Origin of the sequence: Rhizobium sp. B21/90, from assembly GCF_019355815.1 — a bacterium.
Taxonomy (GTDB): Bacteria; Pseudomonadota; Alphaproteobacteria; order Rhizobiales; family Rhizobiaceae; genus Rhizobium; species Rhizobium rhododendri.
In genome coordinates this window covers 230,687-276,662 of record NZ_CP072166.1, presented here as the reverse complement: position 1 = coordinate 276,662, position 45,976 = coordinate 230,687, and the positions used below count along the sequence as shown (strand labels likewise).

Genomic DNA, 45,976 nt, shown 5'->3' with positions numbered 1-45,976 from the left:
ACGCGATGGGGGTTTGAAGACATCTGGAAAGTGGATTGCCGGTGTGGCGGCAAAGGCTGCCCGCGGTGCTGCTTTGATATGTTTTACTCAGAACCTGCATTAGCCATTATGTGAAAGTTCGATGAATCAGCCGTAGGCTTCAATCCGTTAATATTGTAAGATAACGTTGCATTCACTTATGTGGGTCGCCGAATTAACCTTCGACATCAGGGTCTCAACCCGCTGCTCCCGTTTACTTCACGTTCTTCATAGGGAGCACTCAATTGTTTGCTGCTATCCGGTAGCCAGGCTTGACCATGTTCGTCTTCTAGTGCGTCAAGCTGTTCGTCTTGCGCCACCACTCCGACCTGGCTGCGGCTGATAGCATTCTGTGCTTGTGCAGCCTTAATATCGATTGGGATGGTGGCAAGGCGCGCGTCGATGTCGGCGATTTGTTATTTTTGGTTGAGGATGTTGGTGCGGGCCTGCGCTGTGTCTCGCTGTGAATTGAGCATGGCTAACTCGGCCGTTTCTACGTCTGCCTAACAGGTTGCGGAAATAGCGCCAATTTTCCACCGATCCAGGTTATACGGCTGGAAGGCGGACCGTGATGAGCTTTTTCAGCGGCCTTGTCGGCCGGTTTTGTCATAATCCGCCTGGTTCGGCGGATTCCGGGCGCGATTATGCCGTCGTCAGCAGCTTCGGCAGCCTCACCAGATTATAAGCGGTGGCTGTTAGGGTGAACATCCAGCCAACGCGATCCTTTCCACGATGGCGGGTCTTGCGCATTCCGCCGCTGGTCTTGGCCCAGCCGAACACTTCTTCGATACGCTTGCGGATACGCTGACTGACATCGTAGCCGGGATGATGGGTGGTCCTACCATCAATTGCCGAGCGTCGGTTCGTCGTGTTCTGGGCGACGTGTGGCGTCACCTTTGCGTCCCGCAAGGCAGCAACGAAATCGGCCGTATCGTAGGCTTTGTCTGCGGCCAATGTGATGCGGTGACGACCATCCATGCGGCCCACCATATCCAGAGCTGCCTCGCGCTCTGCGGTTCCACTCGCATGGGTCAGCGTGGCGTCGACAACCAGGCCGTTGCGGTTTTCCATTGTGACGTGACCCATGTGGCAAAGCTTGGCCGCCTGGCCACGGGCCTTCTTGTAAAACCTGGCATCAGGATCGGTGGTCGAGGCGTGGGTTGCGTTGCTGCGCTTCTCGCCGGGGAAATCACGCTCAGAGTTGCGGTGCGGCCTTTGGCGGCTGCTTCTCTCCGGCGCCAGAGCCGCTGTCGTCAGTGTCGCTACCATCTGCGCCGTCCTTGCGTTTGAAGCTCTTCATGCTGGCCCACGCTTCGATCAAAGTGCCGTCCACCGAGAAGTGGTCGTCTGACAGCAATGCCTTAACCCGCGGCTGGCTCAGCAACGCCGCCAGAAACTTGGCGGCGATGTCGCCAGCCAAGAGCCGCTCACGGGTCTTGGTGAATACGGTGACGTCCCAGATCGGCGCGTCCATCGATAAGCCGACGAACCAGCGGAACAGCAGATTGTAGTCCATCTGCTCCATAAGCTGACGCTCCGAGCGGATCGTGTAGAAGGCCTGCAACAACAGAGCGCGCAGCAGCTTCTCGGGCGGGATCGACGGCCGGCCGATCGCTGAATACATCCCCTCGAAATCCGGGGACAGAACTTCCAGCGCCTCGTCTACGATGGCACGGATCGGCCGCAGCGGATGGTTTGCCGGAACGCGGGCTTCGCAGCTTACATAAGAAAACAGACCCGCCGTCTGGTCATCACTGCCGCGCATGTCCTGCTCCCGCCAATCAATCACCCAGGCATGGAATCACGGCAGTCCGCTTACAGCAAGGGCCTTTTTCCGCATCGTGTTAAGCGTCACTCCTCGACAAAACGCTGGAAAGATTTGGCATTTTTCATTTTTGCGTGACAATTAGCGCATACGTCCTATTGGCAAGTCGCCGCCGGCAGTGCTGCGCATGGGATGTCTTGTTCTCACCCTCTAGAAATTCGCAACAAATCTGTCATAGCGACCACATCTAGTGGCCGCCTTGCGGCTGGCGCCGACAAGGCGGCCATCGTCCGGCGTTTGAAGGATTTAGAACGTCTATCGTATCGCTCGTTCGATACGACGCCTCTTGTAACGGAATTTCCCTAGAAGCAGCCGCGAAGGCCATGGTGTTCATCTCGATCATCGCCCGAAGCCGGAGCGTCAGAATCAATCCGCCTAATAGCAGCCCCATGGCCCGCAACGGCGATAGTAATGGTGATGATTGTCTAGGGCAGCCCCTAGAACAGCTCCACCCACGACCCCCAAGGCAGCTCCTGCGGCGGCATTGTTTTCCGCCTGCTGGGCCTGCTGACGATTGCTTTGATATGTTGCACTCACGCATTTGTCGTATCGACTTGTGCCGGCTTTTAAACCCTGTGCACTGCAGGTCATCTGAGCGCTTGTCGCGGACTCTTGGGCTGTCTGACATGAACTCAAGCCCGCAACTATAACGAGAGATAATATTCCCATATTAAATTTTCGTAGCATCATTTCCCTCTCGAAATCTCCGGTTCTCCGTTCCTGTCATTACGGTCTCGTCAGTGACGGTAACCAAGAACGCGATTTCCCTTCGCATGCAGGATGGAATAAGCCCAGTAGTACAGATGGACTAGCCCGCGGAAGATTTCCCGCTATCGGCGATGTGTGGTAACGGCGGCAGGAACAACGTCGCTGACTGCGGATATCGCTAAATCGGGACAGCTGTGTCAGCAAGTCGCGGACTCACCAGGCTTATGTACGACAAGGAACGTGCCATTCGGAAAAGTCAGGACGCGGCTGCGCTTGCCCCTACCTCTTTCAAGCGACTTACCCCCCACTCGCAGTAGACCCTGACCAAGCGGATTCCGGCAATGAAGCGACAAGTCGCGCGTATCGTCCTGCTGACTCAAAAGCTTTGCGCCTGCGGCACAGAAAGCTTTGCGCTTTTCTCCAATATACGCGCATAAGTCAGGCGCCTAGACTAGACTAAAATTTCATGTGGCTTGGCTGGCTTCGCCGCGGTCGCCTCCATGCTCACACCCACCAACATCCCGCACATATACTGCCGAAAAGCAGCTTGGTAGCCGTGATTATATCTCCTTGGGATGAGGCGTCCTTTCATGGTCCCTTCCTGCTAACTTTCCCGAGAGGAACTTTGAATCCAGCATAACGGCTCGAACCAAAGGAAGCCAAGTGCACCGTCCACAGATCGTCCACGGGCCGCGCGGTAGCACCATCTTCGCCGTACGGGAATCCATCCATGATATCTACGGCGAAGGGTAGCGGTGGGCGGGCATGATTATTAGGCCCTTAGTACGCCTGTGCTAGTGGCCTACCCGCCGGTGCACTGATATGAGCGGGCGGTAGCAGAAACCTCAGGGGTCAAACGCTTGAAAGCCGAATACATAATCGTTGCAGATGACCATCCAGTCTTTCGCGATGGCCTATGTTTCCTGATTCAAAACCTGCTTCCCAACGCTACCGTCGCCGCGACAGAATCATTCGACCAGGCCTTGGCCACGGCACGTGTTGCCGCCACTACCCCGTCGATGTTCGTCCTTGATCTATTCTTCAACCGCACAAGCATCAAGCCAAAACTTGCGGCCCTGCGGCAGGAATTCAATCGAAGCACCATCGTGGTGATATCCATGGCCGACGATCACGCCACCGTAGACGCCGTGTTGGCCGCCGGCACCAATGGCTTTATCAGCAAATCCGTCCCGCCAGCGGAAATAGGATCGGCGCTGCGCGCGATCCTCGCCGGCGATATCGTCGCCCTGGTGTCAACCTCAGGCACGATCGGCGAGGACCAGACCGCCCCTGCGCTAAGCGAACGGCAGCGGTCCGTGCTGCGCCTGCTGTCCGAGGGCAAGACGAACAAGGAAATCGCCCGCGAACTCGGCATTTCTCCGTTCACCGTGCGCATCCACGTTTCAGCCGTGTTCCGCACCCTGGGCGTGCCCACCCGGGCCGCGGCCGTGTCCAAGGCCATCAGCGACGGGATCCTTGAGCCTGGCGTCTACCCGGGCAGCATGCCGGGCTAGGTCGTGAACTCATAAACGGGCGGCGAGGCGATTATGGGCGGTCAGTCTGTAAGTACCAAATGAAGCATATGCGGTCGCGGACGTTGCCACCAGTAGCTTCGTAAGCTGCAAAAGGGTCGGCAAATGCTTTCCGGCCTTCTTCGACAAAGTCGTAACGACGGCTGATATCAACCATTTGCTGTCGTGCGACGGCTGCCGACGATGCTACACGCTCGACCCATGTTAAGCCGTCAGGCTCACCGACCAACGCATTTTACTTGTACCCAATAACACTCGCAGGTGCCTTCCGGCATCAGGAATTGTAGTTGCCCGCCAACGTTAAGAAGGCCCAATTTCTCGGCTTCATCAATCACCAGGGGTATCGCTTCAGGTTGCCAACCCCATTCACGGCCGCTGCGGCACGCCACAGTTCGCAGCGTGTCAGGGAGGAGCAGCGCAAGATCGTCTATCATGTGGTAAAACTACACATCTTCCATGAGCGTTCAACATCTGATTCAGTGTCGGCATGAGCCAATACGACCTGACCGATGCCGAGTGGGGCGTGATTGAACCGCTGTTGCCCAACAAGCCGCGAGGCGTGCCGCGTGTTGATGACCGACGCGTGCTGAACGGCATTTTCTGGGTTCTGCGATCAGGCGCGCCTTGGCGCGAGGTGCCACAGCGCTATGGCCCCTACACCACATGCTATAATCGCTTCAGACGCTGGACGAAAGCTGGAATCTGGGACAGTTTGATGGACGCGATCACCAACGCATCGCGTGATTTGATCACGATGATCGATGGCACTTCAGTTCGCGTACATCATTCGGCGGCAACACTGAGGGCGGATCATCCAGATCGCTGTCTTGGAAGGAGTCGAGGCGGTCTTACAACCAAAATCCATGCCATGACCGATGGAAGAGGGCTTCCAATCAAGATTTCCATCACACCCGGTCATGCCCATGACCTGACGGCAGCGCGCGAATTACTCGATAATCTTCCGCCCGGCGCGATGCTTCTTGCCGACAAAGCCTATGATGCCAACTGGCTGCGCTCAAAGTTGAGAGCGGAACGCTCATGGGCAAACATTCCGCCGAAGTCCAATCGAAAGGAGGCAATCGTCTTCAGCCCTTGGCTCTACAAAAAGCGCAATCTCATTGAGCGCTTCTTTAACAAGCTCAAATACTACAGACGGGTCGCAACTCGATACGACAAGCTTGGAATGACGTTTCTCGCAATGACCAAGCTAGCTTGCATTCGCATCACACTCCGTCATAACGAGTCCACGGCCTAGCATTACAGTTGCGTATTTTTACAAGTTCTGAATCTATAGGCCTCCATGATTCGGAGGTCATGGATGATGGGTGCATCGATCGAGACAACGTTGGAACTTTGGGCATCGTCGCTGCGTGAAGTTAAGGCGCGTATGCGCGGATTGTTTACGCAGGAGCGCGTTGCAGCATCTGCGAACCTTTTCCTGGACGGCTTGTTAGGTGATGAGCGCCGTAAGACAGGTTGGATGCGCGCTGAGGCGGCTGGCGATCCTGGTCCGTGGCGACAGCAAGCCATCTTGGGTCGTGGACGCTGGGACGCAGACGGACTTCGCGACATTGTGCGCGAGTATGTTGTGGAGCACCTTGCCACAGATGATGCGGTCCTGGTCATTGATGAGACCGGCTTCCTCAAGCAGGGCAAGACATCTTGCGGTGTTTCACGTCAATATACAGGGTCAGCGGGCAAGGTAACGAACTGCCAAATCGGTGTGTTCACCGCCTATGTTTCCGATCGTGGTCATGCCTTTATCGATCGAGCCTTGTACTTGCCAAAGAGTTGGACCAGCGATCCGGCAAGGCTTGCCGCCGCTCATGTTCCTGAAACTGTAGCCTTCGCTACCAAGCCTGCCCTCGCTGTCGATATGATTCGGCGGGCGCTGACAGCCAAAGTGCCGTTCTCATGGGTGGCAGCAGATGCTGTGTATGGCGTCGGAGACGTCGAAGGAGCGCTGCGCCGAGCCTGCAAAGGTTACGTTCTTGGGGTTAAATCCGACCATCATTTTGGCGCTTGGTCTGGTAAGCCTTTCGTCGCAGGAACCGCTCTTGAGATTGCCCGTGATCTCGATCCGGCTGCATGGCATCGCCTTTCCGCTGGCGATGGCACAAAAGGCGCGCGGCTTCATGACTGGGCCTACTGCGAACTGGCCGATATCGATGCCGACGAATACAGTGATACGCAAACCGGGCTTTGGACGCGTGGCTTGTTGATCCGGCGCAATATCAGCGATGGCGACCTCGCATTCTTCACGACTTGGTGCCCGGCCGGAACAGGCATTCAGACGCTCGTATCCGTCGAAGGTCACCGTTGGGCAATCGAGGATAGCTTCGAGACAGCCAAGAACGAACTCGGCCTCGATCATAACGAGACCCGCTCGTGGCATGGCTGGCATCGCCATGTCTCGCTCGTCATGCTCGCCTTCGCAATGATGGCTGTGATCCGATATCGCGCCAATAATGCGGCACCCCAAAAAAGACCGAGGATGCCGACCATCACGATCTGATCCGCTGGTCCATCCAAGAGGTCCGACGCATTGCGAATAAGCTTGCCCAGCGGCGTATAAAGCCCGCCCACATCATCGCATGGTCATGTTGGAGACGAGCGCATCAAGCTGCCGCCCAACGCGCTCACCTGAAATCAAAATTGCAACTGTAATGCTAGTCCGCCGGCTCGGCAGTATCAAGCGCCTTCGCCAGTACCATCGAGCGTAGCTCTGTTGTCCGAACCGGCTTTGACAGGATCGGGATGTCCCGGTCGGATAGCTCTTCGCGCACCCGCCCGGAATCGTGGCCGGTCATGACGATCGTCGGTACTGGCCAGCCATTGAAGGCACGCACGACTTCAATGCACTCTGTGCCAGTCATCTTGCCGCCCAGGTCGTAGTCCGTGATGAGCAGATCGCATTCGTCCTGTCTGTCCGGTATGGAGGCTGAGGCCTGCACCTCGCAGCCCCAATTGCGCAGCAGACTGGCAGTCGCTTCCAGCACGCCCGCGTCGTCCTCCACCAGCAATACCCGAAGCCCTTCGATCACCGACCCGCTAGCCATACCTGGGCGCAGCTCCAGTGCCGTCGGTTTCGCGGCGAGCGGAATGCCTGAAAGCGTCACCCGCGTGCCCTTGCCTAGAATGGACTGCAGGCTCACCTGAAGCCCTAGAAGCAGCGTCAGACGCCGGACAATGGGCAACCCCAGCCCGACGCCTTCCACATCGCGATCGCCGCGCTCGCGCACTTGGTAGAATTCTTCAAAGACGCGGCTCTGGTGCTCGCTCGAAATTCCCGGTCCCTGGTCGTAGACCTCGATCGCCAGCGTTTGGCCACGTCGCCGGCATCCGATCAGGATCGGACGCCGGGGCGCGTACTTCACCGCATTGGCCACCACGTTCTGGAGGATCGTGGTCACTAATCCCCGATCGATCTTGACATAATCCCGACGCCGGATAATGCGCAGCTCAGATCCACCTCGCAATGCAGCGTCGCTGTTGGCGCGCACCAGGTCATCAAGCACGTCGCCAATCGCGACGATCTCGTATTTCGGAATGACTTTGCCGCTGTCCAACGTCGACACGTCCAGCAACGACTTGAAAAGCCGCGACACGCTTTCCAGCGAGCGGTCAATGTTCTCGACCATATGCAGCTCGCGCGCATGTAGGCCCGAATCGCGTAGGCACGCGGTGAACAGACTGATCGCATGGATCGGCTGTCGCAAATCGTGGCTGGCCTGCGCCAGAAACCGCGATTTCGACAAATTTGCGTCTTCCGCTGCGTGCACTGCGCGTTCCAAGCGCCCCAGCAACACCGAGATATACGCCGGCACCAGCAGCGCAGTGGTGACCAGTGTCAGCGGGATGAAGGGATTAGCCCGCCAATATCCGTTGAACGCGATGGTAATGCCGAGCGATGCCAAGGCGAGGCACGTGGCAATCCGCAGATACCGCGTGCCAAAGCGCAACCCATTGCCGACCGTCACCCACATCAGGATCGCAAACAGCGGCAGCAAGGCAGCACCGCCGACCGCCATTCCATAAGTTATTGCGCCGTAGTCGTAAAACATTGCGACGATGCGGCGCCGCGGGTTAACGCCCGGCCGCTTCATGATCCAAACCAACAGCACGAAAGCCAGCGGCATGTAGGCGATATAGAGCACGACCACACTATGTGCCTCTGCCGGCACCCGCTCCGTGTAGATCATTGGCAACACGTAGAAAGCCAGCAGTGTGACGACCGTAATCCGAACAATGCCCTGTGCGCGTTCAGTATCAAATTCTCTATCGTTATTACGAAAATCCCATAACCGCGTAATGTCGACTGCTCGTTTCATCATCAGCGCGCTCTCTAACGATCCGATGCCCAGCATCTCGGACCGAGTTACTCTTTTCGTTCGACAATAGCGAATCCCGACCTAAACTGCACTTAAAGCTTGCGCGGGATGTAGCTTTGACGCTTTATGCGCTGGCAACAATCCAAAAACCAACCCGGTAAGCAGCGAGCACGCAAGAGCCAACAATACGGGCGCGGGGGTAAAGCTGACTGGCAGTCCAGCAATTTGTGCAAGTGCCCCGAAACCGAAGCCGCAACCAATACCTATCATCCCGCCGACACATGAGAGAACCTGTGACTCTACAAGGAATTGCCGCAGAATATCACTTCTTCGCGCGCCCGTGGCCATCCGGATGCCAATTTCCCTCGTACGCTCACTGACACTTACAAGCATTATATTCATTATTCCGATTCCGCCGACTAGCAGCGAAATCGCTGCAAGTGATCCAAGAAAGAGTTTCATCGTTGTAAATGTGCTAGAAAAACTTTCACGAACGGAAGACATATCTGTAACCTGAGTATCCTGTTTTCTATGTCTTTCATTAAGCAGCTTTTGGATAGCATGTTGAGTCAAATCCAATTGAGAACTATCTCTGACTTGAACTGTGATACTCCTGACGTTCCGTTCGCCAAAAAGGCGTATGCCTCCCGCAGTCAATGGCACGAGGACCACATTATCTTGGTCGTCGCTGCCGCCACCGGCTCCCCTACCTGTCATAACCCCGATCACCTGGAAAGGCGCCTGATCCACGAAAACATATTGCCCAATAGGATTCTCTCCATGCGCGAACAGTCCCTCGGCAACCGTTTCCCCCAGAACCGCGACGGACGCATAACTTTGAAAATCTTGCTCGCTTATAAATTCGCCGCGCAATACCTGCCACGATTTTGCCACCGCAAACTCTGGAGAAATGCCATTGGCCGTCGTCCTATAATCTCTGCCTCCGTGACGGATGGTTACAGTCTTTTGCATTTCGGGGACAGCGAAAGTGATGTTCGGAATGTCGAGTATCGCGTCTGCATCGGCTGGCACTAAGGCCGCACTGGCATTTTTAATGTCTCCGCGGAACTCGGTCATGTTCGGATGTACGACAAGTAGGTTCGCTCCCAGCGCCGTTATGCGGTTCATAATCGAGTTTTGTACACCTGTGCCGATGGCCAACATCGCGATGATCGAGGACACACCGATAATGATGCCAAGCAATGTCAGAATTGTTCGAAGACGATTGGCGAGCAGCGACCGCAATGCTATTTTAACTGTTGCATTTACATTTGTAATAGCGGCCCTTCCGTCACCAATCATCGGAACCTGCGTAGAAGGACCGCCTTTCTGATCAATGCTGCCCCTTCTGTGATCGCTTACAATGCGTCCATCGTGAAGCTCAATTACCCTATCAGCTTGATCTGCTATGAACCGGGAATGAGTGACTAAAATGACGGTATATCCTCTACTGTGCATGCCTTTAAGTAAGCCCATGACATCTCTGCCGCTAGCGCTGTCGAGTGCTCCAGTTGGCTCATCCGCGAGCAGTACGCGACTGCCATTTATCAGAGCACGCGCAATGGACACCCGTTGCTGCTGACCACCTGAAAGCTGGCTTGGGAAATAGTGGTGGCGATCTCCCAGCTTCAGTGAATTAAGCAGCTCTTCAGCACGCATGCCTCTTAATCGTGGAGTAACGCCAGAGTAAATTGCCGGTATTTCAACATTTTCTTTTGCCGTTGCCGTTGCGATGAGGTGGTAGCTCTGAAAAATAAAGCCAAATGTTGTGCGGCGGAGGGATGCCAGTTCGTTGGTACGAAGTTTCGATACAAGCGCACTATCGACTTCATATGTGCCGCTGGTTGGTTGGTCCAAACAACCAAGAATATTCATCAACGTCGACTTCCCGGACCCAGATTGCCCGACGATAGCAACGAATTCTCCAGATGATATATCGAGCGACACATTGTGTAAGACTGGGCTGGGCAGATGACCGGTGCCATAAATTTTAGAGACATTTTTCAGCGACAATAACGGGCGCATATGAACCTTTCTAGAAAGTTGCTCCAGGAGCGCTCTTGTCTCCCTGTATCATCTCTCTATCGCTGCTGCTTATTATTGACTCACCTTCTGCCAGACCCACCTTGATTTCGGCGGTCACCCTGTTGCGAAGCCCGACTTCGACACGACGATGCTCGACTGCCCCATTCGGTTTCTCGACGAGTACAAATACATCGCCGTCAGGGCCGGTTTCTGAACGAAGAGCAACCGTAGGAATGACCAATACATTACGTGCAGCGGCCTGTAAAAAAAAGACCTGAGCGCTCATCGAAAGCATTAACTCGCCGGTTTTATTTGAAACTTCAAACAGAGCATCATATAGAACAACATTATTATCCGTGTTCGGCACGGGTTGGATTTGTTGCAATCTGCCGAGGTAACGTTTTCCGGCTTCCCCAATTAAAGTAAAGTATGCCTCCATACCGATTTTAAGATTTCCAATGTCCGCTTCGGACACCTGGGCTTTTACCACCATTGTCGTTAAATCCGCAATTGTTATGATGGTTGGAGCCGTTTGATTTGCGTTTAACGTTTGACCCTGCTTTGCAGAGTTGGAAATCACAGTGCCGGTAAAGGGTGCGTAGATTTTGGTGTAGCCGAGATCGACCCTATCGCTGGCGATTGTCGCTTCCTGCTTGCGAAATTGCGCTTCGGTAGCTTCGAGATCGGCTCTTGCGATAATAAGATCTGCATTGGCCTGATCCATCGTTGACTGCGATATGCTTTTCGCGGAAATCAGCGCACGTTGACGCGTGAGGTTGGTCTCTTTAAGTGCAACCTGTGCTTTCTTGGCCGTCCGCTGCGCCTGAAGAATCGATAGTTCGGCCTCGTCGATTACCAGCCTGTGCTCAATCGACGCGGGATCGATCTCAGCAATTGCTTGGCCTGCTTGTACCTTGTCGCCTATTTGCACGGAAAGCGTCTTGAGCAGCCCCGATACCTGCACACCAACATCAACTGATCTTGTCGCTTCTAATTTGCCGACTGCTGTTACGGTCTTTTCAACATCACCACGAACGACAAGCTGGGTCACGGTTGATTGTCCATTCGGCACTACGAAATAGGAGGTCCAAATATAAAAGCATACGGGCAATGCAACGAGGAACATAATCACCGTATAGCGCCGGGCGGATATATTTTGTAAGGCTATTTGAAGTCGAGACGCGTCGACCGCATTGAGTTGCTGTAATCCAATGCGTTCGTCAGCTATCGGCGAGTGGTAGTTGTCAAAGTCCATATCTGTCGGTGACGCTCTTCTTTCGTAGCGTGTTGTACTGGTACACAACGTTTTGATTTAGCAAACGTATTCAGTGTTTTGAAAAATGAATTTTCAATTTCATTAGGTAATCTGTTAACTTGAAATGTATCAGTTGAAAGGGCGCCCGGAGTGAGCGCCCTTTCAATATCTAGTTGACCCAGCCTTGACCACTGAAGCCGCAAGCCAGCTCTTGGATTCCGGTGCGCCAATACCATTTTTCGGCGCACGAAAATACTACCGCCACGCGGAGAGGTTCAGATGCTTTTGTCGCAGTGGAAACTCGCTCAGGATAATCGAGTTTCAGAGCTGTAACAGGAGTAGGGCTAGTTTCATTTGCACTTCGCACGCTTGCAGAAGCAATTACAGGCGAGCCTGCTAGCGCGATTGCGGAGCACAAGATGACTGACATGATTTTCAAATGCAAGACGAACCTCCATCATTGTATTAGCGAAAAGCCTCTATAACTTGCAGCACACTAAAAGGCGCCGTGTTACCGCGCCAAAAGTTAATGATATAAGCGTCCAGGGCGCAATTAGAACAGATGTGCTATTGGTCTCCGACGTTTGGTCGCAAGTTAAAAGTGATCGTATCCCAGCAAGTGTGTAGGTGGGCTTCGTAGCCGTTGGTGATTACCCGTACTGTTGGGTTGCTTAGAACGACTTTGAAGTACACCATCGGTGACCAACGATCTGCAGAACTGCGTTCGCGTGTTGAGAAGAGTGCAGGCGCAGATTTGCTGCGCGACATAATCGGCTTTGCCGCTGAGAAGCTGATAGCCTTGGAGGTTGGTGCTGCGACAAGTCTGGTCCTGATTATAGGGTCATATCCGATGATTAGGATGTCGCATTCCGCCGCCCAGTCCCTTCTGGGGCGCGATCGTCAAATGCGTCGTGCCGCAACCCATGACTTTCTTACGGGAGTTCCGAACCGATTTGCATTTAATTTGCAGTTCGTAGCGTGAAAGAAAGCCAGCGGCCAGCAGGTCAAGTGTCTCAAGCTGAATGGCTTCAAGGGTGTAAACGATATTCACGGCCACGCGGTTGGCGATGAGCTGTTGCAAGTAGTAGCCGAGCGCCTCCTATTGGGAACACCCGGTCTGGATCGGGTTTTCGGTATCGGTGGCGACGAGTTCGCGATATTCATGCCCGGCTGCTTCCATCGTTGGTTCTCGAAGGCTACACCGAGCCTGTCCTGCACCGCCGGCGGATCGCGCTGAAAGCTGCGTGATCCCATAGCTGTTGCCAGAGTGGGCGGTAGGTTTCTGCTCCACTCTGGCATTCACGTCAGGCTAACGTTCCATGATCTCCGGGCCGGTCAAGTCTTCGCCGCTTTGGCAAACGTCGGATCGAAGGTCTTGCTGAAGGGAACATCGGCATTGGCAAGTCCTGGATCGAGCGTCTTCAGCACGCCCATCATCGAGTCGTAGCCTTCCTTGGTGACCAGACCATCCAGCGAGTACATCTCTTTCGAGTTCTTGAACGCCTGCATGTACAGATCGCGGTTACCCAGCTGGTATTCCGTTGGCACCACGCTGGCCACATCCTCGGGGCTGGCCTGCCCAATCCACTTCAACGCCTTCATGAATGCGTTGACGGTGCGCTGCGTGGTCACCGGATTGGCGACAGTGAACTCCTTCTTGATATAGACCGTCGCAGCTGGATTAGGGCCGCCGAAGAGGGACCGGGTGCCGGCCTCTGTGCGCGTATCGAGGAGAATGGCGATGTCGTTGTCGTATTGCAGCTGCGCGATGACAGGATCGACATGCGATAGGGCATCGATCTGACCGCTCTTGAAGGCTGCGAGTGCGGCTGCACCTCCGCCGATCCCGATCAGCGAGGCATCGTCGGCCTTCAATCCGCTCTTCAGCATCGCGTACTGGAACATCAGCGCTGTCGAGGAGCCGGGCGCGGTGATGCCGACCTTGCGCCCCTTCATGTCGGCCATAGACTTGATCTCGCCGGCGAGATCCTTGCGCACGGCAATGACGATACCGGGGAAGCGGCCGAGATTGCATATCCCGACGATATCCTGTCCCTTGGTCTGCATGCGGATCGTGTGCTCGTAGGCACCAGCGACAATATCGAGCGAACCGCCGACCAGACCTTCGAGTGACTTCGAACCACCCGAAAAATCATTGATCGTGACGTTCAGGCCCTCCTCCTTGAAGAAGCCTTTGCGTTCCGCGATTGTCAGCGGCAGGTAGTACAACAGGGGCTTGCCGCCCACTCCGATAGACACGTCGGTCTTTTCAGGCTTGGCGTCCTGTGCCATCGCCGACGGGATGCCGTTGAGAGATGCGCCGAATATCGCACCCGTCGTTCCGATCAGAAAAGTCCTGCGTTTCATGTCTGCTCCTTGGTTTCGGTTTCGCTACAGCGGTAGGCGGAAATTGAACTTATTGGCCCCGCCAGGCCAAAAGCCGGCGTTCGACGACAGTCACCAGACCGTCGACGATCAAGACGAACGCCATCAGCACGAACATGCCGGCAAAGACGCCGGTCACGTCGAACACCCCCTCGGCCTGTTGGATCAGATATCCAAGACCGGCGGATGAACCGAGATATTCACCGACAACTGCGCCAACCACTGCGAAGCCCACCGAGGTGTGCAGGCTGGAGAACATCCATGATAGGGCGGAGGGCAGGTAGACGTGGCGAAGCAATTGCCGTTCGTTCATGCCGAGCATTCGGGCATTGGCGAGGATAGGCTGGCTCACCTCCTTGACACCCTGGTAGACGTTAAAAAACACGATGAAGAACACCAGGGTGAAGCCAAGCGCCACCTTGGACCAGATGCCGAGACCGAACCATAATGCGAAAATCGGCGCCAGCACGACGCGGGGCAAGGCGTTCGCAGCCTTGACATAGGGATCGAAGACCGCAGCGAGCATCGGTTGTCGGGCAAACCAGAAGCCCAGAAAAACACCGCCGAAAGAGCCGAGCAGAAAGGCAAGCGTGGCTTCCGATAGGGTGATCCAGAGATGGTACCAGATCGAGCCGCTCGCAAACCAGTCAACTATGCGCAACAACACTTTCCATGGATCTGCGAAGAAAAATGCCATGGTTTTTGGGTTTCCAAACAGCGTTGTAGTGGTTGCCACGTGCCAGGTCGCCAGGATGAGGCGGCGACCAGCACCCGCAGGGAGAAGAGAAGCACGCGGTTCATCGGCCAGCCCCGCTCGTCTGCCGGTAGGCAGTCATGACCTCGTCGCGCAGCGCCTCCCAAATCTCGCGATGAAGCTCATTGAACGTCGCGTCGTGGCGGATATCGGCAATCTCGCGCGGGCGGGCGAGCGGCACCCTGAAATCACCGATAATCCGCGACCGTGGGCCGGCCGACATGATCAACACCCTGTCGGCAAGAGCAATCGCCTCATCCAGATCGTGGGTGACAAACAGCACAGCCTTGCGATCCTCCGACCAGAGTCTCAGCAGCAGATCTCCCATGATCTGGCGTGTCTGGGCATCGAGCGGGCCGAAGGGCTCGTCCATCAGCAGGATCTTCGGGTTGCGGATCAGGACCTGCGCCAGGCCGGTGCGCTTGCGCTGGCCGCCGGAGAGTGTTGCCGGGAAGCGGTCGGCGAAAGCACCGAGCCCGACGCGCTCCAGCCATTCGAGCGACATTCGCCGGGCGTCGCTCGAGGACATACCTGCAACCTCCAGGCCGATCGCGACGTTTTCGAGAACCGTCTTCCATGGCATAAGGGCATCTTGCTGGAAGAGATAGCCTGCTTCGCGGTTCAGGCCCTTCAGTGGTTTTCCGAATATCTCCACCGATCCCGAGGCAGGCGCGAGAAGGCCGGCCACGGCGTTGAGAAGCGTGGACTTGCCGCATCCCGTCGGTCCGACGATGGCCAGGAATTCATCCTCGTCGATATCGAGATCGGTTGGAGCGACAGCTTCGTATTGCTTCTTCCCGACGTGGCCAAACGAAATCGCCACGTTCTTCAGACTGACCGCTCTTGGGGAGGCTGACGTCATGCTCAATCGCTTAACAAATGTACTATTCCAAATTATCGAACTCGCATGCTCGCACGGTCTACACACCAATATTTGCACCCCAAACCACCGGAAAGTTTTGAACAATTCGAATGCCCGAATAGCCGGCGACCTTGGGGAAAGCGCCTACCGCTCTGATGGTTGGGAAACGTTCTACTATAGCTGTCAGGGCCTCTTCAAGTTCGGCTTTCGCCAACGCTTCTCCTAAGCAACGGTGAGCGCCGCCGCCAAATACGGGATGCCACTTCAGTTGATCTCGAGTTATATCTAGCTGATCGGGATCGCTATAAAGGCTTCCGTCCCTCAGGGCTGACATTGTCATAAGTGAACAGGCTTTGTTCGCGGGGAGAACAAATCCGTCCAATTCTATCTCGGTGGTGGTAAAGCGCGGGACAGAACCTACCGCGGGCTCATACCGCAAGCACTCCAAGACGGCCTTTGGAATAAGATCGGGATTGTCCATAACGGCATTCCATTGCTGCGGATTTTGGAGGAGAGTGGAAAGCTGGATCACGATGGCAGATCGTGTCGTGTCGCTGCCACCGACAATCAAAGTCATTATCTGTGTGATAACTTCCTCTGCAGAGAGGGACCCCTCGCTTTCTACGTCAGCCAGAAGGTTGCTTATAAAATCGTTTCGCTTTTCAAAGCTGCGCTTCGAGACCACGCCTGAAACGTAGGACCGGAGTTCGCTTGCTGCACGCTGAAGCTGCGGTACATCTTGCGCACGCCAGGAGCCGCTGAAGAGAGGACTGAGCCGGTAAACGATCTCGGTAAATCCTTTCACATCGTCGTGCGGCAAGCCAAGGATAGACGCAATGATCCTCGCTGGTACTAACGTAGCGAAGTCGTCAAGCAAGTCCATTCCGCCGCGGGACGCTACGGTATCCGCGATGTTGGAAACCGTTTCTTTGATATGAGGCCGCAAGGCATCGATCATTTTGAAAGCGAATGTTCTGGTCAGGGGAGATCGCCTGCGCACATGGGCGTCACCGTTCGATGTCAGCATCCCATTTTGCATTAAATCCCAGATCGGGCCACCCTTTACACCGCGTAGGGTGAGCGATTCTGTTTCGACCTGACGCGTCTTGGCATCGCTATAGAGGCCGAGAACGTCGTCGGCACGCAGGATTAGATACACCCCTGTTTCTGCTAAAATGAACGGAATATCCTTTCGGTAGTGCCTGTAAATCCCATGAGGGTCGCTGCTTAGCGCTGAAATAGAAAGAACCGGAATCTTGCGGTCGCTGGACCGCTCAGAGTTGTCTGAGGTCATTCACTGACATCCTGTCATGTTGGCCAAAAAATAAAAGCCCTGTCAAACAGCCGGCGAAAACGGCGCTGGATTTATAACTGCTGCGTACGCAGCTCATAGGCGTTTGAAAGTCTCGCGGGCTAGCAAAAAACTCAATTCTCATCCATTACGTCTTGCTCCACGGCAGCGCCCTTAAATCCGTCGGCGGAAAGTGATCACGAATGCGTGAACTGACAAGTGATACTTTTGTGACGACCTATGTATTTGAGATATATCCGTTTTCGGTGGTCCTCGCATTGCAGTTTCGTTTGATATTCCGCAATTTCGCCACGATTTTCCGAGGATCTGAGTTGAATACTTTCCGGTAGTTGCAACACCCTGCAGGGTGTCAGTTCAAACGTCGAATATGTGCAATCATTATCTATGCTGCGGCTGGAGCGATCGTCCTTTTCGATGTCTTTAGTCACTCTGGGGCGCCGAGGTAGCTGTGCAAACTTCTGCTCCACTTCATCGCCGCGGCAAGACTTCAAACCCTGTCGCCTTGTCAATGCGTTTGATAATTTCGATGGCCAGCGTCCGCTCGCTCCAAACGCTGTCTTAGCTTATCACCAGCGTGTCCACTATCTGAGAAAATGTGCAATAGCCATGGCCAACTGTGGCTAATCGATTAAGTGATTTAGGAGTTCACGCGCACCTCGCGATCCTGGATGACGGCGTGGTGGGCCATGACACCGACCATCAGGCCGAGTGTGTCAAGATGATATGGCGTTTTGTGGCCCTTGCTCTTATTGCCAAACACCAATAAAAAACCGGCTAGATGTTCGCATGGTCGTGCTGGCGGACGCGCACCAAGCTGCTGCGCGGCGTGCTCATTTGCAATTTCGAAGCCAACTTCGATGACAGGTGCGGTGCAGCGTTATACTATAGGTTAGCGGTGGAGCTGATATTTTTTCAGGCGGCGAATGCCGAGCGATACCCACACAGCCGTCACGCACTCATCTAATTACGTACGTAACCAGACTCTTGTGCCAGTTTTGATATTATTGTCATAATGGGCAACCATAGTTCAAGGTGACGCGTTTAAAGAAAGGCATTGTCTTGGCTACAAAATCAATTACTGACAATCCTATTGAAAATGTCGATCGGTTGGCTTCAGCTCCTAGAGCGATTTGCAGTCCTTTGAGTGAGTTGACGGATTTTGGGTCTAATCCTGGCGAACTTTCAGGATATTTTTATTTGCCGGAGGTAATTTCGTCGTCGACGCCATTGGTCGTAGTGTTGCATGGATGCGCACAGACAGCCGATGATTACGATCACGGTACGGGTTGGTCTCAGATCGCCAAGCGTGCCGGATTCGCATTGGTATTTGCTGAGCAGCCCGCATCGAACAACGCTCTACAATGTATCAATTGGTTCAATTCAGATGATATCGCGCGAGCCGGCGGCGAGGCTGAGTCTATCGCGCAGATGACGGAGACGCTGGTGATTCGACATGGGCTAAATAAGGAGCGGGTTTACGTCACCGGCTTTTCCGCAGGTGGCGCGATGGCGATGGCGATGATCGTCACTCGACCTGATTTGTTCGTGGGGGGGGCGGTGATCGGCGGGCTGGCATAAGGCACCGCTCTTAGTGTGCCGTCAGCGTTCGAAAGAATGCAGGGCAAAGAGGATATTGATGACGAAGGTCTTGCTGACGTCGCACTCCGAGCGTCGGAAGGATATTCTGGGTCGTGGCCAACCCTCTCCATTTGGCATGGCGCACAAGATAAGTCAGTGGTTGTATCGAACGCTGCTGCAATTAGACGTCAATGGAGCAGAATTCACGGAATAGCGGGTGAAGTTTTTCGCACTGAGGCCCATGCTCGATGGGTCCGCCGTATCTGGTCGGATGGTGGCGGCCGCGACATAATTGAGGAATGGATTATAGACGCCATGGATCACGGTGTGCCGGTTGATCACGCATGCGATGATCGGCTAGGCGCGGCAGGACCGTTTATGCTTGATGTCGGTGTATCGAGCACTGCTATGATAGCGTCAACCTGGGGTCTAATGCAGCCTTAAATTAAGTTGGTGTGACGGCCGTACCATTCCAAACCACAGTGATGGCAACTCAAGCTGTGAATGGTGTCAATAAATTCGATGGCATGATAATAAAAATGTAGAGTTCTGCAATGAAGCTGATATTTCCTCTTACGGCATCACTCCTTGCAGCCGTAACTCACCCACCGAAAGAGGCGGAAATTCAGGCATTACACATGCGCTTGCCTGTAGCTGCATCGATCAAAACTGCCGAATCCGGCGGTCCGATTAGCCCCTCTGACATCATGCAGTTACACGACATGCGCCATTTGGAAATGTCGCCTGATGGTAAGACAATATTGTTTGTCGTCCAACGGCAAGTGGCGACGTTCGGCTCTGACCAGCAAAGGATATGGTTCGTGCCGACCGACGGCAGCGAACCCGCGCGTGAGCTCGTCAACGGTGCTGGTGTTGACAACACACCGCGCTGGTCTCCGGACGGTGAAATAATCGCGTTCCTGTCGAACCGCAGGAGTAAAGGAACGACGGGAACCGATATGTCGACCGCAGGCAAGCCCGACGAATCCAGCCGGCCTGAAGGCCAAGCCGATGGATCGCCGCCAGCTGTTTTGGACGCCGGGGGCAAACAGACCCGCCAGCTTTGGAAGGTTGGGCGCAATGGTGGCGAACCAGTGCCGCTCACCGCAGTGCCATATGACATTACTGATTTCGCATGGTCGCCCGACGGGACAAAGATTGCCTTTCTAAGTGCTGATCCAGATACACCGGAGGAAAAGGCAGATCGTGAGGCGAAGCGTGACTGGGTCGAGTTGGACAAGGCTGGCCACTTGTCCCGCCTTTGGGTTCTGGATCTTTTGAGCCACGAGGCGCAACCTGTCTCGCCAGAAACTGTCAACGTCAGTAAAATGGCGTGGTCTCCGGATGGAAAACGCATGGCGGTCCGTATCGCGGATACGAGCGCGATCAATGATTATTTTTATCATTCGCGGATCACCACTTTTGATTTCGAGAACGGCACATTCGGCAAGACGCTCATTGAACATGCCGCGGAAGGCCCGTTTTGGGCACCCGACGGCACTGCTATCCTCGCCTCGGAAATTCTCACGCCGGGATTCATTGGCACGGCCCCCCGCGTTTACAACTTTGCGACAAATACACTCACTAAGCTCGTCGACGACTACGCGGGGTTGTTGACGCGACTGCAATGGGCTGCGGATAGCCGCTCCATCCTCGCCCTGTCATTTGAGGAGACGCAATCCAGATTAGTGAGAATCGCAGCGACTGGGAACGGGCGTGTCACGCGGCTTGCCACTTTGGAAGGTGAGGCTTTCGACCTCACGACTAGTCGAGATGATCGCCTCGTCGCGGTTGCGCTGTCGAGCCCTGAGCGACCCGCCGACGTATGGACCATCGCCGGCAAACAGATCCGTCCAATCACGATGATCAATCCGCAAGTCGCCCACTGGAAATGTGGCAAGGTCAGTCAAATATCTTGGACCAATAGCCGTGACGGCAAACGGATCTATGGTGTCCTCGTTACGCCGCCCGACTACACTCCTGGGAGCCCGATCAAGACAGTCATCCAAATTCACGGCGGTCCCGAATGGGCGTGGTGGGCGGGGTGGCTCGGCAGCTGGCACGAATGGGCGCAAATGCTGGCGACGAATGGCTATGCCGTATTGCTGCCCAATCCGCGCGGCTCGGACGGTCAAGGCACGGCCTTTGCGCGAGCGATTGGGCATGACTGGGGCGGAATGGACTATCAAGATGTGATTGACGGCGTTGACATGCTCGTCGCCATGAAGATTTCAGACCCTTCGCGCCTCGGCATCGGCGGATGGAGCTATGGCGGGTTCATGGCGGCCTGGGCGGTGACGCACAGCGAGCGCTTCAAGGCAGCAGTGGTCGGTGCTGCTCCAACCAACATGACTACGATGGCGCGCATTACCGACACGCCCGACTACACCATGGGTTATTTCGGCGAGCCATCCGCGCACCTTGCCGATCTCGATAGGGTATCGCCCGTGCGGATGTTGGAAAACGTTCATACGCCAGTGCTGGTACTGCACGGCGAGGCAGATACGCGAGTGCCGATAGCGCTTGGTCTGGAGTTCTACCGAGGACTAAGACTCCTTGGCAAACCCGTTAAGATGATCAGCTATCCACGGGAAGCTCACTGGTTTAGCGAGCCCGAGCATCAGTTGGATATCCAGCGTCGCGTACTCGATTGGTTTGATAGACACCTCTAGGCCGAGGTAGAACGGCTCCATGCAGCTGAGATCCCGAGTGATTTTAAATAGCTCACACCCGAACCGCCGGCAGGCGGAGCAATTTATCGCCAGCACTTTTCATGCCCACTATGGGGCTGAAATAGAATCGTTGCCAAGCACGCTCATTGTTCGGCTCGGATCCAACGAGCAGGTAACTTGCGCTGCGGGCATTCGCTTCTCGAAGGACGGTTTTTTTTCCGAAAAGTATCTCAGCGAGCCAATCGAGAACGCCCTCAGCAGAATCACTCGCACCTTAATCCATCGCCGCCAAATTTTAGAGGTGACATCGCTAGTCAGTCGCGACGCTAAGCAGACAGCGTCATTTTTTCGCGACATCGTCACGTTCGGCCGGTGTCAAGGGCAGTCATGGGCTATCTTTACACTAACATCTCGACTTTCGGACATGATGATGCGCATTGGCATTCCGCTGCTTTACATAGGCCGCGCCGATCAAGCCTGCATCGCCGATGCAGGCCGCTGGGGCACCTATTACGAGCAGAACCCCTGTGTATTCGCTTCCCCGTATCCCGAAATATTTCATCGTGTCGTTGGCCAAGAGGGCGAGCAGGAGGATGGAGCGAGCCCAGCCATCGGCAGCGGCATTGATGGCTTTGGCAATCCGGCCTGATCATGCATATCGAAATTCATGCGGGAATATACAGGCCTCGCGGTCAGTCTGTCTGGTTCACAACGGGTGATCCTGCTTTCACTGTCTGTCATCAATAGCCCCGACGGTCGGAACGCCGGTCCGTTTGAATGTTTGCGCCACGCGGTACAGCGGTGTACCATCGACAGGCGTGTTGATCCCGGGGACAGCATGACGTATCAGGCTTTGGCGTCTTTGGCATGACGAACATGAATCACCATCCGGGAACTGTCGATTTCACTCGATCTTCAGACCAAAGATGCCGCCGACCCTAAGGCCAGCGGCATAAGCTGTGGTCAGCGCTACGCGAGCCTGGAGACTGGAGACGGCCTCAAGAAATTGCGCCACCTCGTCCGCCGACAGAATAACAGGGATCTTGCGGGGTTTGCGCGCCTACGGGATCCGCTCAGGGACATCGTCTTGGCCCAAGGTAATGCCATAGAAAAATAGGAGAGCACACACGATCTGATTTAAGGATGCCCACGATATCCCCGTCGATATAAGGTGCACCTGGAATGTGCGAATGTCGTCGAGATTAAGCCGATCAGGTGATCGGGCGAAATAGCGGCTGAACTTCCAGACTGCACTGATGTAGGATCTTTGGGTCGCCGGGGACAAATTGCGGACTGTCATGTCCTCAATCATTCGGCGGCGAAGAGGGCTTATCTCAGCCATCGGGGCCTCCTGTCTGAAGGGCGGGTTGCAACACAACCATCCTCTCAGTCAGGGCGCGCTCGTCAAAGCCCGCCACGAATCGCCGCGATCAGCGGCTTAGTTCAATCCCCCACAGACCCTAGGCTGATCACGCCTGCAATTTTTCGTTCCTGGTGTCGCTCAACGAATTCACACGCGCCTTTTACCTCGCCCGCCGCCAGAGCACACGCCGGTGGTCTATTCGGCAAGATGAATTGTGTAAAAGGCATTGCCGCTAGCTGGGATCTCGGGGCTGCGGCCCACCAAGTATCAATGCGCTCCACAGCCGACCGAGTGGACGGTCCGAGATCCTACCCAAGCGACTCTTCAGTGTGCCGTCGTCGACGGGAGTGTTTTGTCTTCCGTCAGCATCCACTAAAACGGTGATCCGCTTCAAGAACCCTACAGCGTCGAAAGTCGATTTGGCATTCGAGATGCCAAAATAAGCGTTGGCATCGATTGCCTTTATCGACCCGATCGCGAGGACGAGGGCCATAGAGGTGTCCAAGGTGACAACAGCGGCGCAACGGCCGGATCGAACAGCGTCGAAAAGCTCCGGGATAGACCATACTTCAGAGACCTGGAACCGGTTCGATACCAGTGTGGAGACCACAACGGCTGACCTGCCCTCCGGCAAAAAAACGATAACCGGGCGCCGTCGCTTCAATTCGAAAACTTTCGCCATGCGAATACTCCTGACTGCATGTCCAAAGAGATTGATATCTCCTTCGATCTGGTAAAGCTCTGAGCATCCGAGAGTGGCTCTGACTGTGGTTCATGGTGCATGAGCTTGAACCTAAAAGGCCCGCCCACTCTGTTCAGTCGCCGGGCGCCTCGCCCTTTGCTCAGGCCTTGGATGTGCCAGCGTGATCTGTATGCGCCGCTTTGCTATTGCGGTGTGTCGTTTGTTGTTGAGAAATGTTGCGGCCTCGATCCCTACGATTGAAAGCGGATAAATCTCGGCATTTTTAGAAATTTCAGAGGCTTAAATCCTAATCGCTGTGCCTCCGCCGCCGAGAAGCACAATGAAATCTACGAGCACCAGTGAACGACGGCGCTACAGAAGATTGTATGGAATACAGATCCTGAAGTGATCGGTCGCCACTGGTATTCTTGTGCTCAATCTCAGCAAGAAACTTCAATAGCTCGCGGACCCTGGATGGTTATCTGAATAACATCTATACTGTGCCTTGGCGATGAAGCCGAACCAGACCCGCGGGATTGGGATGTGCAAGATGCTGACTTAAGGCTGACTGGGTCAGTCGGCCATATTATGATCTCGGACAACGTAAGGAGACGTAGGATGTCGACTACCTCCAAACTTGCATTGCCATCCCTGAGATCGATCAGCGACGGACGCTTACATGCCCTCGGAATCGGCCTACATGATGCAATTTCTTACAGCCACTCGGCTGCACCATCGTGGCATAAATGCCCTCAACGTTTCCCTATCGATGCCAAGTCAAAGCGATCATAAACCGGTCAACGAGACGTTGGCCCTTGAAAGCGTTAATGAGGTTGCACCTGGACATCCGTGATTTAACAAGCACATAGTGCAACCTTCGAAAGAAATCTATCGTCCGAAACCAATGCGCAGGGATCCGGCGCCAGGTGGGCAGTTTGGCGGAGAAATAAGCCTCACGGTTGCCAATCATCGTCTTCTTTCGCAAGCGCGTGAACCCGACCAAATTGGACTTGGTGCTGTAAAGCGATGTCCCGTTGTCCCAGCCGCGTTCAATAGCGACGTCCCAGGGCAACGACATAATCCGCAACTTCGAGACAATCTTCGCCGCCCCGCTAAGCGTTACCAGATAGCTCGCCGTGGAGCCTTGTGGCCCAAATATGCATCGGCCTAAAATATCGCCTTCGGGTTGTGGTAAAAGTTAGGAAGCCTTTCCAGCGATGATTAAAGAGTTTGATCACGTCGGCATCTGGAGCCGCTTCCATGGCGGAAACCGCTCGGGCTAGAAACCTATCGTCGAGCAAGATGTCGTCTTCAACAACGATTGCCGCGTCCCTTCCGTCGGCAAGGAACCGCTCGAGCGTAAGCAAATGGCTGCGATATCAGCCATATTCGCCCGGAAAAATATGCCGCCCATTTCGCTTCAGGAAGAGACGCACGTCGACATCGATCCAGTCCTCGCTGGGATGAACCTGCCCATCGACGCCTTCGACACGATCGATTTCAATCGAAAATTCGGCACTCTGCCGCCTCATCTCCGCCAGCCTATCGGCGGCACGATCAATATTAATAAGGTAAATCGCCAAATGTTGCGGGGACATTGTTTCTTGAAAATATCGGGCGATGTCATAGCCTTTTACGGGCACGTGCGAAGGCATCTACGCCTTTGCTATTCGCAGTGCAACTGCCGTTGGCATCTATCGCGTTTGCTCACAACTATAAACGAAACGTTCTCTAGACAGACTGGACTGCGTAGTTACCATGCTTTGTCCATACCTAAGATGGTCCTCTTCACTGCGTATAGCGTGACCCACAGCCACGAGAGAAATATAGTGATTGCTAATATAAGTTCTATCGTGGTCATTTGTGATGTCCTGTTTTCTTATGGAATATCGGCGAAATTTCCCGTCTCGCTTTGTTCATTCGTTATAGCAGACGCAAAAATTGCTTTGGGTCGTGTTATATGCAAAAACATTGCAGCACAGGTACCTCTAGCAGCCATGGCACGAAATGAAGGGCGCTGGAGACCATTGAGCCCAAAGTCTCAAACCGTCGCGCCTTCAAGCCATGTCCATGAATCAAGTTTGTCCTTTGCTGTGCTTGCTGTTTGCCGCTGGCCACCGCTCGGTTGAAATGGTCTTGGGGTGCGCTGAGAGAGAGCAACTGCTCAAGCCGGGCTCGTGAAATGGCGGGGGTACCAAGCCAGCTGTGTGTGCGTTGTCGCTTAAGAGAAAAAAGTTAGAGCGCGGCTTTGATCGTGCTTCGAGCCAAAGTCATTAGGCCGTGGACTCGTTATGACGGAGTGTGATGCGAATGCAAGCTAGCTTGGTCATTGCGAGAAACGTCATTCCAAGCTTGTCGTATCGAGTTGCGACCCGTCTGTAGTATTTGAGCTTGTTAAAGAAGCGCTCAATGAGATTGCGCTTTTTGTAGAGCCAAGGGCTGAAGACGATTGCCTCCTTTCGATTGGACTTCGGCGGAATGTTTGCCCATGAGCGTTCCGCTCTCAACTTTGAGCGCAGCCAGTTGGCATCATAGGCTTTGTCGGCAAGAAGCATCGCGCCGGGCGGAAGATTATCGAGTAATTCGCGCGCTGCCGTCAGGTCATGGGCATGACCGGGTGTGATGGAAATCTTGATTGGAAGCCCTCTTCCATCGGTCATGGCATGGATTTTGGTTGTAAGACCGCCTCGACTCCTTCCAAGACAGCGATCTGGATGATCCGCCCTCAGTGTTGCCGCCGAATGATGTACGCGAACTGAAGTGCCATCGATCATCGTGATCAAATCACGCGATGCGTTGGTGATCGCGTCCATCAAACTGTCCCAGATTCCAGCTTTCGTCCAGCGTCTGAAGCGATTATAGCATGTGGTGTAGGGGCCATAGCGCTGTGGCACCTCGCGCCAAGGCGCGCCTGATCGCAGAACCCAGAAAATGCCGTTCAGCACGCGTCGGTCATCAACACGCGGCACGCCTCGCGGCTTGTTGGGCAACAGCGGTTCAATCACGCCCCACTCGGCATCGGTCAGGTCGTATTGGCTCATGCCGACACTGAATCAGATGTTGAACGCTCATGGAAGATGTGTAGTTTTACCACATGATAGACGATCTTGCGCTGCTCCTCCCTGACACGCTGCGAACTGTGGCGTGCCGCAGCGGCCGTGAATGGGGTTGGCAACCTGAAGCGATACCCCTGGTGATTGATGAAGCCGAGAAATTGGGCCTTCTTAACGTTGGCGGGCAACTACAATTCCTGATGCCGGAAGGCACCTGCGAGTGTTATTGGGTACAAGTAAAATGCGTTGGTCGGTGAGCCTGACGGCTTAACATGGGTCGAGCGTGTAGCATCGTCGGCAGCCGTCGCACGACAGCAAATGGTTGATATCAGCCGTCGTTACGACTTTGTCGAAGAAGGCCGGAAAGCATTTGCCGACCCTTTTGCAGCTTACGAAGCTACTGGTGGCAACGTCCGCGACCGCATATGCTTCATTTGGTACTTACAGACTGACCGCCCATAATCGCCTCGCCGCCCGTTTATGAGTTCACGACCTAGTTCAATAGCTCCACTTCAACAAAGGGCCGATCAGCAGAATGACATTCTGAAAGGAGGTTCAGAATTTTTAAGACGTCGGGATGGTCGCGGCGATAGAAGCGATTTTGCGATCTACGTCGCACTTTCACTAACCCGGCCTGCAAAAGACGTGCGAGATGCTGACTTAGAGCGGATTGTGATATCCCAACCTTCTGAGCAAGGGTGCCAACATCATGTTCTGCGGCAGCAAGGAGATAACAGACGTGAAGGCGACTCGCGTTTGCAAGTTGTCTTAACAGCTCCGCATGAAACGGTAGCTCTTCAGCCAGAAAATCAGGATTAGTCGTCATCGAGGGTCAACTTTACAAGGCAGTTGGTTTAGTCTTAACTGCTTATTGCATCCACCACACTCGACCGCTGCAAAGTTTTATTCTGAAATATTGCCATATGTTGCGACCGATTTCCTCTGTGAGCGGAATGCATTCGTAGCTGATGGGATCCGGTACAAATTTCCAAGAGATAGGATGGGAACTTCTGACGTCGTGAGCGCCTGAATGGCTTCTGAGACAACCAGACAACATAACATGGGTGCGGAAATAGCGCTGATTTTTGCCGCGAAGGCTTTTTCAAGGTCTTTTGACCCATTTTGTAGTAGTGCGCCTTCTTCGGCGGGTTCCAGGCGCGAATATGCCGTCGTCAGCAGCTTTGGCAGCCTCACCAGATTTAAGCGGTTGCTGTCAGGGTGAACATCCAGCCGATGCGATCCTTTCCACGATGGCGGGTCTTACGCATTCCGCCGCTGGTCTTGGCCCAACCGAACACTTCCTCGATACGCTTGCGAATGCGCTGACTGACAGCGTAGCCAGGGTGATGGGTGGTGCGACCGTCGATGGCCGAGCGTCGTTTTGTCGTGTTCTGGGCGACGTGAGGCGTCACCTTTGCGTCCCGCAAGGCGGCGAAGAAGTCGGTCGTGTCGTAGGCTTTGTCGGCAGCCAATGTGATGCGATGACGGCCATCCACGCGGCCCACCATATCAACCAGACCATTGCGGTTCTCCATTATGACGTGACCCATGTGGCAGAGCTTGCCCGCCTAACCACGGGCCTTCTTGTAAAGCCTGGCATCCGGGTCGGTGGTCGACGCGTGAGTTGCGTTGCTGCGCTTCTCGCCGTGGAAATCACGCTCGGAGTTGCGGCCTGCGGCCCTCAGTGGCTGTTTGTGCCTTCCGGTTGTCCCAAATAGAAGCTCCCATACAAGTTGGGGCTGCGACCGAATAGAAAGCGCTCGCAAGAGGCTTGGGGGAATTTGGATAAAGATTTCCAGGCTTCGCTGAATTTGGGGCTGAGGGGGTGCTGTTGCACGATGTGGTATATTCATGCCATGACAAACAGGTTGTATTGACAGAGAACTATTCACACTCACACGATTGGCGACGGGATAATTGCTTTTAATAGGAGTCTGTCTTGAGGCATATTGTATTCGCGCCGTCGACCACCGCGCTTTTGGTCATCGACCTGCAGGAAGGCATACTGCAAAGAGCACTCGCGCCGCACTCTTCTGAAACTGTGGTGACAAATGCTGCAGCTCTCGCCAAGGCGGTCGCGACATTCGGCGGTTTGACGGTTCGCGTCAAAATGGACTTTTCCAAACTGCCGGGCCAACCGACAGACGCGGAGAGCCGGATGCCGGACCCGCTACCACTAGGTTTTTCCGAATTTTCATCGGCTGTATGCAGCTTGAGCGGACCTGTCGTGACCAAGCGCCAATGGGGCGCGTTTCACGACACTGAATTAGATATATTGCTAAACAGGGGCGGTATTACAGCCGTCATAATAGCTGGGATTGCAACAAATTTTGGTGTCGAAAGCACAGCACGCGAGGCGTGGCAGCACGGGTACTCAGTCATAATTGCGGAGGACGGATGCTCAAGCCTAAGTAGAGAAATGCACGAGTTTGCAGTCCACCGAATTTTTCCAGCAATCGCGCGTGTGCGATCAACAGGGGAAATCATTCACTCGATCAACGAAGCGCAGCGGTAAATCCCTCCGTCCCGTGATCAGGCGTTTTGCGCGATTTACGGGGGCCGAAGCAATGTGTAAGAAGCATCTAGTCTTTCGGCGATTACTGTAATGCGGGTAACAGGTTAGGCGTTTGACAGGAGATCAAAACTGAAAGTTCAAATTCTCGCAGTCGAAAAGTCTGTAGTTTTGCGAAATCCGGGAAAAGAATCTGAGCAAATCCTATGTCAGGATAATTCCCCAGACGCGCAAGTGACCATCACCAGAGTGACCATGAAGCCAGGCGCAGTTTCAGCTCGACATAGTCACCCCAACTCAGAACAGACTTGGTTGATAGAAGCTGGCCAAGGAATGCTGTTGCTTGAAGGCGACCAATCTATGCCTCTCAGTGCTGGTGAAATCGTTAGGACACCGCCATGCGTCGTTCATGGTATTGAAAATACAGGAGAGGGAGCCTTGGTTTATCTCGCTATCACCACGCCACCAGAGGACATGGGGAAGTACTACGAAGGGTAGGCAAGGCATACGCTGAGGCTGGGGATGTATAGCCCCTCAGGGGGGCAACATCTTACTCCCAACGTATGTACCTCGGCGTTTTGAACAAATTACTGTGTCGTGCTACCACGCACCTGGACTGCCGGGAAATGCACAAATCTTTCCGTCGAACATTTTTGAACATTTCAAATAACACCGCAACATTCAGAGTCGGACTCGAAAAGGCTTCAATGATATCGATACCTTGCGAGCCGCCGGGTTATCAGGCGAATGTGGGCGATCATAATCCATGCCTCTGAGGAGGCGATGGATTTTTCGACGTCCTTTGCTAGCCTGCGGCATCTGCCAAGCCACGCGAAGGTCCGCTCGACGACCCAGCGTCGTGGCAGAACTTCAAAGCCTTTCGCTTTGTCCGAGCGCTTGATGATCTCGACCGTCCAGCGTCCGATCTTCTTCAATCGCCGCTTCAACTTATCGCCTGCATAGCCGCCATCAGCGAAGACATGCAGCAACCATGGCCACCTGTGGCGGATGGATTTCAGAAGATCAGGAGCACCATCGCGATCCTGGATGTCGGCGCTGTGCACCATGAGACCGACCATCAGGCCAAGCGTATCGACGATGATATGGCGCTTTCTCCCTTTCGTCTTCTTACCTGCATCATAGCCTCGTATGCCACCGCTTTCCGTAGTTTTCACGCTCTGACTATCGATCACACCAGCCGTCGGACTTGCCTCTCTGCCCTCCAACTCGCGTGCCTCCATCACGAGATGATGGTTGATGCGTGTCCAAAGTCCCAGTGCCCGCCATTCATAAAAATAGCCCTGGACCGTTGAACAGGGCGGAAAATCCTTCGGCAGCATCCGCCACTGGCAACCGGTGGTGGCGATGTAAAGCAGAGCATTTACGACCTCGCGCAAATCAGTGGTGCGAGGTCGACCCAAGCGGCGGGGCATCGGCAAAAAAGGCGCAACCAGTTCCCATTCCCGATCCGTCATGTCACTTGCATAGCGAGCCGTTCGCCGGGCATATTGCCGACGGGTGATTTCAGTCCAGGCCATCGTGAACTCCATCGAATCTTTGCAAATCCGAAGGAATCATAACCTGTTGAAATCACCCACCTCTTTTTGAGGCAGCCAATCAGACAACTAAGTTGGCCACGGCAGAGATGCCATCGACCTTGGAGCCAACATTTGAAAACCCTATTATTCGCCATTTCGCTAGCCGCGTTGTCTTCTATCATATCTGGGTGCACCACGGCAGATCCGACGCCCTACTCAGGACTTGCATCTAGGTCTCAGCTTCGCTCAAACACCGAGGACAAATCTGGTCGGGTGCCGTACCGCTTCTCAACCACCGTTGACTGGCGGCAGTACACCAAGATCATCATCGATCCGGTCACCATTTACCGGGGTGAGGACAATCAGTTCGTCAAGCTCACAAACGCTGACAAGTCGGTCCTTGCCGACTACATGCAGAATGTCTTTACGTCGCGACTCAAGACAAGGTTTGCAGTTGTCACGAGCCCTGGTCCACAAACCGTAAGACTGCACCTGACGCTGACCGGAGCGAAGGACACCACACCCATTCTCGGACCGCTCTCACATTTGGATGTCGGCGGCGTCGTGGTCAACACTGCGCAAGCCGTTCGAGGCCGGGAAGGGACAATGGCTGGGTCAGTGAGCTACGCCGTTGAGATTTACGATTCCAGTACCAATCGTCTGTTGTCTTCTTACGTCACCAAGCAATATCCGATGGCAATGAACGCTCGTGCGACGTTTGTGCGCTTGAAGGGTTCAAAAATCGGAATCGAAAGGGGCGCAGACTCTCTAATTGATCAAATGGCAAAGCCGCTAGTGATGTCTGAGAATTAGCAGCGGCTAATCCTTAAGCCGTTGACGGTCGTACTTAACATCGCCAGCGATAGTGTTTGCTTGAATATGGCGCCCTGGCGCCTCTACTCGCTGAATTCAGAAACCATTTCCTCATCCAGAAAGCGATACTGTCTCGTTTCTGTTGTTTTTGGTTGATGTGGCCGGAATTCTCTCCATAAAGCTTTACCTGGGGACATTCCATGTCGTTATCTATGTCAGTAACGCGGACTGCATTATGGGCGTGCGTCGCTCTCTCTATAACGGCCTGCAGCAAAGAGGATGCCACAAAGAAAGTCGCCGCGGCGCCACCGACTCCTGTGTCCGTTGTAGAGGTGAGGCCGCAAACTCTACCGGTCGTCAGTGAATTGCCGGGGCGTGTTGCCTCGATGGTTACTGCTGACGTCCGCCCGCGCGTGACTGGGCTGGTGCTGAAGCGGGTTTTCGAGCAGAAAGCTGGCGTCAAACAAGGTGACCTCCTTTATGTGATTGACCCGGCTCCATTTCAGGCCAAGGTTGATTCAGCGCAAGCAGCTGTTGACAGCGCGGTAGCTGCTCGAAAATTGGCCTCCCAGAAGTCAGACAGGCAAACACAGCTCGAGCAAAAGGGCGTTACCAGCGCAGATGACAGTGAGACGGCAATCGCGACGCTGGCCCAGAGCAACGCAGATGTTTCCCGAGCGGAAGCGGATTTGCGCTCGGCCGAGCTCGACCTTCAGTATACGCAGGTCAAGGCTCCCATCACCGGCACGATCGGTCGCGCTCTCATCACCGAGGGCACGTTGGTCAGCCCAACCTCAGACGTGATGGCGACAATCCAACAGATTGATCCGATCTACGCTGACTTCACCCAGCCCGCCGACACATTGATACTGTTACGAAATGCTATCAAGACGGGTCATCTTAAGGAGGTGGGTCGGGAGAGGGTAGCCATGAAGCTCGTGACGGAGCAAGGCAGTGCGTACCCACACGAAGGCAAGCTGTTATTTTCGGAGGCAAGCGTGAACGCCCAGACTGGGCAACTGATCCTCAGAGGCGAGTTTCCAAATCCGGAACACAATCTGCTTCCAGGCATGTATGTTCGCTCAAAACTCCAGCAGGGTTCCCTGGAAGGCGCATTCGCTGTTCCGGAGCAAGCAGTGCAACGCGATACTGCAGGAAAACCTCAGCTATATATTGTCGACGCTAAAGGGAAAGTCGAAGTTCGCAACGTGACGCTCGGCTGGATTGTTGAAGGCCGCTGGGTTGTCGTCAAGGGTTTGGCAACTGAAGACAGGTCGTGGTGGAAGGATTTCAGAAGATTGCTGTCTCCTGCGAAGGGCAGGAAGGGTGATGCTGATTTACACCGTCGTGGCGGCGGTGACGGCGTGGATGTTCCTGCAGCTGCCCTCGTCATTCCTACCCGATGAAGACCAGGGAATGCTGCTGGCCCAAGTTCAGGGTCCCGCCGACGCGACAGCGGAACGGACGCTTGATTCCATTAAGGCCATGGAGAAAATCGTCACCTCAGAAACATCTGTTGAGCGTATCGTAGCGATTAGCGGGTTTAGTTTCTCCGGATCAGGAGAGAACGCGGGGCTCGCGTTCATCACTCTCAAGGATCGGAGCGAGAGGACGTCTGTGCAGTCGGCACAGGCACCATCGGCAAAGTTCAACGCCGGCTTCCAGTTGATCAAGGATGCAAGTGCCTTCGCATTGTCACCACCAGCGATTTCCGGCCTGGGTAGCACCAACGGCTTCGCTTTCCGGCTTCAAGACCGAGGAAATCTGGGGACTGCAGCGCTGAATGAGGCGCGCGACCAATTCATGGCAGAGGCCCATAAAAGCCCCGTTTTCGTAGGCGTGATGGTTGAGGGCCTTTCGGACGCGCCGCAAACTGTGCTGACAATCGACCGGGAGAAGGCAAATACTTATGGCGTGACATTCGCCGATATCAATCAGACAATCAGCACAAACCTTGGCTCGTCCGACGTCAACGATTTCCCAAACTCTGGACGCATGCAACGTGTCACTGTGCAGGCGGACGCAGACAAGCGTGGAACTATCTTCGATGTTATGAACCTTACCGTTAGAAACGCCGCGGGCGGGATGGTTCCGATCTCCGCATTTGCGAGATACGAATTCACGAAGGGATCCGCACAGATCGTCGGCTACAACGGTTTCCCCGCAGTCCGGTTCAGCGGGCAGGCGGCAAACGGGTATTCGTCGGGTGACGCCATCACGGAAGTCGAGCGCATCGCGCAGACGCTTCCAGCCGGCTTTGGATACGAGTGGAGCGGCCAGTCCCTGCAAGAGATCCAGTCGGGGTCGCAAGTTCCGATGCTTCTTGGTCTTTCAGTTCTACTGGTTTTTCTCTGTTTGGCCGCACTCTATGAAAGCTGGGCCATCCCGATATCAGTGCTTCTCGTCATCCCTCTCGGCGTTATCGGGGCCGTTGGCGCGGTGATGCTGCGCGATATGCCAAACGACGTCTACTTCAAGGTCGGCCTGATTACGATCATGGGTTTGTCAGCTAAGAACGCTATTCTAATTATCGAGTTCGCTAAAGACCTAAGGGCTGCTGGAAAATCGTCGTTTGACGCGGCGGTCGAGGCAGCACATTTCCGTTTCAGGCCTATTTTGATGGCGTCGCTTGCATTCTCACTTGGCGTTGTCCCTTTAGCTATAGCCACTGGGGCTGGGTCGGCAAGCCAGACTGCTATTGGCACGGGCGTCCTCGGTGGTATGATATCGGCGACGCTCCTCGCAATACTCTTCGTACCGGTCTTCTTTGTCTACGTGATGAAGTTTACAAGCCGAAAGCAAGACCAGGCTGTTGTGGGCCTACAAATGGCTGCAGGAGAGTGAGGGCTTAGGCACATAGTCAGGGGTCAGTCCTGGATAAGCTTCATGGAAAAACGGCGACGGTCCTCGATGACGCCTCCGTTGACTTCCACTTTAGTCTGCTCCGCTGTCGATAACAATGCCAGCCGAAGCATCGGCAAACGACTAGAATCAGGAACGTCTTCGCATCTGTCCTTCCCATTGCTCGCCCGAGCTATGGGAACCGCTGGCCAGAAGCAGCAAACTTGCCGCGACCACGCCGCCAATGCCAAAGGCAATCCCAACACTGTCATATGAATACCAGAGATCGGTGCGCGGCCGAGAATGAGCGGCCAGCAAGGCTTCGGTGTTGAAGATGCCGAAGCAAAAGGCTGAAAATCTTGCTTCAATGTTTCTGGCCGTAGCGCATGCGGAGCAGGTAGGCCGTCACGTCGCCTTCTCCGCCCCCTGCAGATCCATCTGGGCCAGAGCCTTCGGCCCCTCCTTCGAGCCCGATATCATCTTGATTGTGGCAGCAAAGTGCGCCGCCGCAACATCTCTCAATATAACTAGACCCAACTCAATAGTGAGGCATGCCATACCTATGGACACGGCAGCTAGATTGCCACGCACGAATTACGAGTGCCGGGAATAAAGCGCCGACAACGATCCAAGGGAGCTTTGTCGTATGTCTTACATCACTCATCTTCACGGAACTCGGGACCAGTCAGTGCCCTTGGTCCGATGCGAGCTCTGAACTGGATTTAAAAGTCCAACTCCCCAGAACTTAACCACCGCCTGTAGAATACTCCTCGACGGCCCAGTCTTGGCGGGACGGTCGTCGGCGAGACTAGCGCCCGTGAGGTCGTTGGAAATCGCATCCCATTTCTTATCGTTCACCACCGTTAAAGCGAGATAGTCAGTTGTTTCTCACGGCCCTCCATAAACGCTACGGGATTGAGCCGTTGCTACAATCCGAAGCCGCTGAATGCGGGCTAGCGTGTCTGGTGATGGTGGCCGGCTTTCACGGTCATCGGGTGACTTTGTCAGAACTTCGTCGCCGCCACGCCGCATCCGCAAACGGTACGACGCTAAAAACGCTTATTGCCGTCGCTGACGACCTCGGTCTGACCAGTCGGCCGCTGAAGCTGGAAATGGCAGATATCGGCAAGCTGAAGACGCCCTGCATCTTGCACTGGGATATGTCGCACTACGTCGTGCTGACGCATGCTTCCGGCCGGTGGGTGGACTTGCACGATCCGGCGAGCGGCCAGCGGCGGCTCTCGCTCAACGAGGCATCGAAACATTTTACCGGGATAGCGCTGGAACTGACACCGGCGACCACCTTCCGAAAACGCAAGGTGGTCGAGCGGGTGCGCCTGGCCGACCTGTGGTCCAGGAGCGCCGGCTTCATTCCGAGCCTGCTGCAGATCCTGGCGCTCTCCGCCCTGTTGCAATTCTTTGTTCTGCTGTCGCCGCTCGTCAACCAGATGATTGTCGATGAGGCAATCTCAAAGGGTGATTTCAGTCTCCTGAACGTCATAGTCATCGGCGCGGCATTGCTGCTGTTGGTTCAGAGCGCCACGACCTTGTTGCGCGGATACGTGCAGATGCATTTCAGCACGCTTCTTACCTTTCAGATGCGCGGCAATCTGTTGCGTCATGCCATGCGCCTGCCTGTCCCGTGGTTTGAAAAACGGCGTCTCGGCGATATCCTGTCGCGTTTCAACTCCCTTCAGCCGGTTCAGGATCTGCTGACAGGTGGCTTTGTGTCAGGCGCGCTGGACGGTTTGATGGCGATCATCACGCTGGCTGTGATGTTGATCTACGCACCCTATCTGGCAGGCATTGTGCTGGCCTCGCTGGCGCTGGTCATTTGCATCCGATTGGGGACTTTTCCTTGGCTTCGCAGCCTGACCAACGAGGGCATCCAGTACCAGGCCAAGGTGGATGGTATCCTCCTCGAAACTATCCGTGGTGCGCGAGCATTCAAGCTGTTCGGACGTGAACTGGAACGCCACGGTGTCTGGCAAAATGCCTATGCCGACAGCATCAACAACAATGTACGCGTCCAGAAAATCAGTCTCAAAGGCTCGGCAGGCCTATCCTTCCTGACGGGTGCCGAGATGCTTCTGGTCTTCTATTTCGGCGCCGGCAGCATCATCAGGGGAGAGATGACGCTCGGCATGTTGCTGGCTTTCCTTTCCTATCGGAGCCAGTTCAGCACGGCGGCGTTTTCACTCGTCGACCAGTATTTCAAATTTCGCATGATCGGCCTTCATCTAGAGCGCCTGGCCGATGTCGTGCATCAGGATCCAGAGCCCGCCCTCAATGCCGCAGCCCGGGGGGATCGTCCACTTGCCGGATCACTTCTCGTACGCAACCTCTCCTTTCGCTATGCCGAACGGGAGGCATGGGTTCTGAAGGATGTATCCCTCTCCATAGAGGCGGGGCAGTCCGTCGTCTTTGTGGGCCCTTCTGGCGGCGGCAAGTCTACCCTCTTGAAGTTGTTGATGGGCCTCTATCCGGCGGGCGAAGGCGAGGTGTTTGTGGACGGCCTCCCGCTCGGCGTCTTCGGGATGCGGGCGTACCGAGCCAAGGTCGGTGTGGTGATGCAGGACGACCAGCTTTTTGCGGGGACGATTGCCGACAATATCGCTTTTTTCGATCCTGAGATCGATATCGCTCGGGTCGAGGAGGTTGTCCGGCTTGTTGGCCTTCACGACGAAATCATGTGTATGCCAATGGGCTACATGACCTTGGTGGGAGACCTCGGATCTACGCTGTCAGGTGGGCAGCAGCAGCGAGCTCTCCTGGCGCGTGCGCTGTACCGCAAGCCGTCCATATTGTTTCTCGACGAAGGGACGGCCAATCTGGATGTCCTGTCGGAGCGCCGCCTCATGCAATCGCTGAGCAAGCTCGGAATCACCCAAGTGATGGTCGCCCATCGCCCCGGAGCCATCGAAGGTGCTGCCCGCGCCTTTGCAGTGGAAAACGGCAATATACGCGAGCTAAAGCGCGATGTGCCGGCCCACCCTTTGCAGGTGGTGCCATGAGTACCCTGTTCCGTAGCGAAGCCACTGAACATCGTCGCCGCATTGGCGGGGAGGTGATGATCGCACAACCGGTGAGCCATGGGGTGATGACCACCGTCCTCGGCTGCCTCGTGGTGGTCGGTGCAGCCTATCTCATGACCGGTACCTATGCGCGCAAGGAAACGGTGCAGGGCTACATAGCCCCGACTGGTGGCCTGGCACAGATTTACGCCGCCAAGGGCGGTACGGTTACCCGCGTCCTTGTCCATGAGGGAGACCTGGTCACCCAGGGCCAGCCGATGGTGGAACTGTCGCTGGAGACGACCGGCGCAGACGGCACGGTCGGTGAAAAACTACGGATTGAGACGCAAGCCCGTATTCAGTCCATCGATACACAGATCAAGGCATCCAACGCCCGCTTCGACCAGGAGGAGCGGCGCCTGTCTTCCCGTGTCGAAGGACTGGGCAGCGAACTGGCGAGCCAGGAGCAACGTCTGGAGTCTGAACGCCGGCTACAAGCCCTGCAAACAGACGATACCGGCCACTACGCCAAGCTCCAGGTTAACGGTGGCGGGACGCGTTTTGAACTATCGCGCCGCCAGCAGCAGATCTTTGCCCAAGAGAGCGTCATCCACGAACTCGAGCGGCAGAAGGAACAGCGGCAAGGCGATCTTGTCGATGCCCGCTCGCAATTGGCCAGCCTGCCGGCGGACAGGGACGACAAGCTCGCTCAGCTACAAGGTCTTCGCAGCGATCTTGAGCAATCCCTTGCGCAATTGCAGGTCAACCGCGCCTATGTGGTCGTCGCGCCGGTGGCCGGCCGGGTTGCGGCGCTACAGGCTCAGCCGGGGCAGACTGCCATCGCGCAATCGCCTCTTGCAGCCCTCGTGCCTGGTGGCAGCAACCTGGAAGCCAATCTGCTGGTTCCGCCGCGCGCTGCTGGCCTTATCCAGCCAGGGCAGGAGGTACGGCTGAAGGTCGATGCCTTTCCATATCAGCGTTTCGGGATGCTTTTGGGCATGTCGTTCAGGTCTCCCGCGCAACCTATCGCGAGGGTGAGCTTCTGGCTCCCATCGCCCTCACAGCTCCCGTCTACCGGGTCACAGTCAGCCTCGAGCGCACCAGCATTGCCGCGTATGGCGAAGAGCGTCCGCTGACCCCCGGTATGACCCTAATCGGCGATATCGTCACAGATCGCCGACACTTCACCGACTGGATAATGGACCCTCTGATGGCCATAGGCAGCCGGTGATGACTGACGGAGGGGAAGGCCAGGCCGGCCACCCCCCACCCAACCTGAAAGGAGACTACCATGAACAACATCTTCGAACTCGACATCGCCCAGCTGGATCTCGTGAGCGGCGGCGCCTCTTCGGTCGCTTCCACGGTCACCATCGGTGCTGATGGTGCTGTCAGCGGCAGCTACACCTTCGGTTCGAAGTCGGGCACGTTTTCGGCATCGCTGCCGGCTGAAGTCGTACAGAAGGCTGGAACATTCTCGTTCAGCAACGCGTCTGGCGACTTCAACTTCAATAGCTCGTTTGCTAGCTAACCGTTTCTAAACGCAATAATCCCGGCAGCCGCTTCCCGGCTGCCGGTCCATCCAGCCTCGTCGGGCTGTTGTCTCCCGCAAGCAGGCTCACGTGGGTTTGACAAAAAGCCTCATATAGCTTTAGTCCGGGTCGTAGCGACTGACTTCGAGGCAGCTTCCAACGGGCAGCATCACGCTGCTGATGATGCCATTGTCGTGCGTGTCATCGGCTAGTTCGGGCAGCGATTCGCGCATGATCAGGTTGTCAGTGCCTCTCGACGCCAGCGTCAGCATCAATCTGCAGAGCGTGTTCGCTAGGGCGGCGTTATTCGAAAGCCCATGCTGGATACAGGATATCATTATACGGCGGCTCATAGCTTCAACTCACGGCTCGCGTTGATTATTCGTTCACCCCCGATTCGAGAGTAACACGATCACGATCGGCTGCCGCAAGCAGTTCTGATATCTCCTGAAGGCTATCGCCTTTCTCTGCCCCCGCAGTTTGCGGCGCCTTTTTTTTCGCCATTGTTCCCAAAAAGCTCTGAAGAGTGCCGCATGTCGCCAGCGGGAATTTCCATCGCGATTAAATAAACTATATAGTACCATTAAAGTGATGGAGTGATCAGGTAGTGGCAAAAGCGAGTGCAATGCGGGTCGAAAACGAAGGCGACGTTTCCGAAGAACAGCCCGGAGACCTCTCCCCGCCGACTAAATCGCCAGAAGAGAGGCGGCTGATTAAACGCATCCTCCTGATCGTCGCCCTCGTGGCGGTTGTCGGCGGCTCCATTTGGTTCTTCCACTACTGGACAGTCGGCCGCTTTCTGCAGTCAACCAACGATGCGTTCCTACAGGCCGACCAGACGGCGGTGTCCCCTAAGGTCCAGGGATATGTCGAACACTTGTACGTGGTCGCGAACCAGAGGGTCGCTGTCGGCGACAGGCTCCTGGAAATCAGACCCCAAGACTATCAGGCCAAGGTCGCGCAGGCGCAGGCGGGTGTCGAGTCCTCCAAGGCGGACCTCGCCAGAGCGCTGGCCGAAGCGAAGCAGCAGATATCCGCAGTCGGTCAGGCTGAAGCCCAGCTTATCTCGGTAAGGACCCAGGCGCGGTTCGCCCAGAGCCAGGTCGACCGCTATCAGTCGCTCGGCCGCTCAGGCGCGACGTCCAACGAGCAGATAGCCACTTATACGAGTCAGCGTGACCAGCAGGCTGCGCAGGTCAAAGTCTCCGAGGCGTCACTAGAGTCTGCCAAAGAGGCCATCAACACCACCGAAGCCGCTGTCAAACAGGCGGAGGCGGCCGTGAGGCAGTCCGAAGCGCAGCTGGCAACCGCCCAGCTAGATCTTGATGCTACCGAGATCACCGCGCCGATTGCGGGTGTCGTCGGCGACAAGTCGGTCAACATCGGGCAGTACGTCTCTGCGGGCATGCGGCTAATGACTATCGTTCCCGTCAACGACATCTACCTCGTTGCCAACTTCAAGGAGACGCAGGTCGAAATGATGCGTGTGGGACAGCCCGCTCACATCAGCGTCGACGCCATTAGCTCCGGCACCCTCGATGGCGAAGTCGAGAGCTTCTCGCCTGGGACGGGCGCGCAGTTCGCCCTGATCCCGACCGAAAACGCCACAGGCAACTTCACAAAGATCGTTCAGCGCATTCCCGTCCGCATCAAGATTGAGGCCAATGCAAACCCACCAAAGCTGCTAGTTCCCGGACTTTCCGTCAGTGTCGAGGTGGATACCCGCGGTAGCTGCTATGGGAAAGGCGAAGCCGTCGAGGTCGGACAATGAGCATCACGACAGTGGATGGCGAGGCCGTTAAACCGCTCGAAAAAGCGGATGCAGCGGCATGGACCGCCGTCACCGCGGGTATAGTCGGTGCGTTGATGGCGACGCTGGACGTTTCGATTACCAACTCCGCTCTGCCCCAAATACAGGGTGAAATTGGCGCGAGTGGATCGGAAGGCACATGGATCGCCACCGCCTACCTCGTGGCGGAGATCGTCATGATCCCGCTTTCTGGCTGGTTCACCGACCTTCTCGGCCTCCGGAAGTTCCTGCTGGTGATGACGTCACTGTTCATCTGTTTCTCGATGGCTTGCGGTTTTTCGACGTCTCTCGGAATGATGGTGGCGGGACGCGTCGGCCAGGGGTTTACCGGAGGCGCTATGATACCGACCGCCATGACCATCATCGCTCTGCGGCTGCCGCCAGACCAGCAGCCAGTCGGCATCGCCCTGTTCGGGATCACCGCTGTCATGGGGCCCATCGCAGGCCCTGTACTTGGTGGATGGCTTACAGAGAACGCCAGCTGGCACTATGCGTTCTTTCTTAATCTCCCCGTAGGCGTCGGCCTGCTTCTGCTTCTCACCCTTGGACTACCGCCTGCGAGGACCAGTCTAGAATTACTGCTGAAAGCGGATTGGCTGGGTATCGTCGGGCTGCCAATGTTCCTGGGATGCCTTACTGTCGTTCTCGAGGACGGGCAGAGAGAAAGCTGGTTCGAGTCCTCGGTTATCGTACTGCTGACGGGATTTGCGCTGTTTGGACTGCTTATGCTTGTCGTTGGCCAGTTGACCGCGGAAAGACCCGTCATCCGCCTCGGCATCCTGTTTCAGAGATCATTTGGGAGTGTCATTGTCATGGCGGTCGTGACCGGTGCCTCGCTCTATGGGATAACCTATTTGATACCGCAGTTTCTTGCACGCATCAGCGGATACAATGCACTCCAGTCGGGCATGGTCGTCCTCCTTAGCGGTCTTCCGATGCTGATGATAATCCCGCTCTTCCCGCTTCTGACCAGAAAGCTCGACCTTAGGATAGCGATCGTATTCGGACTGATGTGCTATTCTGTGAGCTGTTATGTGGATACGGGCCTAACCGCGGGCGCCGATGGGGGCGACTTCAATTTCTCGCAGTTGCTTCGCGGATTCGGGCAAGCTTTCACGCTTATCTTCCTCAATCAGGCCATGACGCGTTCCGTGCCCCGCGAACAGGCGCAGGACGCCGCAGGAATATACACGGCCGCCCGTAACCTCGGTGGTTCCGTTGGTCTTGCCCTGATCGGTACCATGCTAGACCGTCAGACCTCGCTTCACACGCAGCGTTTGATGGAGTCGGTAGCCGCCAATTCCCTCATTGTCCAGGAGCGTGTGCTTCAGTCCGGGAGTGATCCGCAATCTGTCCAGCTCTCCACCGTCAACATTTTTCAGGTAATGATTCGTGAGGCCACCGTCATGGCTTTCAACGACATGTTCTACTTCTTCGCCATCTCCCTTCTAGTCATCACACCGCTGGTGTTTATCCTGAGACCGATTCAGCGCGCACCTGCAGCGGCGATACACTGAGCTTTGCGATCGGTGCCGTCATGAGGAACCTTCAGGATGTCGATACGAACAGGAGACGATGAAAATTACGGTCAATAAAGGCAACGACGCAAAGAGCTCCCAGGCACGCCCACGTTCAAGAGGGCGTCCCGCTAAGGGAAACGAGGCGAATTTGACGGCGGAGATCGTCGCCGCGGCTCAGGTCCTGTTCCTCGACAGGGGGTACGAGGGCACGAGCACGGATGACATTGCCGCGCTGGCGAAATGCTCTAAGAGAACACTGTATACGCGCTTCGCCACGAAAGCCGACCTGTTCGAAGCGGTTATCATCGACTTCACAAAACAGCGGCGGCCCCCGGCCGAGTTGTCGCAGCTTGGAGGCAAGACGCTTTCTGAAGACCTTCATACGGTCGCCGAGAAGCTGGTCGATGCGTTTCTGGATACGCAAGTGCTGGCGCTGTATTTCCTAGTTCATAGAGAGGCGAGAAAGTTTCCCGAACTGATGCGAATCGCCGAAGCTGCCGGAAGAAAGCACTCCCGAGATCGGCTAAGCTCTCTTCTATACAACGGCGGCGTCGAGGACGCGGTTTTTTTAGCGGATCAGTTCTATTACCTCATCCAAGGGCCGATGATTCAGGATACCCTTGGCGGGCGGCCCCCGAACAGGGACGCGGCGATCGCCCGGGCCAGGAAATCAGTCGATTTCTTTCTCCGGGGATGCGGGTTCGCTTGAGGTTCTGAGCAAGCTCTAGTTGTAGTCAGACTGGTAGTCGCTTGAGGGACGTCGTTTCTTGCCCGGGTGGTGATCTTGCGATTTGCACTCGCGGGAAAGGATGTCGCCAGAGGGAGCGGTTTTGGCAAACAGGCTTCCAGAGCGTGCGGTTTCGGAACTGAGCTGGGTGAGTAAGCCCCTATCCCCGCTTAGAAGGGGCTATCGACAAGACAGATCACACCCCGGTGTTGCACATGCGATTATTTTCATTTGTTGATTTCGACCCGAGGAAAACCCACAGGATCGCCATCACCTGAGTTGGCGATCGCATGCCGCTCGGAGGCATGGCCGAAATCTACGGCCACGCCACCGATCTTGGCGAAGGACGCCCTGCCACGTGCGAACGCGCGGTCGCCAGAAGTTTTCCCGGCGGCGATGTCCGAAGTCACCTTCTATTGCGGCCAATGAACGATAGCGCCGGACGGAACACCGGTGTTCGGCCCGACCAAGATTACGGCGCTTTTCTAAATACTGGCTACCTCACTCTTGGCTGAACAATGCGTCCGGGCCCGGCTCGAACAGTCGGTGATCTGGTCCGGAGCCGAGAGCCGCAGGTCGATGCGACGGTCCGCGCCCTTGAACGCCACGCCTGACCAGAGGCTTGAGAAGCCGAAGACTTTCGATTTCCTCGGCGATCTTAGAAGCTCAGCAAATATCCGAAATTGATCGCTGGCACTTGTTGGCTAGAGTTTGGCTCGGGTGCGCAGTTCGTTGTGCGCCTAGAAGGGCGAACTTGGCTAATGCTGGCCGCGGGACGGCTGCGGCCTCAGGGAGCCTGCGCCCTCATCGGCGGAGGCGTGAAACCAAACGCCAGAGCGTATCGCCAGCGCCAAAAGTGTGGAATAGACAACAAGTGCGATTGCCATGGCAGCGTATAATCCTTGTAGCGAGCCTGAAATCTCTACCGCAAGCCATCCGCCAACTCCTGCAACGGCCAGCCGGAGTAATCCGCAACGCATAGGCCAACGCAGTTGGCCTGCCCCTTGGGAAGCAAAGTAAAGAGCCATGCCCATCCCGGAGAACCCGTAGACGGGCCCGATCACCTGCAGGTAGCTGACGCCTGTATCGATAGCCCCGGCGGCATGGCTGAACAGACTAATCCATTCATGAGGAAATATCGCAGCGATGATACCAATCGTTTCCGTAATTGCAAACGATAGAGCAGCGCCCGTTAACGCAATTTTGATGGCTCTATCGCACTGACCGGCGCCGATATTGGTCCCTATCAAGGCAACCATCGGAGCGCCGATCCCGAATATCACGGGCATGAGAAGGTATTCAAGCCGTGCAGCGGTACCGAAGCCTGCGACTGCCTGCACGCTTGAATGAGCAGCCACAATCGCCGTTGCCACGCCTATCGTGACATTCGTGAGCACAGAGTTGACAGATGAAACGGCGCCCAGCCGCGCTATGTCTCGAAAGCGATCAAAGCTCAGGGCATCACGTCCGAAAACAACGGCATTTCGGCCTGACAAAATATACCATCCGAGAATAGCGGTGCCACAAAAGTTGTAGAGCAACAACGCCAATCCTCCACCGGCAACCCCCATGGCGGGAACCGGCCCGAGGCCAAAAATCAGCAGCGGCGACACAAAAATAAGCACGATCGCCCCCCCGCATGTGACGATTCCCGGTACAAGCATGTTCCCTGTCCCACGAACGATACTGGCAAGGCCATTCATCAGCCAGACAAAAACCAATCCGCTGAACACGGTATTTGAATAGATGAGAGCAGCTTCGAGCTCGCCGGCCTTCCCGCCCAACGCCTGATATATTGGCCGTCCGAAAACTAGCATAATTGCCGAAAAAATAATGCCGAGAGCGACGTTGATGATGATGGCGTGGGTCGCAAGTTGATTTGCGTCCGCGTTTCGACCTCCGCCGAGCGCTCGCGCAATCCCTGACGAAATTGCTCCGCCGAATGCACCGGCAGACATCATCTGCATCAGCATGACTGCAGGGAACACGAGCGCCATTCCGGCGAGCACATCGGTACCCAGATGGGATAGCCACCAAGTCTCTATGAGCCCAGTCGACGCCTGTACCAGCATGATAAGGACGTTTGGCCAGGCTAGGCGAACAAGCATGGGCAGGATCGGATCTGTGAGCATGCGCCGGATGCGTGGATTCATAGGTGGCAGTTGGGCAATGGCGTCCGTTGCATGTGTCATCGGGTTCCCTCGTCCTTACGCGTAAAACTCTAAATCTATCAATAGATGGCGCCCTTAATTTATTGCCCATGCAAGCTCAAGTCACGCTCATCGGATCAGCGCCCTTCAAACGTTTCGAAGTTAGAACGCATCTGAGCTTTGAGCCGTTTGGAAATCGGAACTGCCACGCTATGACCCTGGAATCAATATGCGAGTGAGCTCTTCACCGTGCGAAATCCGGTATCACTTTTATCTCTGGTCGTGCACAACACCCATGATATCGCCAGACCGCGATACGCTCACAAGCAGGTTGTCGCCGCCACGGGTTGCCTTGACCAGATAACGTTTGCCGACATCCTGGACATTCCTCACTCGGTAGCCGCGACCTTCAAGCAACGTGATGACGTCACCCGGTCCAAAGCTAGACTGTTGCCCGAACCAGCGGTTCTGATCGTCATGATGGCGGTTCCAAGAATCTAGAAAGTTGGATTCCGTGTTCCCGTCTACCGAGTAGGGATCTGAAGGCTCGCCATCGTAGATTACGACCTGCGGGAAGGCCGGTACGGCGGCGATAGCGGTTAGAGCAGCGGCCGCGGTGAACGCGATGACATAACGTGTCATGAATTTTCCCTTTGACTAAAACGCTCCACCCCGTCCTATTTGGCGACCAAGTTAGATCGATGTTTGGAGGCGATGCGAAGCTCAATGACATTATGAGCCTTGCTACTGTTGCAGTGTGTCGTTTGTTGTTACGAAATGTTGGAGCCACTTTTACGGATCAAACTGCGGCAGACGGCAGTGGTCCCTTGTCGACTGTCGTTCGAATCACGAGGACAGGAGGTGGGAATTTCGGTGGCGCACGTGCGTGGCATCGTGCACCTGCCATATTAGTGTGCTTACGGTGAATTGGTATCAAACATAGAGCTGTCGCTGGAACAGACATTCCATAAATTACGGTTACGCGCCAACTCCATCGTATTGCTTGGAAAACGTCTCACAGGGTGAGTGGTAGAGTTCGGATCGCATCAAGGCGTGGGTTACCCTCTGGTTTTCAGCGCTGTTCACGACGATGCCGAGGGGGCGAAGTTAGGCCTATGATACCGGTGCCCCAAAGAGAAACCACATCAACGCCCCGCATGGACA

The 45,976-nt window shown here is 55.3% G+C and carries 36 protein-coding genes and 5 pseudogenes; 20 read left to right on the top strand and 21 right to left on the bottom strand.

The features are described from left to right. Positions 1 to 660: 660 nt before the first annotated feature. Positions 661 to 1,783 (bottom strand): annotated as a pseudogene (locus J5278_RS30830) (IS5 family transposase). A gap of 1,628 nt (positions 1,784 to 3,411) precedes the next feature. On the opposite strand from J5278_RS30830, the gene J5278_RS30825 reads away from it, so the two are divergent. From J5278_RS30825 to J5278_RS30810, 4 genes are all read left to right on the top strand, one after another. Beyond that, a complete protein-coding gene (locus tag J5278_RS30825) occupies positions 3,412 to 4,065 on the top strand; it encodes a response regulator transcription factor (protein WP_219259542.1) in 654 nt (217 codons plus the stop codon). A 305-nt stretch (positions 4,066 to 4,370) separates the two neighbouring features. Continuing rightward, positions 4,371 to 4,574 (top strand): hypothetical protein, encoded by a 204-nt coding sequence (locus tag J5278_RS30820; RefSeq protein ID WP_209187072.1) that lies wholly within the window; start codon positions 4,371 to 4,373, stop codon positions 4,572 to 4,574. Continuing rightward, entirely contained in the window at positions 4,571 to 5,338 is a 768-nt protein-coding gene (locus J5278_RS30815; RefSeq protein WP_209187071.1) for an IS5 family transposase, read from the top strand. The genes J5278_RS30820 and J5278_RS30815 overlap by 4 nt, the downstream gene beginning before the upstream one ends. A gap of 45 nt (positions 5,339 to 5,383) precedes the next feature. Continuing rightward, positions 5,384 to 6,598, top strand: coding sequence for an IS701 family transposase (locus J5278_RS30810; RefSeq protein ID WP_219259540.1), 1,215 nt, complete (start codon positions 5,384 to 5,386; stop codon positions 6,596 to 6,598). 154 nt (positions 6,599 to 6,752) lie between these two features. On the opposite strand, the gene J5278_RS30805 is transcribed toward J5278_RS30810, so the two are convergent. From J5278_RS30805 to J5278_RS30795, 3 genes are read right to left on the bottom strand one after another with little or no spacing between them, the layout of a single operon-like run. Continuing rightward, on the bottom strand, positions 6,753 to 8,450 hold the full coding sequence (locus J5278_RS30805; RefSeq protein WP_247749517.1) for a hybrid sensor histidine kinase/response regulator: 1,698 nt from the start codon (positions 8,448 to 8,450) through the stop codon (positions 6,753 to 6,755). Between the two features lie 45 nt (positions 8,451 to 8,495). Beyond that, positions 8,496 to 10,439, bottom strand: a complete 1,944-nt coding sequence (locus tag J5278_RS30800; RefSeq protein ID WP_209186993.1) for a MacB family efflux pump subunit — start codon at positions 10,437 to 10,439, stop codon at positions 8,496 to 8,498. Positions 10,440 to 10,449: 10 nt separating this feature from the next. Next, positions 10,450 to 11,694, bottom strand: a complete 1,245-nt coding sequence (locus J5278_RS30795) for an efflux RND transporter periplasmic adaptor subunit (protein WP_209186994.1) — start codon at positions 11,692 to 11,694, stop codon at positions 10,450 to 10,452. 694 nt (positions 11,695 to 12,388) lie between these two features. Here J5278_RS30795 and J5278_RS30790 point away from each other — a divergent pair. After that, positions 12,389 to 12,514, top strand: a pseudogene (locus J5278_RS30790) (IS256 family transposase); the annotation flags it as partial. Positions 12,515 to 12,535: 21 nt separating this feature from the next. Here J5278_RS30790 and J5278_RS30785 read toward each other — a convergent pair. Next, a complete protein-coding gene (locus J5278_RS30785) occupies positions 12,536 to 12,775 on the bottom strand; it encodes a hypothetical protein (RefSeq protein ID WP_209186997.1) in 240 nt (79 codons plus the stop codon). On the opposite strand from J5278_RS30785, the gene J5278_RS31875 reads away from it, so the two are divergent. Further along, complete coding sequence (locus J5278_RS31875; RefSeq protein WP_209186996.1) at positions 12,713 to 12,931, top strand: diguanylate cyclase domain-containing protein; 219 nt, start codon at positions 12,713 to 12,715, stop codon at positions 12,929 to 12,931. The two genes, J5278_RS30785 and J5278_RS31875, sit on opposite strands and share 63 nt — an antisense overlap. Positions 12,932 to 13,029: 98 nt before the next feature. Here J5278_RS31875 and J5278_RS30775 read toward each other — a convergent pair whose 3' ends face one another. Genes J5278_RS30775 through J5278_RS30760 form a run of 4 tightly spaced genes read right to left on the bottom strand, consistent with a single transcriptional unit; the run spans position 13,030 to position 16,989 of the window. Then, positions 13,030 to 14,061: an ABC transporter substrate-binding protein gene (locus J5278_RS30775; protein ID WP_209207160.1), complete on the bottom strand. Its 1,032-nt coding sequence runs from the start codon at positions 14,059 to 14,061 to the stop codon at positions 13,030 to 13,032. A gap of 49 nt (positions 14,062 to 14,110) precedes the next feature. Beyond that, positions 14,111 to 14,833, bottom strand: a complete 723-nt coding sequence (locus tag J5278_RS30770; protein WP_374108345.1) for an ABC transporter permease — start codon at positions 14,831 to 14,833, stop codon at positions 14,111 to 14,113. Between the two features lie 43 nt (positions 14,834 to 14,876). After that, the gene (locus tag J5278_RS30765) at positions 14,877 to 15,695 is read right to left on the bottom strand and encodes an ABC transporter ATP-binding protein (protein ID WP_219259535.1); all 819 of its coding nucleotides are present in this window, start codon (positions 15,693 to 15,695) and stop codon (positions 14,877 to 14,879) included. 58 nt (positions 15,696 to 15,753) lie between these two features. Next, a complete protein-coding gene (locus tag J5278_RS30760; RefSeq protein WP_209187021.1) occupies positions 15,754 to 16,989 on the bottom strand; it encodes a cytochrome P450 in 1,236 nt (411 codons plus the stop codon). A gap of 1,077 nt (positions 16,990 to 18,066) precedes the next feature. Between J5278_RS30760 and J5278_RS30755 the strand changes: the two genes are divergently transcribed. The 3 genes from J5278_RS30755 (at position 18,067) to J5278_RS30745 (ending at position 21,906) form a co-directional block, all read left to right on the top strand. Then, a complete protein-coding gene (locus J5278_RS30755; RefSeq protein ID WP_209187020.1) occupies positions 18,067 to 18,585 on the top strand; it encodes a PHB depolymerase family esterase in 519 nt (172 codons plus the stop codon). 554 nt (positions 18,586 to 19,139) lie between these two features. Further along, positions 19,140 to 21,257: a S9 family peptidase gene (locus J5278_RS30750; RefSeq protein WP_219259532.1), complete on the top strand. Its 2,118-nt coding sequence runs from the start codon at positions 19,140 to 19,142 to the stop codon at positions 21,255 to 21,257. A gap of 19 nt (positions 21,258 to 21,276) precedes the next feature. Then, positions 21,277 to 21,906, top strand: a complete 630-nt coding sequence (locus J5278_RS30745) for a thermostable hemolysin (protein WP_209187008.1) — start codon at positions 21,277 to 21,279, stop codon at positions 21,904 to 21,906. A 203-nt stretch (positions 21,907 to 22,109) separates the two neighbouring features. On the opposite strand, the pseudogene J5278_RS30740 reads toward J5278_RS30745, so the two are convergent. The 7 genes and pseudogenes from J5278_RS30740 to J5278_RS30710 form a co-directional block, all read right to left on the bottom strand. Then, positions 22,110 to 22,599, bottom strand: a pseudogene (locus J5278_RS30740) (tyrosine-type recombinase/integrase); the annotation flags it as partial. A 253-nt stretch (positions 22,600 to 22,852) separates the two neighbouring features. Then, positions 22,853 to 23,302 carry a hypothetical protein gene (locus tag J5278_RS30735; protein ID WP_209187009.1) on the bottom strand — a complete coding sequence of 150 codons (450 nt, stop codon included), beginning with the start codon at positions 23,300 to 23,302 and terminating at the stop codon, positions 22,853 to 22,855. 1,379 nt (positions 23,303 to 24,681) lie between these two features. After that, positions 24,682 to 24,957 carry a hypothetical protein gene (locus J5278_RS31470; protein ID WP_247749520.1) on the bottom strand — a complete coding sequence of 92 codons (276 nt, stop codon included), beginning with the start codon at positions 24,955 to 24,957 and terminating at the stop codon, positions 24,682 to 24,684. A gap of 618 nt (positions 24,958 to 25,575) precedes the next feature. Next, positions 25,576 to 26,343, bottom strand: a complete 768-nt coding sequence (locus tag J5278_RS30725) for an IS5 family transposase (RefSeq protein ID WP_209187071.1) — start codon at positions 26,341 to 26,343, stop codon at positions 25,576 to 25,578. Further along, the gene (locus tag J5278_RS30720; RefSeq protein ID WP_209187072.1) at positions 26,340 to 26,543 is read right to left on the bottom strand and encodes a hypothetical protein; all 204 of its coding nucleotides are present in this window, start codon (positions 26,541 to 26,543) and stop codon (positions 26,340 to 26,342) included. Before J5278_RS30720 ends, J5278_RS30725 begins: the two co-directional genes overlap by 4 nt. A 305-nt stretch (positions 26,544 to 26,848) precedes the next feature. Continuing rightward, positions 26,849 to 27,181, bottom strand: coding sequence for a helix-turn-helix transcriptional regulator (locus J5278_RS30715; protein WP_209187060.1), 333 nt, complete (start codon positions 27,179 to 27,181; stop codon positions 26,849 to 26,851). 344 nt (positions 27,182 to 27,525) lie between these two features. After that, positions 27,526 to 28,028: pseudogene (locus tag J5278_RS30710) on the bottom strand (transposase); the annotation flags it as partial. A gap of 266 nt (positions 28,029 to 28,294) precedes the next feature. On the opposite strand from J5278_RS30710, the gene J5278_RS30705 reads away from it, so the two are divergent. Beyond that, on the top strand, positions 28,295 to 28,870 hold the full coding sequence (locus J5278_RS30705) for an isochorismatase family protein (protein ID WP_209188332.1): 576 nt from the start codon (positions 28,295 to 28,297) through the stop codon (positions 28,868 to 28,870). 231 nt (positions 28,871 to 29,101) lie between these two features. Continuing rightward, positions 29,102 to 29,365, top strand: coding sequence for a cupin domain-containing protein (locus J5278_RS31870; protein ID WP_374108343.1), 264 nt, complete (start codon positions 29,102 to 29,104; stop codon positions 29,363 to 29,365). A 206-nt stretch (positions 29,366 to 29,571) separates the two neighbouring features. Here the strand turns inward: J5278_RS31870 and J5278_RS30695 are convergent, their stop codons facing one another. Further along, entirely contained in the window at positions 29,572 to 30,405 is an 834-nt protein-coding gene (locus tag J5278_RS30695; protein WP_209187082.1) for an IS5 family transposase, read from the bottom strand. 132 nt (positions 30,406 to 30,537) lie between these two features. Between J5278_RS30695 and J5278_RS30690 the strand changes: the two genes are divergently transcribed. From J5278_RS30690 to J5278_RS30665, 6 genes and pseudogenes are all read left to right on the top strand, one after another. Further along, the gene (locus J5278_RS30690) at positions 30,538 to 31,218 is read left to right on the top strand and encodes a DUF3313 domain-containing protein (protein WP_209188343.1); all 681 of its coding nucleotides are present in this window, start codon (positions 30,538 to 30,540) and stop codon (positions 31,216 to 31,218) included. Between the two features lie 200 nt (positions 31,219 to 31,418). Then, positions 31,419 to 32,624, top strand: coding sequence for an efflux RND transporter periplasmic adaptor subunit (locus tag J5278_RS30685; RefSeq protein WP_219259529.1), 1,206 nt, complete (start codon positions 31,419 to 31,421; stop codon positions 32,622 to 32,624). Next, positions 32,524 to 34,062 (top strand): annotated as a pseudogene (locus J5278_RS30680) (efflux RND transporter permease subunit); the annotation flags it as partial. The gene J5278_RS30685 and the pseudogene J5278_RS30680, both read left to right, overlap by 101 nt. 920 nt (positions 34,063 to 34,982) lie before the next feature. Beyond that, positions 34,983 to 37,073, top strand: coding sequence for a peptidase domain-containing ABC transporter (locus tag J5278_RS30675; protein WP_219259513.1), 2,091 nt, complete (start codon positions 34,983 to 34,985; stop codon positions 37,071 to 37,073). Further along, the gene (locus J5278_RS30670) at positions 37,070 to 38,209 is read left to right on the top strand and encodes an HlyD family secretion protein (RefSeq protein WP_257623526.1); all 1,140 of its coding nucleotides are present in this window, start codon (positions 37,070 to 37,072) and stop codon (positions 38,207 to 38,209) included. Before J5278_RS30675 ends, J5278_RS30670 begins: the two co-directional genes overlap by 4 nt. Positions 38,210 to 38,364: 155 nt before the next feature. Then, the gene (locus J5278_RS30665) at positions 38,365 to 38,604 is read left to right on the top strand and encodes a flagellar hook protein (RefSeq protein ID WP_219259510.1); all 240 of its coding nucleotides are present in this window, start codon (positions 38,365 to 38,367) and stop codon (positions 38,602 to 38,604) included. Between the two features lie 120 nt (positions 38,605 to 38,724). Here the strand turns inward: J5278_RS30665 and J5278_RS30660 are convergent, their stop codons facing one another. Next, positions 38,725 to 38,958, bottom strand: coding sequence for a hypothetical protein (locus J5278_RS30660; RefSeq protein ID WP_219259507.1), 234 nt, complete (start codon positions 38,956 to 38,958; stop codon positions 38,725 to 38,727). Positions 38,959 to 39,212: 254 nt separating this feature from the next. Between J5278_RS30660 and J5278_RS30655 the strand changes: the two genes are divergently transcribed. From J5278_RS30655 to J5278_RS30645, 3 genes are read left to right on the top strand one after another with little or no spacing between them, the layout of a single operon-like run. Further along, entirely contained in the window at positions 39,213 to 40,376 is a 1,164-nt protein-coding gene (locus J5278_RS30655; RefSeq protein ID WP_257623525.1) for an HlyD family secretion protein, read from the top strand. After that, entirely contained in the window at positions 40,373 to 41,932 is a 1,560-nt protein-coding gene (locus J5278_RS30650; RefSeq protein ID WP_219259503.1) for a DHA2 family efflux MFS transporter permease subunit, read from the top strand. Before J5278_RS30655 ends, J5278_RS30650 begins: the two co-directional genes overlap by 4 nt. A 58-nt stretch (positions 41,933 to 41,990) precedes the next feature. Then, positions 41,991 to 42,644 carry a TetR/AcrR family transcriptional regulator gene (locus J5278_RS30645; protein ID WP_209187033.1) on the top strand — a complete coding sequence of 218 codons (654 nt, stop codon included), beginning with the start codon at positions 41,991 to 41,993 and terminating at the stop codon, positions 42,642 to 42,644. A 245-nt stretch (positions 42,645 to 42,889) separates the two neighbouring features. On the opposite strand, the gene J5278_RS30640 is transcribed toward J5278_RS30645, so the two are convergent. The 3 genes from J5278_RS30640 to J5278_RS30630 form a co-directional block, all read right to left on the bottom strand. After that, positions 42,890 to 43,072 (bottom strand): hypothetical protein, encoded by a 183-nt coding sequence (locus tag J5278_RS30640; protein WP_111220927.1) that lies wholly within the window; start codon positions 43,070 to 43,072, stop codon positions 42,890 to 42,892. Between the two features lie 348 nt (positions 43,073 to 43,420). Continuing rightward, positions 43,421 to 44,854, bottom strand: a complete 1,434-nt coding sequence (locus J5278_RS30635) for an MATE family efflux transporter (RefSeq protein ID WP_257623523.1) — start codon at positions 44,852 to 44,854, stop codon at positions 43,421 to 43,423. 228 nt (positions 44,855 to 45,082) lie between these two features. Then, positions 45,083 to 45,454: a hypothetical protein gene (locus J5278_RS30630; RefSeq protein WP_209187080.1), complete on the bottom strand. Its 372-nt coding sequence runs from the start codon at positions 45,452 to 45,454 to the stop codon at positions 45,083 to 45,085. Between the last annotated feature and the right edge of the window lie 522 nt (positions 45,455 to 45,976).

Coding starts and splice junctions, on each gene's coding strand:
- J5278_RS30805 (WP_247749517.1), bottom strand. CDS start 8,450: ATGCTGGGCATCGGATCGTTAGAGAGCGCGCTGATGATGAAACGAGCA.
- J5278_RS30665 (WP_219259510.1), top strand. CDS start 38,365: ATGAACAACATCTTCGAACTCGACATCGCCCAGCTGGATCTCGTGAGC.
- J5278_RS30685 (WP_219259529.1), top strand. CDS start 31,419: ATGTCGTTATCTATGTCAGTAACGCGGACTGCATTATGGGCGTGCGTC.
- J5278_RS30715 (WP_209187060.1), bottom strand. CDS start 27,181: ATGACGACTAATCCTGATTTTCTGGCTGAAGAGCTACCGTTTCATGCG.
- J5278_RS30815 (WP_209187071.1), top strand. CDS start 4,571: ATGAGCCAATACGACCTGACCGATGCCGAGTGGGGCGTGATTGAACCG.
- J5278_RS30660 (WP_219259507.1), bottom strand. CDS start 38,958: ATGAGCCGCCGTATAATGATATCCTGTATCCAGCATGGGCTTTCGAAT.
- J5278_RS30635 (WP_257623523.1), bottom strand. CDS start 44,854: ATGACACATGCAACGGACGCCATTGCCCAACTGCCACCTATGAATCCA.
- J5278_RS30775 (WP_209207160.1), bottom strand. CDS start 14,061: ATGAAACGCAGGACTTTTCTGATCGGAACGACGGGTGCGATATTCGGC.
- J5278_RS30630 (WP_209187080.1), bottom strand. CDS start 45,454: ATGACACGTTATGTCATCGCGTTCACCGCGGCCGCTGCTCTAACCGCT.
- J5278_RS30645 (WP_209187033.1), top strand. CDS start 41,991: ATGAAAATTACGGTCAATAAAGGCAACGACGCAAAGAGCTCCCAGGCA.
- J5278_RS30695 (WP_209187082.1), bottom strand. CDS start 30,405: ATGGCCTGGACTGAAATCACCCGTCGGCAATATGCCCGGCGAACGGCT.
- J5278_RS30765 (WP_219259535.1), bottom strand. CDS start 15,695: ATGACGTCAGCCTCCCCAAGAGCGGTCAGTCTGAAGAACGTGGCGATT.
- J5278_RS31470 (WP_247749520.1), bottom strand. CDS start 24,957: ATGCCTTCGCACGTGCCCGTAAAAGGCTATGACATCGCCCGATATTTT.
- J5278_RS30670 (WP_257623526.1), top strand. CDS start 37,070: ATGAGTACCCTGTTCCGTAGCGAAGCCACTGAACATCGTCGCCGCATT.
- J5278_RS30760 (WP_209187021.1), bottom strand. CDS start 16,989: ATGACCTCAGACAACTCTGAGCGGTCCAGCGACCGCAAGATTCCGGTT.
- J5278_RS30810 (WP_219259540.1), top strand. CDS start 5,384: ATGATTCGGAGGTCATGGATGATGGGTGCATCGATCGAGACAACGTTG.
- J5278_RS30795 (WP_209186994.1), bottom strand. CDS start 11,694: ATGGACTTTGACAACTACCACTCGCCGATAGCTGACGAACGCATTGGA.
- J5278_RS30750 (WP_219259532.1), top strand. CDS start 19,140: ATGAAGCTGATATTTCCTCTTACGGCATCACTCCTTGCAGCCGTAACT.
- J5278_RS30735 (WP_209187009.1), bottom strand. CDS start 23,302: ATGGCGAAAGTTTTCGAATTGAAGCGACGGCGCCCGGTTATCGTTTTT.
- J5278_RS30745 (WP_209187008.1), top strand. CDS start 21,277: ATGCAGCTGAGATCCCGAGTGATTTTAAATAGCTCACACCCGAACCGC.
- J5278_RS30650 (WP_219259503.1), top strand. CDS start 40,373: ATGAGCATCACGACAGTGGATGGCGAGGCCGTTAAACCGCTCGAAAAA.
- J5278_RS30800 (WP_209186993.1), bottom strand. CDS start 10,439: ATGCGCCCGTTATTGTCGCTGAAAAATGTCTCTAAAATTTATGGCACC.
- J5278_RS30725 (WP_209187071.1), bottom strand. CDS start 26,343: ATGAGCCAATACGACCTGACCGATGCCGAGTGGGGCGTGATTGAACCG.